Annotated in this window: 42 protein-coding genes; 19 read left to right on the forward strand and 23 right to left on the reverse strand. The window is 70.4% G+C overall.

All coding sequences use genetic code 11. From position 1 onward, the window contains the following. Nucleotides 1-198: 198 nt before the first annotated feature. Both ACZ6TB_RS17525 and melA read right to left on the reverse strand, forming a co-directional pair. Nucleotides 199-1080, reverse strand: coding sequence for an SIS domain-containing protein (locus ACZ6TB_RS17525; protein WP_465555482.1), 882 nt, complete (start codon nt 1078-1080; stop codon nt 199-201). A 74-nt stretch (nt 1081-1154) separates the two neighbouring features. Beyond that, on the reverse strand, nt 1155-2447 hold the full coding sequence (gene melA / locus ACZ6TB_RS17530; RefSeq protein ID WP_465555484.1) for an alpha-galactosidase: 1293 nt from the start codon (nt 2445-2447) through the stop codon (nt 1155-1157). 107 nt (nt 2448-2554) lie between these two features. Here melA and ACZ6TB_RS17535 point away from each other — a divergent pair, with 107 nt between their 5' ends. The 3 genes from ACZ6TB_RS17535 to ACZ6TB_RS17545 are packed head-to-tail and all read left to right on the forward strand — an operon-like array spanning nt 2555 to nt 5080. Continuing rightward, nucleotides 2555-3331, forward strand: coding sequence for a DeoR/GlpR family DNA-binding transcription regulator (locus tag ACZ6TB_RS17535; RefSeq protein WP_465555486.1), 777 nt, complete (start codon nt 2555-2557; stop codon nt 3329-3331). A gap of 10 nt (nt 3332-3341) precedes the next feature. Continuing rightward, on the forward strand, nt 3342-4418 hold the full coding sequence (locus ACZ6TB_RS17540) for a sensor histidine kinase (RefSeq protein WP_465555488.1): 1077 nt from the start codon (nt 3342-3344) through the stop codon (nt 4416-4418). Then, on the forward strand, nt 4415-5080 hold the full coding sequence (locus ACZ6TB_RS17545) for a response regulator (protein WP_465555490.1): 666 nt from the start codon (nt 4415-4417) through the stop codon (nt 5078-5080). The genes ACZ6TB_RS17540 and ACZ6TB_RS17545 overlap by 4 nt, the downstream gene beginning before the upstream one ends. Nucleotides 5081-6352: 1272 nt before the next feature. On the opposite strand, the gene ACZ6TB_RS17550 is transcribed toward ACZ6TB_RS17545, so the two are convergent. Genes ACZ6TB_RS17550 through ACZ6TB_RS17560 form a run of 3 tightly spaced genes read right to left on the reverse strand, consistent with a single transcriptional unit; the run spans nt 6353 to nt 10600 of the window. Next, on the reverse strand, nt 6353-7657 hold the full coding sequence (locus tag ACZ6TB_RS17550; protein WP_465555492.1) for an acyltransferase family protein: 1305 nt from the start codon (nt 7655-7657) through the stop codon (nt 6353-6355). A 27-nt stretch (nt 7658-7684) separates the two neighbouring features. Next, the gene (locus tag ACZ6TB_RS17555; protein WP_465555494.1) at nt 7685-9046 is read right to left on the reverse strand and encodes an AbfB domain-containing protein; all 1362 of its coding nucleotides are present in this window, start codon (nt 9044-9046) and stop codon (nt 7685-7687) included. A gap of 27 nt (nt 9047-9073) precedes the next feature. Further along, nucleotides 9074-10600, reverse strand: coding sequence for a diguanylate cyclase domain-containing protein (locus ACZ6TB_RS17560; RefSeq protein ID WP_465555496.1), 1527 nt, complete (start codon nt 10598-10600; stop codon nt 9074-9076). 127 nt (nt 10601-10727) lie between these two features. On the opposite strand from ACZ6TB_RS17560, the gene ACZ6TB_RS17565 reads away from it, so the two are divergent. The 4 genes from ACZ6TB_RS17565 (at nt 10728) to ACZ6TB_RS17580 (ending at nt 15879) form a co-directional block, all read left to right on the forward strand. Continuing rightward, a complete protein-coding gene (locus ACZ6TB_RS17565; RefSeq protein ID WP_465555498.1) occupies nt 10728-11264 on the forward strand; it encodes an RNA polymerase sigma factor in 537 nt (178 codons plus the stop codon). Nucleotides 11265-11350: 86 nt separating this feature from the next. Next, a complete protein-coding gene (locus ACZ6TB_RS17570; RefSeq protein ID WP_465555575.1) occupies nt 11351-12367 on the forward strand; it encodes a CU044_5270 family protein in 1017 nt (338 codons plus the stop codon). 166 nt (nt 12368-12533) lie between these two features. Further along, on the forward strand, nt 12534-14729 hold the full coding sequence (locus ACZ6TB_RS17575; RefSeq protein WP_465555500.1) for a carbohydrate-binding module family 20 domain-containing protein: 2196 nt from the start codon (nt 12534-12536) through the stop codon (nt 14727-14729). A gap of 97 nt (nt 14730-14826) precedes the next feature. After that, complete coding sequence (locus ACZ6TB_RS17580) at nt 14827-15879, forward strand: LacI family DNA-binding transcriptional regulator (protein WP_465555502.1); 1053 nt, start codon at nt 14827-14829, stop codon at nt 15877-15879. A gap of 815 nt (nt 15880-16694) precedes the next feature. On the opposite strand, the gene ACZ6TB_RS17585 is transcribed toward ACZ6TB_RS17580, so the two are convergent. Further along, the gene (locus tag ACZ6TB_RS17585; RefSeq protein WP_465555504.1) at nt 16695-17795 is read right to left on the reverse strand and encodes a lipase family protein; all 1101 of its coding nucleotides are present in this window, start codon (nt 17793-17795) and stop codon (nt 16695-16697) included. Between the two features lie 576 nt (nt 17796-18371). Here ACZ6TB_RS17585 and ACZ6TB_RS17590 point away from each other — a divergent pair. Continuing rightward, complete coding sequence (locus ACZ6TB_RS17590) at nt 18372-18923, forward strand: hypothetical protein (RefSeq protein ID WP_465555506.1); 552 nt, start codon at nt 18372-18374, stop codon at nt 18921-18923. A gap of 43 nt (nt 18924-18966) precedes the next feature. Here ACZ6TB_RS17590 and ACZ6TB_RS17595 read toward each other — a convergent pair whose 3' ends face one another. The 3 genes from ACZ6TB_RS17595 to ACZ6TB_RS17605 all read right to left on the reverse strand — a co-directional run bounded on the left by ACZ6TB_RS17595 (nt 18967) and on the right by ACZ6TB_RS17605 (nt 21874). Then, complete coding sequence (locus ACZ6TB_RS17595; protein ID WP_465555508.1) at nt 18967-19581, reverse strand: GNAT family N-acetyltransferase; 615 nt, start codon at nt 19579-19581, stop codon at nt 18967-18969. 50 nt (nt 19582-19631) lie between these two features. Beyond that, nucleotides 19632-21173: an APC family permease gene (locus ACZ6TB_RS17600; RefSeq protein ID WP_465555510.1), complete on the reverse strand. Its 1542-nt coding sequence runs from the start codon at nt 21171-21173 to the stop codon at nt 19632-19634. Between the two features lie 62 nt (nt 21174-21235). After that, nucleotides 21236-21874, reverse strand: a complete 639-nt coding sequence (locus tag ACZ6TB_RS17605; protein WP_465555512.1) for a GOLPH3/VPS74 family protein — start codon at nt 21872-21874, stop codon at nt 21236-21238. Between the two features lie 221 nt (nt 21875-22095). Here ACZ6TB_RS17605 and ACZ6TB_RS17610 point away from each other — a divergent pair, with 221 nt between their 5' ends. From ACZ6TB_RS17610 to ACZ6TB_RS17620, 3 genes are all read left to right on the forward strand, one after another. Then, nucleotides 22096-22983, forward strand: a complete 888-nt coding sequence (locus tag ACZ6TB_RS17610; RefSeq protein ID WP_465555514.1) for a helix-turn-helix domain-containing protein — start codon at nt 22096-22098, stop codon at nt 22981-22983. A 40-nt stretch (nt 22984-23023) separates the two neighbouring features. Further along, nucleotides 23024-23236 carry a DUF397 domain-containing protein gene (locus ACZ6TB_RS17615; RefSeq protein ID WP_465555576.1) on the forward strand — a complete coding sequence of 71 codons (213 nt, stop codon included), beginning with the start codon at nt 23024-23026 and terminating at the stop codon, nt 23234-23236. A gap of 212 nt (nt 23237-23448) precedes the next feature. After that, nucleotides 23449-24465, forward strand: coding sequence for a LysR family transcriptional regulator (locus ACZ6TB_RS17620; protein ID WP_465555516.1), 1017 nt, complete (start codon nt 23449-23451; stop codon nt 24463-24465). A 5-nt stretch (nt 24466-24470) separates the two neighbouring features. Here the strand turns inward: ACZ6TB_RS17620 and ACZ6TB_RS17625 are convergent, their stop codons facing one another. From ACZ6TB_RS17625 to ACZ6TB_RS17645, 5 genes are all read right to left on the reverse strand, one after another. Beyond that, nucleotides 24471-25106, reverse strand: a complete 636-nt coding sequence (locus ACZ6TB_RS17625) for an HNH endonuclease family protein (RefSeq protein WP_465555518.1) — start codon at nt 25104-25106, stop codon at nt 24471-24473. A 115-nt stretch (nt 25107-25221) separates the two neighbouring features. Continuing rightward, the gene (locus tag ACZ6TB_RS17630) at nt 25222-25752 is read right to left on the reverse strand and encodes a YbhB/YbcL family Raf kinase inhibitor-like protein (protein ID WP_465555520.1); all 531 of its coding nucleotides are present in this window, start codon (nt 25750-25752) and stop codon (nt 25222-25224) included. A gap of 48 nt (nt 25753-25800) precedes the next feature. After that, on the reverse strand, nt 25801-26724 hold the full coding sequence (locus ACZ6TB_RS17635) for an SIS domain-containing protein (protein WP_465555522.1): 924 nt from the start codon (nt 26722-26724) through the stop codon (nt 25801-25803). Next, nucleotides 26721-27809 (reverse strand): hypothetical protein, encoded by a 1089-nt coding sequence (locus ACZ6TB_RS17640; RefSeq protein WP_465555524.1) that lies wholly within the window; start codon nt 27807-27809, stop codon nt 26721-26723. Before ACZ6TB_RS17640 ends, ACZ6TB_RS17635 begins: the two co-directional genes overlap by 4 nt. Then, nucleotides 27806-28417: a TetR/AcrR family transcriptional regulator gene (locus ACZ6TB_RS17645; protein WP_465555526.1), complete on the reverse strand. Its 612-nt coding sequence runs from the start codon at nt 28415-28417 to the stop codon at nt 27806-27808. The genes ACZ6TB_RS17640 and ACZ6TB_RS17645 overlap by 4 nt, the downstream gene beginning before the upstream one ends. Nucleotides 28418-28531: 114 nt before the next feature. Between ACZ6TB_RS17645 and ACZ6TB_RS17650 the strand changes: the two genes are divergently transcribed. Together ACZ6TB_RS17650 and ACZ6TB_RS17655 are read left to right on the forward strand one after the other, a co-directional pair. Beyond that, complete coding sequence (locus tag ACZ6TB_RS17650) at nt 28532-29809, forward strand: glycosyltransferase (protein ID WP_465555527.1); 1278 nt, start codon at nt 28532-28534, stop codon at nt 29807-29809. Then, nucleotides 29806-31212: an aminobutyraldehyde dehydrogenase gene (locus tag ACZ6TB_RS17655; protein ID WP_465555529.1), complete on the forward strand. Its 1407-nt coding sequence runs from the start codon at nt 29806-29808 to the stop codon at nt 31210-31212. The genes ACZ6TB_RS17650 and ACZ6TB_RS17655 overlap by 4 nt, the downstream gene beginning before the upstream one ends. A gap of 215 nt (nt 31213-31427) precedes the next feature. Here the strand turns inward: ACZ6TB_RS17655 and ACZ6TB_RS17660 are convergent, their stop codons facing one another. From ACZ6TB_RS17660 to ACZ6TB_RS17675, 4 genes are all read right to left on the reverse strand, one after another. Next, entirely contained in the window at nt 31428-31934 is a 507-nt protein-coding gene (locus tag ACZ6TB_RS17660) for a CAP domain-containing protein (RefSeq protein ID WP_465555531.1), read from the reverse strand. A 107-nt stretch (nt 31935-32041) separates the two neighbouring features. After that, nucleotides 32042-32806, reverse strand: coding sequence for a M23 family metallopeptidase (locus tag ACZ6TB_RS17665; RefSeq protein WP_465555533.1), 765 nt, complete (start codon nt 32804-32806; stop codon nt 32042-32044). An 86-nt stretch (nt 32807-32892) separates the two neighbouring features. Then, a complete protein-coding gene (locus tag ACZ6TB_RS17670; protein WP_465555535.1) occupies nt 32893-34014 on the reverse strand; it encodes an SPFH domain-containing protein in 1122 nt (373 codons plus the stop codon). An 18-nt stretch (nt 34015-34032) separates the two neighbouring features. Next, a complete protein-coding gene (locus tag ACZ6TB_RS17675; protein WP_465555537.1) occupies nt 34033-34254 on the reverse strand; it encodes a hypothetical protein in 222 nt (73 codons plus the stop codon). Between the two features lie 93 nt (nt 34255-34347). Between ACZ6TB_RS17675 and ACZ6TB_RS17680 the strand changes: the two genes are divergently transcribed. Then, nucleotides 34348-36684, forward strand: coding sequence for a hypothetical protein (locus ACZ6TB_RS17680; RefSeq protein WP_465555539.1), 2337 nt, complete (start codon nt 34348-34350; stop codon nt 36682-36684). Between the two features lie 24 nt (nt 36685-36708). Here ACZ6TB_RS17680 and ACZ6TB_RS17685 read toward each other — a convergent pair whose 3' ends face one another. Next, nucleotides 36709-38706 carry a M4 family metallopeptidase gene (locus ACZ6TB_RS17685; RefSeq protein WP_465555577.1) on the reverse strand — a complete coding sequence of 666 codons (1998 nt, stop codon included), beginning with the start codon at nt 38704-38706 and terminating at the stop codon, nt 36709-36711. A 291-nt stretch (nt 38707-38997) separates the two neighbouring features. Here ACZ6TB_RS17685 and ACZ6TB_RS17690 point away from each other — a divergent pair, with 291 nt between their 5' ends. Further along, on the forward strand, nt 38998-39825 hold the full coding sequence (locus ACZ6TB_RS17690; protein WP_465555541.1) for an LLM class flavin-dependent oxidoreductase: 828 nt from the start codon (nt 38998-39000) through the stop codon (nt 39823-39825). Here the strand turns inward: ACZ6TB_RS17690 and ACZ6TB_RS17695 are convergent. Further along, nucleotides 39817-41223 (reverse strand): sulfatase family protein, encoded by a 1407-nt coding sequence (locus ACZ6TB_RS17695; protein ID WP_465555543.1) that lies wholly within the window; start codon nt 41221-41223, stop codon nt 39817-39819. The two genes, ACZ6TB_RS17690 and ACZ6TB_RS17695, sit on opposite strands and share 9 nt — an antisense overlap. Nucleotides 41224-41338: 115 nt before the next feature. After that, nucleotides 41339-42115: a class I SAM-dependent methyltransferase gene (locus ACZ6TB_RS17700; protein WP_465555545.1), complete on the reverse strand. Its 777-nt coding sequence runs from the start codon at nt 42113-42115 to the stop codon at nt 41339-41341. Between the two features lie 153 nt (nt 42116-42268). Here ACZ6TB_RS17700 and ACZ6TB_RS17705 point away from each other — a divergent pair, with 153 nt between their 5' ends. The 4 genes from ACZ6TB_RS17705 to ACZ6TB_RS17720 are packed head-to-tail and all read left to right on the forward strand — an operon-like array spanning nt 42269 to nt 46656. Continuing rightward, the gene (locus ACZ6TB_RS17705; protein ID WP_465555546.1) at nt 42269-44890 is read left to right on the forward strand and encodes a beta propeller repeat protein; all 2622 of its coding nucleotides are present in this window, start codon (nt 42269-42271) and stop codon (nt 44888-44890) included. Nucleotides 44891-44947: 57 nt separating this feature from the next. Beyond that, a complete protein-coding gene (locus ACZ6TB_RS17710; RefSeq protein ID WP_465555547.1) occupies nt 44948-45988 on the forward strand; it encodes an alpha/beta fold hydrolase in 1041 nt (346 codons plus the stop codon). A 39-nt stretch (nt 45989-46027) separates the two neighbouring features. Next, entirely contained in the window at nt 46028-46381 is a 354-nt protein-coding gene (locus tag ACZ6TB_RS17715) for a PadR family transcriptional regulator (RefSeq protein ID WP_465555548.1), read from the forward strand. 20 nt (nt 46382-46401) lie between these two features. Further along, nucleotides 46402-46656, forward strand: coding sequence for a hypothetical protein (locus ACZ6TB_RS17720; protein ID WP_465555549.1), 255 nt, complete (start codon nt 46402-46404; stop codon nt 46654-46656). A 560-nt stretch (nt 46657-47216) separates the two neighbouring features. On the opposite strand, the gene ACZ6TB_RS17725 is transcribed toward ACZ6TB_RS17720, so the two are convergent. Both ACZ6TB_RS17725 and ACZ6TB_RS17730 read right to left on the reverse strand, forming a co-directional pair. Continuing rightward, nucleotides 47217-48404 (reverse strand): CynX/NimT family MFS transporter, encoded by a 1188-nt coding sequence (locus ACZ6TB_RS17725; protein WP_465555550.1) that lies wholly within the window; start codon nt 48402-48404, stop codon nt 47217-47219. A 51-nt stretch (nt 48405-48455) separates the two neighbouring features. Beyond that, the gene (locus tag ACZ6TB_RS17730; protein ID WP_465555551.1) at nt 48456-49283 is read right to left on the reverse strand and encodes a siderophore-interacting protein; all 828 of its coding nucleotides are present in this window, start codon (nt 49281-49283) and stop codon (nt 48456-48458) included. Between the last annotated feature and the right edge of the window lie 158 nt (nt 49284-49441).

Raw genomic sequence — 49441 nt, forward strand, 5'->3', positions numbered from 1 at the left:
TTGCCTGGTCCGCGGGTTGGTTTCGCTTTTCGTTTTTGGGTTTGGTCCTGTGGTGGTTTTTTTTTTTTTGTGGTTTGTTCCTCCCGGGAGGGCGGAGACCGCCCCCCCCCCCCCCCCCCCCCTAGCCAGCAGCCGGAACGACCGGCCGCGCCGAAGGGATGTCATGGTCAAGCACCTCGATGTTCGTCTCGGGTGGACTCAGGGGGTCAGCACGACGGATCGGGTGAGCAGTCGGGGTTGATCGGGGTCAAGACCGCGGTGCGCGGCCAGGGCGAGCGCGAAACGCTGGGCGAGAACGAGCTGGGCGAGAGGATCCATGCGATTCCGGTACGCGACGGCGCCCGCGCTTTCGATGACCTCGTCCAGCTCCGGGTCCGTGTCGCCGATCGACCAGACCAGCGAGCGGGGACCGGCCACGGCGACCGGGCCGTGCCGGAAGTCGCGGGCCGGGTAGGACTCCGAGTACGCCTGGGCGGCCTCGCGCACCTTGAGCGCCGCCTCGTTGGCGAGCCCGAACGTCCAGCCGGTGCCGAGGAAGACCAGGTGGTCGATGCCGGCGGGGTCGGCGGGCAGCGCCTCGGTCAGCGCGGCCCGGCCGTCCGCCACGACCGGTTCGAGGTTCTCCCCGAACGCGTGCCGGGCCAGCGCCAGCACGGTCGTGGGGAACCGGGTCTGCACGACGCTGCGCTCGTCCGCGAAGTCGAGGACGAGCTGAGCGCTCGTGAGGTCGTCGACCGGCTCGCCGCGGACCGCGGTGATCGCGACCGTGCGGGTCGAGGACGGAATCATGCGGAGCGCCTCGAGCACCTCGGTCGAGGTGCCGGAACGGGTGACCGCGACGATCCGGTCGTAGTGCCGGCGGGGGAGGAACTCCGACGCGCAGATCGCGTCGGTCTCCCCGAAGCCGGCTCGTTCGCGCAGCTCCGCGAGGCTCTGCGCGACGAACCACGAGGTGCCGCAGCCGAGCACGAGCATCCGCTCGCCGGGAGCGATCAGCTCGTCCTGGGCCTGGCCGGTGCGGGCCAGGCTCTGCAGCCAGACGTCCGGCTGGCTGGCGATCTCGGCCGCGGTGTCATTCATGTTCGAGGATTATGCTCGTTTACGCTCGCTTCACAAGATGTGCGCATCAAACGAACAGTCCAGAGTGTGCGTTGCTACCGCAGCGCCGCCGGCATCAGGTCGCCGTGCGCGGCCGTGAGCTCGTCGCACAACTCCCAGATCTGGTCGACGGTGAGCGTGGCGGCCGTGTTCGGGTCGACCATGGCGGCCTGTCGCACCATCCGCTTGTCGCCGGTCAGCGCGGCCCGCACGGTCAGCTGACCCACGCTCGCGAAGCTCCGGTTGAGCGCCGCGCACTGCACGGGCAGGTCGCCGACCCGCTCGGGCCGCACGCCCAGCCGGTCGACCACGCACGGCACCTCGACGGCGTAGTCCGCGGGCAGGTTGCTGATCAGGCCGCGGTTGGCGACGTTGGCGTGGATCCGGCGCATGGTTCCGGTCACCACGCTGTGGATGACCTGCGGCGCGTACTCGGTGGCCTCGCGGGTGAGGTCGAGTTTCTCGCCCCGCTTCATGGCCTCGCGGACGGATTGGTACTCCGCCACGTTGTCGGCGCTGATCTGCAGATAGTCGCCGACCGGGATGCGCAGCCGGGCGATCTCCTCGTCGTGGTGCAGGTACCAGGGGACGTACTCGGACGAGTGCTCGCTGGTCTCGGTCGGGAAGTAGCCGAGCCGGCGGTACATGTCCATCCGCACCCGCCGGCGCATCTCGGGGTCGCGTTCGAGCAGCTCGTCGAGCTTCGGATAGAGCGATTCGCCGCGGTGCTCGAAGCGGAGGAGCCAGGACTGGTGGTTGAGTCCCGCGCCCAGGTAGTCGATCTCGTCGAGGGGCACGTCCAGCAACTGCGCGAGATCGTGCACCGTCCAGAAGACCGAGTGGCAGAGTCCGACGGCTTTCACGGCCGGCGCGGCGGCGGCCAGGTAGGCCACGTTCATCGCCATCGGGTTCGTGTAGTTGAGCAGCCATGCGTCGGGACAGACCTCGGCGATGTCCCGCGCTATCCCGTCCAGAACGGGGAAGGTCCGGAGAGCGCGGAAGATGCCGCCGACCCCGAGCGTGTCGGCGATCGTCTGCCGCAGGCCGTACTTGGCCGGGATCTCGAAGTCGCGCACGGTCGCCGCGTACATGCCGACCTGGATCGAGTTGATGACGAAGTCGGCGCCCTCGAGCGCCCGCCGCCGGTCGAGGCTCGTGGTGATCACCGGGCGGCAGCCGAGCTGGTCGGCGGTGCGCCGGGCGATCGCCTCGGCCGTCTCGAGTCGTTCGGTGTCGATGTCGTGCAGGGCCAGGGTCACGTCCCCCAGCTCGGGGAAGGAGAGGATGTCGGCCAGCAGCTCGCGCGTGAAGACGACGCTGCCGGCGCCCAGGAAGGCGATCACTGTCATGGCGGGATTCTTGGCGTCTCCGCCAAGAGCGCGCAATAGCAACTGGTGTATCGCTTGAAAACGAACTACATTGACTGCGCGTTTGATCAATAGGGTTAAGAGGATCAATGAGTTCGCTGCGCCGGGCCGACCGGGTGTCGGCCATCCTCGAGCGCGTCGCCAGCCACGGCTCGGTCGACGCCGGGCACCTCGCCGACGAGTTCCGGGTCTCGCCCGCCACGATCCGCCGTGACCTCCAGGTGCTCGAGGACCAGCGGCTGCTGTCGCGCACCCACGGCGGCGCGGTCGCCGTCGACGTGGCCTACGAGCTGCCGGTGCGCTACCGGGTCGGCCAGCACCGCGAGGAGAAGGCGCTGGTCGCCAAGACCGTCGCCGACCTGCTGCCGCGGGGCCCGCTCACGCTCGGCCTGACCGGCGGCACCACCACGCACCTGCTGGCCCGGCTGCTCGCCGAGCGGGTCGACCTCACGGTGGTGACCAACGCGCTGAACATCGCGGCCGAGCTGGCCCTGCGCCCCCGGCTCAAGCTGATCATGACGGGCGGGGTGTCGCGCACCCAGTCGTACGAGCTCGTCGGCCCGATCGCCGACCAGGCGCTCAAGGGCCTCAACATGGCGGTGGCGGTCGTCGGGGTGGACGGGATCAGCGCCCGGGGCGGCCTCACCACGCACGACGAGATCGAGGCGAACACGAACGCCACGATGATCCGCCGCGCCGACCGGGTGATCGTGGTGGCCGACGGATCGAAGGTGGGCAAGGTCTGCCTGGCCGGGATCTGCCCGGTCACCGACGTGTCGGCGCTCGTCACCGACTCGACCGCGGACCCGGCCGGCGTGGAGGCGATTCGCCGAACCGGCACCGAGGTGATCGTCGCCGGCACCTAGGATCGGCCGCATGTACACCGCCCGCCTGCCCGAGCGCTGGCGCGCGCTGTTCACCCTCGCCTCGATAGCGGCGTCTGTGCCGGTCCTGTTCCTTCTGTCCGATATAACGGCAAAAATCGCGGCAGTCGCGTTAATCGCGGTGCAGGCCGCCGCGGTGTGGTGGCTGGACGCCCACCCCCGGCTCGGCACCGCGGTCGTGCTCCTGGTGAGCGGCGCCTTCCAGGTGCTGGCGCCCTCCTTCGGCCCGGGCATCGCGTTCGTCGTCCTCTGCACGTACGCGTGGCTGCGCCCCGCCGCCGAGACGCTCTGGATCCTCGGCCTCGCCGTCGTCGCCGTGTGCGGACCGCCGCTGGCGCACCAGCGCTGGGTCGCGGCCGCCCTGTGGTTCGGCGCGGTGCTGCTCGCCTGGAGCTGGGGCGCGCTGGTGCGGGCGCGCGGCGAGCGGCGGGTGGCCGAGCGGCGGCAGGCGGTGCTCGAGGAGCGTGCCCGGATCGCCCGCGACCTGCACGACATCCTGTCCCACACGGTGTCGGTGATGGTGGTGCAGGCGGCGGCGGCCGACGACGTCTTCGAGTCGAACCCGGTCCGGGCGCGGGAGGCGCTGCGGCGTACCGAGGAGGCCGGCCGGCAGGCGCTGGCCGAGCTGCGCGGTTTCCTGCGCACGGTGCGCGCCGAGAACGAGGACGACGCGGCGCCGCAGCCGACACTGGCCGATGTGGACCGGCTGGCGGCGACGATGGGCGAGTCCGGGCTGCGGGTCACGGTGCGCCGCGAGGGCGAGGGCGAGGTGCCGCTGGGCGTGCAGGTCAGCGCCTACCGGATCGTCCAGGAGGCGCTGACCAATACGCTGCGGCATGCCCGGGCCACGGGGGCCGAGGTGCTGGTGGGGATCGACGAGGCGGAGGTTCGGGTGCGCGTGCGCGACGACGGCAAGGGCGGGGCCGGGTGGAAATCGGGCGGCGGCCACGGGCTGGCCGGCATGCGGGAGCGGGCGGGGCTGCTGGGCGGCACGCTCGCGGCCGGACCCCGGACCGATGGCGCCGGCTTCGAGGTGGACGCCCATTTGCCCGTACGGGAGGAGTCGTGACCATCAAGGTGCTGATCGCCGATGACCAGGCCCTCGTGCGCTCGGGTTTCCGGATGATCCTCGAGTCCCGCGACGACCTCGAGGTGGTCGGCGAGGCGGGCGACGGCGAGCAGGCGATCCGGCTGGCCGGGCAGACCCACCCCGACGTGATCCTGATGGACGTGCGGATGCCCGGGCTCGACGGCGTCGCGGCCACGGCCCGGCTCACGGCGGCCGAGAACCCGCCCAAGATCATTATTTTGACCACGTACGACCTGGAGGAGCCCCTCTACGCGGCGCTGCGGGCCGGGGCCAGCGGCTTCCTGCTCAAGGACGTGCGGCCGGCCGACCTGGTCGAGGCGATCCGGGTGGTGGCGGGCGGCGACGCGCTGCTCGCGCCGACGGCGACCCGGCGGCTGCTCGACCGGTTCCTGGTCACCGACGTGACGCCGGACGCGCCCTCGGGCAGCCTCGACCGGCTCACCGAGCGGGAGCGCGAGGTGCTGACACTGCTGGCCCGGGGCTCGTCCAACGCCGAGATCGCCGAACGGCTGGTGGTCACCGAGGCGACGGTCAAGACGCACGTGTCGGCGATCCTGCGGAAACTCGAGGTGCGCGATCGGGTGCAGGCGGTCGTTCTCGCGTACGACCTCGGCCTGGTCCGCCCCCGACCCTCCTCCTGAAGTCGTAGAGGCAAGACCCGTCTCGCGCCGGACGTAGGCGGCCGCCCGGATTTCTACCGTCGAGGTATGACCTCTCCACAGCAGCTCAAGGCCATCCACCTCGTCGTGGTGCTGCTCGTCGCGAGCATCGCCACCAGCGTCGCCGTCACCGTTCTCGCCCTGGCCACGCACGCCGTCGCGCTCGGGCCCAACCAGATCCTGATCCTCGTGGTGGCGATCCTGTACGTGTGGGTGATCCGCCGGCTGCGGGCCGGGTCGCCGCGGGCCTACCGCCGGGTGCGGATCGTCTCGGTGGCCGGTTTCGCCGCCGTGGGCTGGCAGCTGTTCTCCGGCGCCTACCCGCTGTGGCTGCGGCCGATCGAGGCGGCCCAGCTCGCCCTGCTGGCCACCCTCATCGTCGCGGCCAACCGGCCGATCGTGCGGGCCGCCTTCCCGGCCGTCCCCGACCCGCGGCCGCGCAACCGGCGCGCCGCGCTCGCCCTCGTGCTGCTCGCGCCGGTGGTCGCCGAGGTCACGCTGGGCACGGTGTCGCTGCGGGAGGCGTGGGTGTGGCCGCTCTTCGTGCCGATCTACGGGGCGGGCGCGCTGTTCCTGCGCGAGATCGTCCGGCGCACCGGCGGCGGCCTCGGCAGTCTGCTGATCGCCGGCGTCGCCTACGGCCTGGTCGAGGAGGGCCTGGCGCTGCAGAGCCTGACCAGCCCGCACCTGTACGACGCGGCCTCGTGGGCGCCGCGGCTGCTGGGCGTGAACACGGCGTACACCGAGCTCAACCTGGTCTACCACCCGGTCTTCAGCATCGTGATCCCGGTGATCCTGGTCGAGTTCCTGTTCCGCGGCCACGGCCCGGCCCCGTACCTGCGCCGCGGCGGCCTGATCGCGAGCGGCGTGATCGCCCTGCTCGGCGCCGGCCTGCTGCGGTTGAGCGTCCCGCCGAACGAGGACCCCGGCTACACCATGCCCCTGGCCGCCATCCTGGTCGTCGCCGTCCTGGCCGCCGCCGTGCTCGTGCTGTCGCTGCGCCTCGAGATCCGGCCGGTCGGTAGCCTCGTTCCGCCCGCCCCGCCGTTCCTGGCCGCGATTGCCGCCGTGACGACGTTCGGTTTCCTGGCGATGCTCTGGCCGTTCGGCGCCGCCCACCGCCCGCTCTTCACCCACGGGGACTGGACCCTGCTCCCGATGGCCGGCGCCGCCCTGATCGTGGCGTTCACCATCCACGCCGCGCGCACGCTCGCCTGGACCCCGAGGCACCTGGTCGCGGCCGCCTTCGGCGCGCTAGTCGCGCACAGCCTGTTCGGCCTGCTCAGCAACGCGGAGACCCTCGCCGACCGGCTGTTCCTGGCCGGCATCGCGATCGCCACCGCCGCGCTCGGCGTCGCCCTGCTGCGCCGGTCGCCGCACGCCGCTTCGCCCGCCGGGGCTTCCGCCCCGCGCCGGCCATCCGTCGGCGAGCCGGTGTCCCAGACGCTGGCCGGGGAGCTCGATGAAGCGGTGCGCCAGCCACGACAGGCCGAAGAGCAGCCCCAGGAAGCCGGCCACGGCGACCAGCTCGACCGGCCCTCGAAGGCGGTCGCCTAGCGCGGTCAGCGCCGGGGCGAGCAGGCCGATCAGCGGCACGTGGATCAGGTAGATCGAGTAGCTGATCACGCCGACCCAGGCCAGCGACCGCGGAACCCGGCGATTCCGGCCGGCCAAGCCGATCGCGAAGGTCCCGCCGATGACCAGCAGCGTGATCACCGACCGGGCCATGTACTTCGGGGTGAGGGCGTGCAGCGACTCCAGCTCGGCGAACCAGTTCACGAGCAGCGCGGCCGCCACCACCCCCGCGGCGACTGCCGCCTGATACTTCGGAATTTGTCCGGCCGCGGCGCGGTAGATGGCCGTTCCGGCGAACATCACGGCCGGGATGAGCAGGCCGTCCCAGACGTGCGACGGGTCCTGGCCGGCGACCAGCAGCACCACCGCGAGGGCGAGCAGCACCACGGCACCGGAGATCATGGCGAGCTTGCGGCGGGAGACGAGGGCCGCGAGACCCGCCGCCAGCAGGAGGGCGATCAGCAGCGGCGGGGTGGCCACGGCGCGGGACGAGAGCGGCGCGAGTGCCACCCCGGCGACGGCCAGCACGATCGCCGCGACGGCGCTGTCCCGGTGCCGGCCGAGGGCGAACAGCGCCGCCACGAGCAGGTAGAACGCCATCTCGAAGCTGAGCGTCCAGACCACCGGCGTCACCAGGGGCGCGCCGAGCAGCTGCGGGAGCATCGTCAGGTGGGCGATCACCTGCTCCCCGGTCAGCGGCAGTGTCACCGCCACCAGACCACAGACCACCAGGTAGAGCGGGTAGAGCCGGGCCAGCCGGCCGATCCAGAACCGGCGCAGGTCGCCGTGCCGCTCCAGCGATGCCGGGATGATGTAGCCGCTCACGAGGAAGAACAACATCACCCCGGCCGGGCCGGCGTGCAGCCACTCGGCGCTGACGTCACGGGCGCCGCGCAGCAGATAGTGGCTCAGATGCGCGTACACGACGAGCAGGGCCGCGACCGCGCGCAGCGCATCGAGCCACGCCATCCTCCGCTGCGGCATCCGCGAAGGGTACTCGCGATCTCCGGGCTAGTACCCCACCCGGAACGTCGCGTCCTGCTTGTCGGTCGCCGGCGACGAGCTGGTGATCGGGTCGATGCGCAGCACGTAGTTCGCGTGCCGCAGGTATCGATCGGGATAGTTGTACGACCGGAAGGACGTCCACGTGCTGTCGGCGAACCCGGCCGTCCTGGTGAACGTCGCGTCCTGGGCGAACTTGGCCGTGCCGTCGTTGGTGGCCAGCACCATCGCGTAGTTGGAGTGCCGCAGGTACATGCCCGGGTAGTTGACCGACTGGAAGGACACCCCGGCGCTGTCGGCCAGCCCGGCCACCAGCTTCCACTGCTGGTCCGGCCATTGGTCGAACGGGTACTCGTCGATCCGTCCGACGTAGTTGGCGTGCCGGATGTAGCGCCCCGGGAAGTTGTAGGACTTGATCCGGTTCCAGGACGGCGTACCGGAGGAAAGCAGCTTGGAAAGCTCGGCCGAGGTGATCGGCGTGATGCCCGGGTGCTTGGAGTTGAGCGGCTGGGTGTACGACCGGTCGTTCACCGGGGTCCACGACCCGGACGCCAGCGAACTCGTCGACCAGGCGAAGAAGCGTCCGTTCGGGCTGTAGGTGTCGCCCCACAGCGTGTAGCCGCTGCCGGAGAGCGCCGGCACCAGCTCGGGCGCCTCGACCCCGCGGCCGGGCGTGATCCCGGTCAGGAAGGTCGTGAAGCTGCCCGGGTTGAGCGAGCTCGACCGGGCCGCGTTCAACGTGCTGTTGCCCTTGAAGTAGAGGTAGTTGACCCCGCCCTGGCTGGCCAGGTCGCCGTCGATCACGTCGTAGCCGGGGTCGAAGAACACGGTCGGGCCGGTCGCGGTCGCGAAGTCGGTCGTGTAGTCGACCATGATCACGTTGCGCCCGCCGCTGACCGCGGAGTAGATGATCGCGTACTGGCCGCGGGCGGCGTCCCAGAACGCCTCGGGCGCCCACGAGTGGGTGGCCAGCGAGTGCACCTTGAGCCGGTGGTAGTTGGTGAAGGTGCGCAGGTCGGTGGACTGCCAGACGTGGATGTACTGGCTCTGCTGAGTCCAGTCGGTGCCGTTGAGGTCGGTGGCCAGGATCTCGAAGGTCCCGTCCTGCTTGCGCAGGATGAACGGGTCGCGCAGGCCGAGCGTGCCGGCGGTCGGCGTGACGAGCGGGTTGTTCTGGTTGGTCGGGGTCCAGTTGAGGCCGTCGGAGCTGACCGCGATGTGCAGGCCGTAGTTGGCGGCGGACATGTTGGGGGACTCGGTGAAGTACGCCATCGCGTAGCCGGCGTAGGTGGCCGCGGCCGCGGGGGAGGCAGCGCCGAAAACCACGGCGAGAAGGGCGGCGAGGACGGGACCGCAGAGCTTGCGTGACATGGGCGTTAACGTTAACAATCACGCCCGTCAATGGAAAGAGGCGACGGCCTCCATCTCGGCGTCGTAGCGCATCCAGCACCCCTTGCCGGCCGACTTGGCCGCGTACATCGCGATGTCGGCCCGGCGCATCAGCGAGCGCACCTGGTCGCCCGGCTGCGCGGCGGCCGCGCCGATGCTCGCCCGGGCCCGGACCGGGGTGCCGGCCAGCTCGACCGGCTGGGCGAGGGCATCGAGGATGCGCTCGGCGGTCTGCTCGGCCTCGGCGCCGGTGCAGCCGTGGAGCAGCACCGCGAACTCGTCGCCGCCGAGCCGGGCCGCCACGTCGCCGGCCCGCAGCGCGGCGCGCATCTTGTCCGCCACCGAGATCAGCAGCGTGTCGCCGGCGGCGTGGCCGAGGGTGTCGTTCACGCCCTTGAACCCGTCCAGGTCGACCAGCAGCACGTCGACCGAGACCCCGCTCGGCTCCGCGAGCGCGGCGACCAGCTGGTCGCGGAAGTGGCTGCGGTTGGCGAGCCCGGTCAGGCCGTCGGTCTCGGTCTGGCGCCGCAGCCGGTCCTCCTGCTCGCGCAGTTGCTTGATCAGGTCGGTGTTGTCGTGGAAGGCGGCGAGCTGCCGGCCGGCCACGAGCGCGCAGATCAGCCCGAGCCCCGCCACCACGCCCCACAGCCGCGTGTCGACGCCGGCCGGCATGATCACCACGAGGGCGACGAAGGCGATGACGATCGAGCCGTACGGGAGGAGGCTGTACGGCTTGCGACGGCGCTCGCCGAACGGCACCGGGTCGAACCGGGCGATGATCTCCTGGATCCGTGGCCCGAGGGCGATCAGCAGCGACGGCATCAGCCGCACCAGGTAGACCCCGGCCGGCAGCGAGCCGACCGTGGGCGGCGCCACGAACAGCCCGACCAGCGTGAACCCGGCCGACGTGATCATCGGGATGGCCGCCGACTTCCGCATCGGCGCGTTCCCGCTGAGGATCATCTTCACGGCCGCGAACGTGGACGCGACCGCGACGGCGGCGGCCCCGAGCGTGGCCAGCGTGTCGGTGCGGCTCACCTGTCCCGGCTTCACCGCGAAGCACCAGGCGATGACCGCGCCGCCGACCAGCACGCTCGCCGAGTCGAGCCAGAACGCCAGCCGCTCCCGCCCCGAGCGGCCCGGATGCGGGTGCACGAGCATGGCGATGACGATCGCGGCGAGGCCGACGGTGAGACAGGTCGACTGGATGATGCCGCCGGTCGTCGACCAGAAGCCCGGTTTCATGACGAAGACGAGCACGGTCTGGAACGAGTCACCGCACAGGAAGAGCGTTCCGACGCTGCCGAGCACGCCCCAGAACCGGCGGGTCGGGCCCGTCGCGACCCGGAAAACACGCCAGGAGGAGTACGCGAGGAGCGCGTCGAGTGGCAACTGGAAGAACCAGAACGTCCGGACCTGCCAGGTCGTGCTCGCCACCGAGTCGCCGGCCAGCGCGAAGAAGAGGATCGCGGCCACGGCCGTCCAGACCACGGCGCCGATGAGCACCGGGTCCTTGCGCACCGCGGGAGCCTCCACGCGGTTCTGATCGACAATGCGGCGGCGGACATGAGAACCCGCCGGTAAGAACGGCCCATCCCGGCGCACTACTCGGTGACGGCTTACCTTCCACCCCCTTTTTCACCCCCGGAGGAGCAGGAGTGCTGTGACCGACCCCGACCCCGACCCCGAACGGCGGTTCACCGCGATCTACGACGCGCACCGGCGCCAGGTGTACGCGTACGCGGTGAGCCGGGCCGGCCGCCAACTCGCCGACGACGTGGTCGGCGACACCTTCCTGGTGGCCTGGCGCCGGCTCGACACGATGCCGCCCGACCCGCTGCCGTGGCTGCTCGGCGTGGCCCGCAACGTGATCCGCGAGCGTTACCGCGACGAGTCCCGCCAGGCGAGCCTGGCCGCCGAGCTGCGCGCCTGGGTGACCGAGGCCGAGGCCGACGTGGCCGACGGCGTGGCCGACCGCGTCGCCGTGCTCGCCGCCCTGGGCGCCCTGACCGAGCCCGACCGCGAACTGATCACCCTGGTCGCCTGGCACGGCCTGACCCCGCGCCAGGCCGCCCAGGTGGTCGGCTGCACGGTGGCCGCCTATTTCGTCCGCTTGCACCGGGCCCGCAAACGCCTGCACGCCGCCCTCGACACCCGCCCCGCCGAGATCCCTCAGCCCACGACGGAGAAGACCCGATGACGAAAGACCTGATGAACCGGGTGGCCGCCGCCCGGCCCGCCGCCCTCGACGAGCCCCCCGCCGCCCACCCGACCGCCGCCGAGATCATGGCCCAGTCCCCCGGCTCTGCTCACGTATACGCACCCCGACGTGCAGCTCTGCTTACCCCCGCGCGCCCCGGCGCCGGCCCATCGGCGGGTGGTACCTCGACGCGTCCCGGTGCCGGCTCGTCGGCTGGCGGTACCTCGACGCGTCCCGGCGCTGGTTCGCCGGCTGGCAGTACCTCCACGCGTCCCGGCGCCGGTTCACCGGCTCTGCTTACCCCCACGCGCCCCGGCGCCGGTTCGTCGGCTCGCGTTCGGCGTCGGCTGATCGTGGCCGGCGCGCTCTCCGTCGCCGCGGCCGTGACCGGGGCGGTCGTCGTGGCCCGGCCGGACTCGCCCGGCACGACCCCGCTGGTCCAAGCCGGCACGAGCGCGCCCACCTTTACGACCGCTCGGGAGTTTCTCCTGGTCGCCGCGGAGCAGACCGGACACGATGCGACCGCGGGACGCTACTGGCACACCCGGGTCGATCAGGGCGAGCGCACCGGCGCGGGGACCTATCGGCGGAACACCCTGGAACGGTGGCTGCCGACCTCCGGGCCGGCCGTTCTCGTGATCACGGCGCCGGGCGGGCAGCGGGGGATCAAGAAGGGTCCGGCCGGTCTGGTGCTTACCGGCAGCCCGATCACCGTCGCCGAGCTCGCCGCGTTGCCGACCGAACCGGTCGCCCTGCGCAAGGCGCTGCTCGACCGCTTTCAGCAGACGAGCCCGGACGAGCCGGAGGACTATCGCCTCTTCGTGAGCGGCCAGGCGCTGGTCACCGAGTTGCCGGTCGGGGCGGCGGTGCGGGCCGCCGCGTACCGGATGATCGCCTCTGTTCCCGGGGTTCGGTTGCTCGGCGCCGTCACCGACCAGCGGGGGAGGCCCGGCATCGGGGTCGCCTACGACCAGACCCGGCTGATCGTGGACCCGGATGACGGGCGCGCCCTGGCCGTCGAGTCGTGGCACGGCGACACGCTCATGAACTACGCGGTGATCGAGAAGGCCGGCTTCACCGAGGAGGCGCCCCCGACGCGCTGAAACATTTGCAAACGATCTTTGCAAAGAGCTTCCAACGGGTTTGAGCTGGGGATGTCCACAGACGACGCACAGGTACTGCAAGACTTTGCAGAAACTTGTTGACGTATTTGAAACAGGCGAGCATTCTCGTCGTAACCCCCTCCTCCCCGGACCCCAAGGAAGTGCCATGAAACGAAGCCTGCGTGCGATCGGCGCCGCGGCCGTTCTCGCGGCCAGCGGCCTGGTCGCGTTCTCGGTGCAGACGATGACCGCCCACGCGGCCGTCACGCTCAACAACTCGGACGTGACGGCCAACCTCTGGTCGTGGAACTGGAACTCGATCTCCACGGCCTGCACCCAGCAGCTCGGCCCGGCCGGTTACGGCGCCGTCCAGGTCGCCCCGCCGGCCGAGTCGGTCAGCCTGGCCACCAGCGACGGCGGCGCCCACCCCTGGTGGGAGGTCTACCAGCCGGTCTCCTACAACCTGACCAGCCGGTTCGGCACCCGGGCGCAGTTCTCGGCCATGGTCACCGCGTGCCACAACGCGGGCGTCCGGGTGTACGCCGACGCCGTCGTCAACCACATGGCCGGCTCGAACAACACGCTCACCACCACGTACGGCGGCTCGACGTTCAGCCCGACCGGCTACACCTATCCCTCGGTGCCGTATTCCTACGACGACTTCCACCACCCGAACGACGGCTACTGCGCCGACGACGACGGGGTGATCGACGACTGGAACAACACGTCCGAGGTGCAGAACTGCATGCTGCTCTCGCTGTCGGACCTGAAGACGCAGAGCGCCACGGTCCGCACGAAGATCGCCGGGTACCTCAACGACCTCATCGGACTCGGCGTCGACGGCTTCCGGGTCGACGCGGCCAAGCACGTCGCGAAGGCGGACTTCGCGGCGATCCTCGGCATGCTGAACCCGACCACGGCGGAGGGCAAGGCACCGTACATCGCTCAGGAGATCTTCACCGGCGCCACCAACAGCGAGCTGCAACCGGCCGCGTTCACCTCGAACGGCAGCGTGCTCGGATTCTCGTACGCGATGGGCCTGAAGACGCAGTTCACCAACGGCACCCTGAGTAACCTCGCCACCATCGGTTCGTGGAGCCTCGACGCGACCAGCGCCCAGACCGCCGCCATGGTCACCAACCACGACCTCGAGCGGGACGCGACGACGTTGCGGTACATGGACGGGTCGAAGTACACGCTGGCGAACTACTTCCTGCTCGCCTACCCGTACGGCAAGCCGTTCATCTATGACGGCTTCACGTTCCCGACCTCGAACACCGGCCAGTCCCCGCCGGCCGACGCGAACGGCTTCGTCGCCGACACGTCCTGCACGAGCGGCGCCTGGCAGTGCATCACCCAGTCGACCGGGGTGAAGGGCATGGTCGGCTGGCACAACGCGACGGCGGCCGTCACCACCGTCTCCGACTTCACCGCGACCGCCGCCAATGTGATCGGCTTCCACCGGGGGTCGCTCGGCTGGGCCGGGATCAACGGCTCGGGCAGCGCGTCGACCGCGACCTACACCACCGGCCTGGCCGATGGCACGTACTGCGACCGGATCACCGGCGGGGCTTCCAGTTCCGGTTGCGCCGGCACCTCGGTCACCGTCGCCGGCGGTACGGCCTCGGTGACGATCCCGGCGAACGGCGCGGTGGCGATCGACATCAACGCGAAGTCCGGCGGCGGTACGACCACTCCTCCCACCACCGCCCCCACGACGGCTCCGACCACCGCTCCGACCACCGCCCCGACCACGCCGCCCACCTCCAACCCCGCGACGGTGGCGGCCACCTTCCATGAGTACGCGACCACGACCCTCGGCACGAACGTGTACGTCAGCGGCAACGTTCCCGCGCTCGGCAGCTGGAACACCAGCAACGCCGTCGCGCTGTCGGCCACCTCGTACCCCATCTGGTCGGGAACTTTTGCTCTGCCCGCCGGCACCGCGATCGAGTACAAGTACATAAAGAAGGACGCGGCCGGCAACGTCACCTGGGAGAGCAACGCCAACCGGACCACGACGACCGGCACCTCGGCGGTGACGCTCACCGACAGCTGGGGTGTCGCGAGCGGCACGGCGGTCACCTTCAACGAGACCGCCACCACCACGACCGGCACCAATGTCTACGTGGTGGGCTCGATCGCCGCCCTCGGGAGCTGGGACCCGGCGTCCGCCATCCCGCTGTCGGCGGCGAGCTACCCGACGTGGAGCCGGGCGGTGGCCGTGCCGAGGAGCACGAGCTTCCAGTACAAGTACATAAAGAAGGACTCGGCCGGGGCCGTCACGTGGGAGTCCGGGAGCAACCGGACATATACCACGGGTACGGCTTCCTCGTACGCGGTCAGCGACACCTGGAAGTAGGTTCCGCGCCCGCCGGTCGTGGCAAGTCTCGCCACGACCGGCGTGGCCTGCGGCTCAGCCGAGCGCATCGGAATTAGTGAAGGGTTATTGTGACCGCATGCGTGCACGTCTCTCGGATATCGCCCGGCAGGCGGGCGTCAGCGAGGCGACGGTTTCGCGCGTCCTCAACGACCGCCCCGGTGTCTCGGCCGACACCCGCCAGGCCGTCCTCACCGCGCTCGACGTCCTCGGCTACGAGCGTCCCGAGCGGCTGCACAAGCGCAGCGCCGGCCTGGTCGGCCTGATCGTCCCCGAGCTGGAAAACCCGATCTTCCCGGCGTTCGCCCAGATCATCGAGTCGGCGCTGGCCCAGACCGGCTACACGCCGGTGCTGTGCACGCAGACCCCCGGCGGCGTCACCGAGGACGAGTACCTGGAGTTGCTCCTCGACCGCCAGGTGAGCGGCATTGTCTTCGTGGCCGGCCTGCACGCCGACACGACCGCCGACCACGAGCGCTACCAGCGCCTGATCGACCGCCCGATGCCGATCGTCTTCGTGAACGGCTTCGCCGAGGGCATCGCGGCCCCGTTCATCTCGTGCGACGACAAGCAGGCGGCCGAGTCCGCCGTCGCCCACCTGGCCGCGCTCGGCCACGAGCGCATCGGATTCGTCTCCGGCCCCGAGCGTTTCCGCGCGGTCCAGCGCAAGCTCGACGGCTACCACAGCGCCATGCGCCGCCACGTGCCGTCCTACGACTACCGAGCCCCCGACGAGCTGGTGGCGCTCACCCTGTTCGGCGTCGAGGGCGGCGAGGTGGCGGCCGGCCAGCTGCTCGACCGCGAGGTGACGGCCCTGGTCTGCGGCTCCGACCTGATGGCCCTGGGCGCGATCCGTGCCGCCCACCGCCGAGGCCTGCAGGTGCCGCGCGACCTGTCGGTGGTCGGCTTCGACGACTCCCCGCTGATCGCCTTCACCGACCCGCCGCTGACAACGTTGCGCCAGCCGGTGGCCGCGATGGGTAACGCCGCTGTTCGTGCGCTGGTCGACGAGATCAATGGACACGCTGCTCCTCGGTCGGAGTACGTTTTCCCGGCTGAGCTGGTGGTTCGTGGCTCTACGGCGGCGGCGCCGACTCGCCGTCTCTCCAAGCCACACGTTCCGGCTGCTTAGGGGAGGTCGGGCGGGCCCGGCCTTTTGGGGTCGGGCGTCGCCGTCCTGGGGCTCCGCATCATTGGGGTCATGCGGAGAGTTCGCGTCCCGTTGTGGATAACCCGCGGAGAGTGTCGTACGTGGGCCGCAATCTCACCCCACCCAGTAACGAGGGTGGGGTGCGTAGCGGCGAGATCGGTTCGGGCGAGCGGACGTCGCGCGGCCCTCCCGCCCAGCGTCGCGTGCGGGTGGGGTCGTGGGCGAGCTCGCGTGCCGTGGTGGATAACTGGCGGAAAGTGTCGTAGCCGGGCCCTAGTCTTGCCCCACCCAGTGACGAGGGTGGGTTGCGTAACAACGGGAGGCGGGGGCGAGCGGGAGCCGCACGCCTTCGGCGGCGGCGTCCGCGTCCCGCATCGCGCGCGTATGGGTGAGCAGAGCTTTGGGTAGCCGTCCTCGCCGGAGTTGGCCTGGTTGAAGCTGCACGTCTCCGGCGTCGATGGCGGTCGCCCGCGCGTATTGGTAAGCAGAGCTGCACGTCTCTGGTGGCGATGGCGGTCGCCCGCGCGTATTGGTAAGCAGAGCTGCACGTCTCCGACGGTGATGGCGGTCGCCTGCGCGTATGGGTAAGCAGAGCTGCCCGTCGCGCGCGAGCGATGGCGGTCGCCTGCGCGTATGGGTAAGCAGAGCTGCCCGTCGCGCGCGAGCGATGGCGGTCGCCTGCGCGTATGGGTGAGCAGAGCTGCACGTCTCCGGCGGCGCGGATGGTCATCCGCGCGTATTGGTAAGCAGAGCAAAGGCCCGGCGGCGCGGGCGGGCGCCGCCCAGCGGGGGTGGGATCAGAGGCGGGCCGCGATCCAGTTTGCCACGTCGCCGGCCGAGAGGATGACGGCCGAGTCGTGCGTGGCGCCGGCTATCTCGTTGAACTGGACGGGCTGGCTGTATGCCTGTAGCTGGGGCAGCAGCAGGTCATGGGTGATGAAGTACGGCACGGCCTCGTCGTCGGTTCCCTGCACGATCAGGATCGGCGCGGTGGGAGTGCTCTGCGCGGGGTTGTCGAAGTGGGCCAGCTTGGTCACCACGGCGGCGGGCAGGGCGCCTCCGATCAGGAGCTGGGTTGCGGTCAGGTTCTGGTACGACGCCAGGATCTGCTCCAGGCAACCGGTGGACAGCACCGTCTGCTTGGCCTTCGCCTGGGTGCCGAGCACCGAGTTCGGGTTGAAGGTGGCGTCCACGGCCGACAAGCCGTACAGCCCCATCACCAGGTAGCCCTGGCCGGGCGTGCCGGGGATCAGGGGGGCCAGCGCGTCGACGTTGGAGACCGGGGCGATCGTGGCGGTGCCCTTCAAGACCAGGTTTCCGTCGTACGACGGGGCGATCTGGCTCGCGAACAGCGCGCCCTGGCCGCCCTGTGAGTGGCCGTCGATTGCGTACAGGGCGGAGAGCGAGGAGTCCAGGTATCGGGCCGCCTTGACGCTGTCGATGATCGCGCGCGCCTCGCTGGCGCCGATCAGGTATGGGTGCTGCTGCGCCGTGCCCAGCCCGGGGTAGTCGGTGGCGGCCACCGTCCAGCCCTTGGTCAGCAGCGCCGCCACCGCGGTGCGGGCCTCGGGCCAGAACACGGCCTGATTGGTCGACGGCGCGCACTGGTCGGCCAGGCCGGTCGTGCCGTGCGCCCAGGCGACGGTCTTGTTCTGCTTGTTGGTCTTGGGCGTCATGATCAGCCCGGTCGCGGTGATGAGGCTGCCGTTGACGTCGGTGGAGATGTACTGGATGCGCTTGCCGGTCGCCAGCGGCGCGAGCTCGGGCGGCAGGGTGGCCGTCGCCGAGGTCAGCACCATCCCGGGCAGTGACGCGGCCGAGGCGGCTCCGGCGGGCGCGACGAGGACCCCGCAGGCGCCCAGCAGAACGAGGAGAAGTAACCGAGGACTTGTTTTCACGCGTGCTCCATTTCCGGTGTGGGGCGGGAATGATCAGAACCGAAGTCAGCGTATGGCGATAACCGGAGCTCGCTGAAGTACGCAGATGCGTAGGACTCGGAGACCAATACAAGAAGTCCAGTTCACGGAGCCGGACCGAAAATGGCGCGCGAAACGACGCTGAACGCCGGGCCGGCAAAGGCCAGTGTCCGATTCGGACAACTCGGACCTGCCGCGCCACCTGGCCGGGTGCGTCCGGCCCGCGCCGGGGGAGTCCGGCGATGACCCACGAAAAACCGCCGGCCACCTAACGGCGACCGGCGGTCGGGGGAATCGATCTTGACTGATGGATGATCGAGCTGGTAAGGGGGTATTCGCTCGATCGGGTGCAATGTGTACGGTGCTGGTTTATTGGCTGTCACCTCGCAAGTTGCACAGTTTAGGGGTCGACGGAGCCCGCTCGTCGACATTGGCACACTCATTTGGCGAACACGCATTGTGTTCGGGCCATCACTGTTCGTACTCTGTTGAACACCAGATCATTGATCAGTGTGAGTGCGAGCAAGCGGGCCGCCTTGTCCCGCGGGGGAGCAGAACATGCTTATCAAAGTTGTCGACCAGATCATCGATGAAGATCTGCACAGTGCTGCATGGCAGCTGTACCAGGACGCGTTCGAGGAGCTGAACACCCTCGCGGTCCAGCGGCACATGATGTACAGGTCCGAGTTCGACGAGGTCATGCGTGACACCCGCGTCGACAAGTACCTTGCCCTCACCGACGAAGGCACACTGTGCGGGATCACCACCTACACCAACGACCTCGACGCCGTTCCGTTGATCTCACCTCAGTACTTCGAACGCCACTGGCCGGAGCACTACGCGGCTCGCAAGATCTGGTACATCGGGTTCATTGCCGTGGGCCCCGAGCACCAGGGTCGCGAAGCTTTCGTCCAGATGGTCGAGCAGATGTACCTGGTGGCGTCGATCCAGAACGGTCTCGTCGGGCTGGACATCTGCTCCTACAACGACGATGTCCGCCACATGTCCCGCGTCTTCCGACTGATGATCAGCCGGAACTCGGAGAGCATGAAGTTCAGCCGGATCGACCAGCAGTCCTTCTGGCTGTACGAGTTCCCGACCGCGGCCTGACGAGCCTGACCTGACGAGCCTGACCTGACGAGTCCGGCCGGCGTCATCCCATAGGCGGCCTCCACATCGTCCAGAGTGGCGGCCCGTCGGGAAGGTCGATCACGGACCGGACCCGGTATCCGTGTCGCAGGTAAAGGTCACGGTTCCGGGGCTCGTTGGCCTCGAGGTACGCCGGCACGCCGGCCGCGTCGAGGCGGCGGTGATGCCGGTCGAGCAGGGCACTGCCCAGCCCTTGCCCTTGCCGGCCGGGTCGCACGGCCAGGAAAGCAAGGTAGTGGTGCGGTCCGATCGGATGCTCCGACTCGAGTGCCGCATCGAGAAGACATGCGCGGTCGTACGCGTCTCCGGCGATCTCCTTCAGCCGGCGCTCGTAGTCGACCGGCGTGGGCATTGCCACGGTGAGTGGGAACCAGAGGGCGACACCGGTCAGGCGGCCGGTGTCGCCCTCCGCCGTCGCGTAGACCTCGCCGTACTTCGCCGCGTGCTCGACGAAGATGGCGAAGTAGGCGGGACTGCCCCGGTGACGTACCACGGGATCGGGCTCCATCCAGCGTGCGACCGCGCCGTCGTGCATGGCTTCGGCGACGAGCTGGGTGATCTCGCCGGTGTCGACCGGCGCCAGATCGCGGATCACGAGCTCCTTCACCGCGTACGTCATCGGGGTGTCCTCCTTTCCTTCTTATATAGAGCCGTCGTATCCAGAGCCGCTCAGTACGGGTAACCGCCGCTTCGCGAGGCGCCCACCGGGTCGGCGTGCAGCGGCTTGGCGAAACCGGCGTCGGCCAGGATGCTGACCTTGCCGTCGGTGCCGCGGCCGATCTGCTGGTAGACCTCGGGCCGCCCGGCCCGCATGATCAGCGCCCAGCCCATGCCGACCCCGGCCACGCCCAGGTAGAGGACGGGGATGAGCCACTGGAAGATCGAGTCCCCGGGAACCTGGAGCAGCTCGCCGAATCCGATGACCGTGGCGGTCAGCACGACGGAGAGAAGTAAGAAGGAAAGGAACGGCGCGAGGTACGCCCGCCAGACGTTCTCCCGGCGGCGGCCGCGGGCGAAGAAGCCGATCACCGCGGCCGACGTGGCCCACATCAGGATCAGCACGCCGAGCCCGCCGATGGTGGTCAGCCAGGCGAAGACGTAGCGCACCGGCTCGAGGCCGGACACCGCGTACAGGCTGAGCACGATGATCGCGAGCACGCTCTGGGTGATCGAGCCGGCCAGCGGCGCGCCGGTACGCGGGTGGGTGCGCCCGTAGAACGACGGCAGCACGCCCTCCCGGCCCAGCGCGAACTGGTAGCGGGCCACCGCCGCGTGGAACGCGAGCAGCGCCGCGAACACGCTGGTGAGGAACAGCAGGTAGCCGATGTCCACGAGGGCCGTCGGCACGTGCTTGCCGACCAGGAAGAAGACCAGGTCGGTCTGGTGCTCGGCGGCGGTCGCGGCGATCTTGTCGGGCCCGGTGGTCACCGTCATGGCCCAGGCCGAGACGCTGCACAGCAGGCCGGCGAGCAGCACGGCCCAGTGCGTGGCCCGGGCGATCGTGCGCTTCGGGTCCTTCGCCTCCTCGGAGAGGACGACCGTCGCCTCGAAGCCGACGAAGCCGGCCACGGCCAGCACCAGCAGTGAACCGACCACGGGGGTGAGCAAGGGCGCCGGGTTGAAGGTGGAGAACGTGACCTGGCCGCCGGCGGGGTGCGCGACCATCACGGCGTTGTAGATCAGCACCAAGCTGATCTCGGCGACCAGCAGGATCGCCAGGACGCGGCCGCTGAGGTCGACCCAGAGGAGGCCGAGCACGGTGACGATCAGCCAGGCGGCGATCGCGCATATGTACCAGGGGGCCTTGACGCCGAACGCGGCGAGGATGCCGGACGCCGCGGAGCCGAAGAGCCCGAACAGGCCGATCTGCATCAGCGAGTACGCCGGGAGGGCCACGAACGCGGCCCCGACGCCGATCACCCGGCCGAGGCCGTGCGAGATGTAGGAGTAGAAGGCGCCGGAGTTGACGATGTGCCGGCTCATCGCCACGAAGCCGACGGTGAAGAGGGAAAGGATCCCGGCTACTGCCACGTACGCGATCGGCACCGCGGTGCTCCCGATGATCGCGTAGATCGCCGAGATCGAGCCGATGATCACGGTCAGCGGGGCCGCGCCCGCTACACCGAAGAACACCACCGACGGGACACCCAGCCTATTTTTGGCCAGCGCCCGTGCGACGATATCCGGCTCGACGGGGTCCTTCTGCGCCATCAACATCCTCCCGGCCCAATGGTCGACGTTTGAACGCCGGAGGTGGTGACGCCCAATGGCGCTCACCGCCGACCGACGGTAAGGACCGAGCCCACGGAGGCCTCGGTGAACTCGATGAGGTCCCGGAGATCGCCGGACAGCGCGCTGACCGCGCTCGGCAGGGACTGGAACGCTTGCCGGTGCATCTCGAAGTCATAGAGCACGTGCCGGGTGAGCCCGGTCGCGGCCACGAGGCCGACCAGGACCCGGTCACTGAGGCTCAGCTCGATGCCCCGGACGAGAAGGTTGGCCAGACGGGCCGGGGCCCAGGCCGCGGCATTGCGCTGCTCGGCCGTGTTCGGCATGAAGACGGTCTCGGTCGAGAGCATGCGCCGCCGGGTGATCAGGTCGACCGCGCCCAGGCGGACCAGCCGCTCGCCCACGCGCACTTCGGCGTCCTGGGAGAGGAAGGCCAGCCACGTACGCACGTCGCGGTGTTGCGGCTGTGCCACGAGCAGGTCGAGAATGTCGTGCGCCAAGGCATCCGCCGGGGGATGCCGGTCCAGGATGATGAGGTCTCCGTCGGCTATGCCGACACGGCCCTCGAGGATCAGCTCCCCCAGCAGAGCTGCGGCCAGACCGAGACCGGTCGCCCGCGGGTGCAGGCGAGAACGTCCGGTCCGGTCCTGGTGTGCGATCAGGAAGTACTGGTCAGCCAACACGCTGCCACGCCCCTTAGAACCCAAGTAGACCCGAGTACGAGCATCGTTACTGTAGGTATAGGTCGTCATAACTCGATGTCCGCCGCATCATGTACCCAACATCAAGGTCAATACAAGAAGTACTAGACTTCTTGTTTAGGGCTTCAGTCCAAGTTGGATCATGAGCACGCCGGTCGTAGGATCGGCTACCTGAGGAAACCTGAGGGCCAAGGGGAGTCCAGGTGTCCGTTGATGAAGGCCCGACGCTGCGACGCCGGCGACTGGGCGCGGAACTCAAGCGTTGTCGCGAGTCCGCGGGATTGACGCAGGAGAATGTCTCGCGTCATTTCGAGTGGCATGCTGCCAAGGTCACGAGGATCGAGACGGCTCGGGTCGCGGTCACTGCGCGCGACGTACGGGACCTACTCGATCTCTACCACATCCGGGACGAGGCCTACCGCGAGGCGCTGATCGAGCTCGCCCGCATGTCCCGCGAGCGCACCTGGTGGAGCGACTACCGCGACGTCATCCGCCCGGGCAACTTCGTGGGCCTCGAGGCCGGCGCCTCGGCCATGATGACCTGGGAACCCGTGATCGTGCCGGGCCTGCTGCAGACCGAGGCGTACATCCGGGCGCTGATGCGCACCGGGCGCTCGTTCGACCCGCCGCACGAGATCGACCGCCGCGTCCGGCTGCGGCTGACCCGCCAGGGCCGGCTCAAGGAGGCGCGCCCGCTCCAGTTCTCCGCGCTCATCGACGAATCGGTCGTCCGGCGCACGGTGGGCGGCCCCGACGTGATGACGGAACAGCTTCGGCATCTAATTGAAATGGCTCAATTACCGAATGTGAACCTGAGCATCCTGCCGTTTGGTTCAGGTGAACACGGGTTCCTTGGTGGACCGGTAGCGCTATTGGAGTTCCGAACTGTAGACGCGCAGGTGAACCATGGGAATTCAGCCCCCCAACTCACCCATCTGGATGTTGTCTATCTTGAAGGTCTTGCGGGAGACTCTTATGAGGAGCAACCGGCCGAGGTTGCCCGTTACCGGAGAGAGTTCGAGCGATTGAGCGCACAGGCGCTCGACCAACGCCAGACAATCAAGATGATCGAGAGCCTGCTGGTCGCTTAGGGCTCCGAGACAATCACATAATTGAAGGGGGGTGCCTGAGTTGCTCACGCACCATCTCAACGGCGCTGTCTGGAAGAAGGGCAGCCGCAGCAACGGCAGTGGCGGCAACAACTGCGTCGAGGTCGCAATCCTCGACAACGGCGTCGCCGTCCGCGACAGCAAGGACCGGTCTGGACCGGCTCTCATGTTCACGCAGGCGGAGTGGGTTGCCTTTGTGGACTCGGCCAAGGATGGCGAGTTCGACCTTTCCTGACCCGAGAGCCTACCGATAGGCACGCACCGATGGGAAGTGCTTACGCAAAGTCAACTTCTCCGATGCGAGCCCGTCGTAGCCGCAACGTCCCTCACGGGGCGTTGCGGCGCCGTTGCCGTCCGCGTGATTGTCTTCATATAGACACCTGCAGATGGTCGAAATTAACGTGAGAAAGCTTTTGAAACCGGGTTGGCGACTCTAGGTTCGCTCGTGTGGAGCTCGAGCTGCGCCATCTCCGAATGGTGCTCGCCATCGCCGAGGCGGGCAGCGTCACCAAGGCCGCGGCGTCGCTCGGCCTTGCCCAGCCCGCCCTGACCACACAACTTCAGCGCATCGAGCGGATTCTCGGCGGTGCGTTGTTCACCCGTGACCGGCGGGGCGTCGTGCCCACCCCGCTCGGCGACCTCGTGCTGGCCCGCGCCCGGGTGCTGATCCCGGCCGTGATCGGGCTGCACGACGAGGCCAGCGAGCTCATCACCGCGGGCGGCGACGCCCGCTACCGGCTCGGCGCCACCAACGGGCCGATCGTGGCCGGGCTGGTGCGCCGGCTCAGCGACGCGCACCCCGGAGGGCCGGTGTCGATCCACTCGACCTGGTCGGAGAACGAGGTCGCCCAGATGACCGTCGACGGGCGACTCGACTACGCGCTGCTCGGCGCCTGCTCGACCCCGCCGGCCGGGATGCCCGCGGGGCTGACCTGGCAACCGATCTCGGTCGACGCCGTCTGGGTGCTGCTCAACGACGAGCACCCGCTGGCCGGCCGGGACGAGGTCGGCCTCGGCGAGCTGGCCGGCGAGGCCTGGATCACCGCGCCCGGGGACGGCTGCTTCCTCGAGTGCTTCGCGGCCGCCTGCGCCCGGGAGGGCTTCGCGCCGCGCTCGCCCACGTCCATCGACGCGAGCAGCGCCTTCGACATGGTCGCCGGCGGCTCGGCCGTCGCGCTCTGCCAGGGGCTCGTGCGCTCGTCGCCGGGTACGATCGCGGTCCCGCTGCGCGGGGTGCCGCTGCGCTGGCGGCACCTGCTGGGCTGGGACCCGGACGGGCCGGCCGCCGCCCGGGCCGCCGAGGTCTTCGGGTACGCCGTCGAGGCGTACCTGGAAATCGTGGAACAGCGACCCCGCTATGCGCGCTGGCTCGCCGCCCACCCGGAGCTCGGGGTGCAGAAGTCGGTCTCGCTGCTGCCCCGCCCCGGCCGCGCGGGCGGCCGGGGCGACGCGATGATCGCCTGACCGGCTCAGCAGGTGCCGAGCATGCTGGTCAGGGCCGACTTCTCGGCGCTGGTGACGGTCAGCGCCCAGACGTACTTCACCCGCACCCACATCCGGGCGTAGAGGCAGTAGTAGCTGCTCAGCGGCGGCTTCCAGGAGTCCGGCGACTGGTCGCTCTTGGACTGGTTGACGTTGTCGGTGACCGCCAGGAGCTGCGGGTCGCTGAGGTCGTTCGCGAACGACTCCCGCTTCGACGTCGTCCAGGCCCAGGCGCCGGAGATCCACGCGTTCTTCAGCGGCACCATGTGGTCGATGTCCACGTCGGAGGCCGCGGTCCAGGTCGCACCGTCGTACGGGCTGTACCACCGGCCCGAGGTCGCGGCGCAGGCGGAGTTGACCACGACGCTCGTGCCGTCGCGCTTGAGCACCGTCTCCCGGGTGTTGCAGGTGCCGGAGATCGTGTCCCAGGTCGGGAAGAGGTCACGGTCGTAGGTCGTGGTGTGCGTCCAGGCGGCCACGGTCAGCGTGGCGAGCTGGGTCCTGGCGGCGGAGGCGGTGGGGATGCCGGGCGGGGTCGCGAACGCCGGAGCGCCGAACCCGAACTGGACCAGCGTGGCCAGCAGGGCGAGGACGAGGGTCGCGGAAAGCACGCGATTCTTCACGGGGGCCTCTCAAGCTGCGAGTGCGGCTGTTGCCCGTGAGTCTCGGCGGCCCGGGCGATCTCCGGCTAATGTCAAAACATCCATAGACGTACGGCTATGGAAAGCCGTGGTGATGTCAGTGCGCGACCAGGCCGGTCAGGGTGCCCTGAGCGGTGGTGGTCTTGGTGATCGCGGCGAAGGCGTCGTCGAGCGATTTGGCCTTCGTCGCCTCCGACAGCGCGTAGACCGTGAACCGGTAGTGGTGGGTGCCCGACGGCGGGCAGGGCGGCGTCCACTTCGGGTCGCCGGCCGAGTTGTCCAGCTGCCGGGCCGGCGAGGGGACGGTGTCGGTGACCTCGCCGGTGCCGGCCGGCAGGTCGACCACGACCCAGTGGTAGTAGTCGCCGCTGGGGGCGTCGGGGTCGAGGACCACGATCGCGTACGCCGCGGCGGTCGCGCCCGACCACCGCAACGGCGGCCGGTGGCCGGCGCCGGCGCAGGTGAACTCGGCCGGAATGGTCTCGCCCTCGGCGAACGCGGTGGAGGTCACCGTGAGCCGGGAGGCGGCCGGCGGCGCGGGCGGCGACGGATGATCGGACCCGCCGCCGCAGCCGGCCACGGCGACCAGCATCGCGGCGCCGGCTGCGGGGAGCGCGCGGCGATCCACGACGACCATTTTAGAACCGGGCGAGCCGTGGTTCAGCCCATCGGTGGTTCAGCCCATCCACCAATCCGCGGCGACCAGCTCGGCGATCAGGGTCTCGGTCATCAGGCGTACGCGTGGATCGTCGTCATGCCGGAAGCGGACCGCGAAGGCCGCGCCCTCGACGTCGCCGCCGACCGCGATGACGGTCGACCCCCGGGCCCGCAGCCACTCGAGGGCCTGCTCGTCGTAGCGGGAGCCGGGGAAGAGCAGGGCGCGGTAGTCGAGGGTCTTGGTGAGGTAGACGTCGACGTGGGCCCAGTCGCCCGTCTCGCAACCGTCGGCGGGCACGCGGGGGCCCTCGCGGAACATGAGCGCCGACTGGAGGGCCGAGGAGAGGCGCTCGACCGGGGCGATCGGGAAGATCCCGTCGCCGCGCAGCAGGTCGCTCACCCGCGGCAGCCAGGCGTCGCGGCGGTCGAGGAGGTCCTCGGTGGCCTCGGCCGTGCGACGGGCCAGCTCGGCCGTGCCCTCGTTCCCGGCGGCCAGGGCGTCGAGCAGGATCAGGGTGTGCTGGAACGAGCGGCAGGCGACGCCGCCCCGCTCCGCGCCGGCGTGCATCTCGACCGTGTGGGTGGCGCGTTTCGCCAGTTCCGAGGCGGGGTCGTTGGTGAGGGCGACGAACTCGTCCACGCCGGCGACGGCGTCCAGGGTCTCACGGCTCGCGCCGGTCGCCGAGATCGCGATGACCAGCGCGTCGCCGGGGAACGGGCCCTCGGCGGAGGCGTACTCGGCCACGGCGTCGACATTCCGGGCCCGGAGGCGGCGGGCGGCGACCTCGGCGGCATAGCGGGAGCTGCCCATGCCGACGAAGACCACGCGGTTTTGTCTCTTGAGCGGCCACGGGTCGTCGGCCAGGCGGTGGGCCAGCGCGCGCAGGGTGGCGGGCTTGGCCTCGAGGTCGGCCCGGAACAGTGCCGGATCCACGGTGATCACCCGTACCAGGATCGGAGGACGCCCATCGCGGCATAGCGCCAGCGGGGGAGGAAGCGGGCCGCGTAGATCAGCTCGCGGCACTCCTGCTCGACCTCGAAGGGGCGCAGCAGCTTCTCGTCGAGCAGATGCGCGAAGCCGTGCCCGGCGAGCCCGGCGCGGTAGGCGGTGAGCAGGTCGTCGGTGGCGCGTCGTCCCCAGTCGAGCAGGTCTCCGCGGTGGCGGCCCTCGGTGCGGCGGTTCGCGATCTCGGCCACGTGCAGGACGCTGGTGCGCAGCTGGGCGAGATCGCGGGCGACCGGTTCGGGGCGGGACGCGACCGTGGGGTTGCCGTCGAAGTCGGTGATCGCGTAGCCGTCCCGCCAGCGCAGGACCTGACCCACGTGCAGGTCCCCGTGCAGATGAAGGGCCGGAGCCGCGGTCTCATAGCTCGATAAAACGGAAATGTCGCCCGAGAGGAGGGGGGCGATGGACCGCACCCACGCGCCTTCTTCATCGTCGCCGGCGCAGGCGAGCGCCTCCGCGAGCACGTCCGTGGCCGAGGCGGGGAAGGAGGGCGCGGCGGGGGAGGAGGGCGCGGCGGGGTAGGAGGCCGAGGTGGGGGAGGAGGGCGCGGCGGCGGGCGAGAGGGGGTTTGGGCAGATGGCGGTAGAGGTCGCTAACGCAGCGTGCAGGTCGGCGGCCAGGGCGCCCAGGGCGGGCGCGAAATCGGCGGGCGGGCCGCCGTCGAGCCAGGCCAGCAGGTCGTTCGTGCACCAGTCCCAGCCGTCCTCGGCCTCCGGGAGAAAGGCCGTGACCAGGGCGATCAGCTCGCCGTCGCGGAAGGCGGCGGCGTACGGGGCCGGCATGCGGGTGAAGCCGGCGGCGGCCAGGTGAGCCAGCAGGCGGGGGGCCCGGGCCTCGCCCGGGGTGCGCATCCACTTCACGACCACGCGCTCGCCGACCACCACCGACACGTTGGTCTGGTCCACGGTGATCGGGCGCTCCGCGTGGCCGGCGGACGGGAGCGGCGCGAACACCTCCAACGCGACGCCGGCGGGGGCCCGACCCGCGGCCAGCGCCGCGGAGGCGCCGGGCTCGACGATCACGGCGCGACCCGCAGCGGGTTTCCGGTCACCTGGCGGGCATAGGAGAGGATCAGCTCGGCGGCCTCGGCCGCGCCGAGCGTCGGGTGGCGGGCGACGATGCGGTACCCGTACGCGTCCTCCAAAGCCACCAGATTTCGCCCCACCGAGAGTGAGTCGGCCGTCAGGGTGAAGGCGCCCTGCGCCGCGCCCGCCTCGAGGATCATCTGATACATCGACACCTGGCGGTCGTAGAGCGACGTGAGCAGGGCGGCGTAGACCCGGTTGCGCCCGGCCGAGCCGCCGAGCTCGCAGAGCAGGCGCACGTCCACGTCGTCGGCGTCGGTCGGCAGGCCCGAGCGGATCGTCACCACCAGCTTCTCCACCGGGTCGGTCACGCCGGCGATCCGGCGCATCCGGGCCTCGTAGAAGCGCTCCATCCCGGCCTGGTTGGCCTCCAGCAGCAGGTCCGAAAGGTCCGGATAGTGGTAGAGCACCGCCCCCGACGTCAGCCCGGCCTGCGACGCGACCTGGTTGAGCAGCACCCCGTCGGGACCGTGCCGGAGCATGGCCCGCCGGGCCGCCTCGATCAGGTCGGCCCGTCGCTCGGTGCGCGACTTCCGGGTCGTCACGGCTACTCCGTTCACGCTCGGCTCAACAGACGCCGACAACCATAGGCTCTGCATATTGACTGTGCGCAAGGCCCCTTGTTGAATTGCTCTTCAAAACAGGTGGGGAGAGCGTCGATGTCCCTGACGGTTCTGTTCATGCCCGAGAGCGCGTACGGGCCGACCAACAACTGCATCGGCATCGGTGACGTGCTGCGCCGCCGCGGGCACCGGGTCGTGTTCGCCGCCGAGGCATCGTGGGACGGCAAGCTGACCGCGCTCGGCTTCGAGGAGGACCTGGTCAGCCTCGCCCCGCCGCCGGATGTGCCGCAGGACGCCGGGCAGTTCTGGAAGGACTTCATCCGCGACACCGCGCCCGAGTTCCGCAAGCCCACGATCGAGCAGCTCGAGACCTGGGTGAAGCCGGTCTGGCAGGAGCTGATCGACGGGGCTCGCTTCTGCCAGCCGCGCCTGCTGGAGATCATCGAACGGGTGCGGCCGGACGTGATCGTCGAGGACAACGTGGTCGCCTTCCCGGCGCTGAACACGGCCGGCGTCCCGTACGTGCGCATCGTCTCCTGCAATCCGCTCGAGGTGAAGGGCGCGAACATCGCGCCGGTCTTCTCCGGCTATCCGGCGGCCTCGCGCGAGGGGTGGGACGACTTCCTGGCCGAGTACGACCGGAGCCACCGCCCGATGTGGGAGCAGTTCAACGAGTGGGTCGTCGCCCAGGGCGCCCCCGAGCTGCCCGACCTGGAGTTCATCGGCGAGGGCGACCTCAACCTGTACGTCTACCCCGGCGCCCTCGACTACACCGACGACCGCCCGCTCGGCCCGACCTGGCACCGGCTCGAGTCGTCGGTGCGCGAGACCGATTCGTCCTGGGAGCCGCCGGCGGGCTTCCTGGACAATCGCAAGCTGATCTACTTCAGCCTCGGCTCGCTCGGCTCGGCCGACGTCGACCTGATGCGCCGGATCATCGCCGCGCTGGCCGGCACCGAGCACCGCTACATCGTCTCCAAGGGACCGCTGCACGACGAGATCGAGCTGGCGCCCAACATGATCGGCGCGGAGTTCCTGCCGCAGACCTCGATCCTGCCGATGGTCGACCTGGTGATCACGCACGGCGGCAACAACACGACCACCGAGGCCATGCACTTCGGCAAGCCGATGATCCTGCTGCCGCTCTTCTGGGACCAGTACGACAACGCCCAGCGCGTGCACGAGAAGGGCTTCGGGATCCGGCTCGACACGTACGGCTTCACCGACGCCGAGATGCACGCGGCGATCTCGACCCTGCTCGGCGACGCCGAACTCCGCGCCCGGCTCGACAAGGTCAGCGCCGAGATCCGGGCGGCCGACGGTCTGCGGGTCGCGGCCGACGCCATCGAGAAGCTCGGTGAGGGCACCAAGTGACGAATCTGATCAACCCCGCTTCCGGCGTACGCGTGGAAGAAGTCCCCGACAATGACCCGGCCGACGTGGCGAAGGCCGTCGCCCGGGCCCGTGCCGCGTTCGAGCAGTGGCGGGAGTCGACGCCGGCCGAGCGGGCCCGGGTGCTGCTCAAGGTGGCCGACCTGGTCGAACGGGACGCCGCCGAGATCACCCGGCTCGAGGTGGAGGAGACCGGCAAGCCGGTCCCGGTGATGCGCGACGGGGAGTTGCCGTTCAGCGTGGACAACCTGCGGTTCTTCGCCGGGGCGGCCCGTTCGCTGGACGGGACGGGCGCGGGCGTGCTGTCGGCCGGCTATACGTCGATGCTGCTGCGGCGGCCGGTCGGGGTCGTCGGCTCGATCGCGCCGTGGAACTTCCCGCTGGTCATGGCCGTCTGGAAGATCGGTCCCGCGGTCGCGGCCGGCAACGCCGTGGTGATCAAGCCGGCGCCGGCGACGCCGCGCAGCACGCTCGCGCTGGCCCGCCTGTTCGAGGAGGCGGGCGCGCCGTCGGGACTGGTCGGCGTGGTCACGGGCGGGGCCTCGGTGGGGTCGGCCCTGGTGCGCGACGAGGGGGTCGACATGGTCAGCGTGACCGGCTCGACGCGGACCGGTCGTGAGGTCATGCTCGGGGCCGTTGACGGCGTCAAGCGCGTACATCTGGAGTTGGGTGGCAAAGCGCCGGCGCTGGTGTTCGCTGATGCCGACATTTCGGAAATGTCGGGCGGGGTGGCGATGGGCGCCACGTACAACTCCGGTCAGGATTGCACCGCCGCCACCCGGGTCTATGTCGAGCGGTCGGCGTATGCCGACGCCGTCGCCGCTCTTGAAGCCGCCTTGGGCCGCGTGCGGGTGGGGGATCCGCTGTCCGATTCAACGGATATAGGGCCATTGATTTCGTCGGCGCACCGGGATCGGGTCGCGGGCTTCGTCGACCGGGCCGTGGCCGCCGGGGCCCGGGTCGCGATCGGCGGCCGCAAGATCGACGGTCCCGGCTTCTACTATCCGCCGACGCTGGTGCTCGACGCCGCCCAGGACAGCGAGATCGTCCAGGACGAGATCTTCGGCCCGGTCGTGGTGGTGGTCCCGTTCGACGGCGAGGACGAGGGCATCCGCCTGGCCAACGACATCCGCTACGGCCTGGCGTCATCGATCTGGACGCGAGACGTCTCCCGGGCGCTGCGCGTGGCCCACCGCCTGGACGTGGGCGTGACCTGGATCAACGACCACTTGCCGATCGTCTCGGAGGCCCCGCACGGCGGCGTGAAGGGGTCCGGTTTCGGCAAGGACATGAGCCAGGAGGCGCTGGCCGAGTACTCGGTGACCCGCCACCTAATGATCAAACACGCACCCCCGGCGGCGAGGGATTCGTTCCGCCCGGCCTGATGCGGGGTGGCGGGCGTGGGTGATGCCGCGCTGTGGACAGCCGCCGGAAAATGTCGTAGGGAGCTGCTCTACTCACCCCACCCAGTGAACGGGGTGGGGTGAGGTCCGGCGGCCGCGACCATCACGGCACCTGCCCGGCCGCGTCGAGGAGGAGCTCGTCGCGTCCGGCCAGGCACCGTGATGGAAAGAGAAATCAGGACGGCGACGTAACCCGATCAGGCGCGACCGAAGTCCTGCGTCCAGTACGGCGCACCCCCGCCGGTGTACGCGACCCCGACCCCGACGGCCGTGCTCCCGCAGTTCAGGATGTTGGCGCGGTGGCCGGCGCTGTGCATCCAGGCGTCGACCACGTCGGCCGGCGTGCGGTAGCCCCACGCGATGTTCTCGGCCGAGGCGCTCTTGCGCGGGTAGCCGGCCGCCACCTCGCGGTCGACGAAGTTGCTGCCGTTCGAGCCGGTGTGGCTGAAGAACTTCTGGGCGACCATGTCCGTGCTGTGGGCACGGGCGGCCTTGATCAGCCGGTCGTCGATGCGCAGGGCCGAGCAGCCGTGGGACGTGCGCTGGACGTTGGTGAGGCGCACGACCTCGGTCTCGTAAGCGGCCGAGACAGCGGCGGAGGGCTTGGCGACGGGGGAGGCGGACGTCGTGGAAGCTGCGAAGGCCGGGGCTCCGAAAAGGGTCGGAACGGCGACGAGGGCGGCGATGGCGACGAGACGCTTCAAGTGGTTACTCCTCCTGCGATCGGTGCTGACGCGATACCGATCGGGGAGGCCGCCGGGGCGCTGAGCGGGAGAAACCGCTCTGCACCCCGGGCCAACCGACGTGCTACCTACTTGTCGACCGTGGGGGCCTTGGGGCAGCCGTGCTTGGCCTTCCACGCCTTCACCGCGGCGACCGGGGACTTCTGCCCGCCGGCCTTCCACGAGTCGAGGTACGGCCAGGGGTACAGGGTGCCGCGCTGGTTCCACCAGTCGGTGGTCTTGGCGCACGGCGGCGAGATGCCGAAGTGCAGATGGCAGGCGCTGGCGTCGCCCGTGTCACCGGTCGTGCCGAGCTTTTGCCCCTTTTTGACCCGAACACCCGGATTGATGCCGCCGGCGACGGCCGACAGGTGCGAGCCGTAGTAGCGCACGCCGTCGTCGCCGAGGATCGCGACCGAGAGGCCGCCCCGGGTCTCGCCCGCGTTGACCTTGGGCGACCAGGTGTCCTTCTTCCTCGCGGTGAGGACGACGCCGCTGGTCACGGCCACGAATGAGTGGCCGCACGCGGTCATGACGTCGGTCGCCTGGTAGTCGTGGTGGGTGTGCGCGTACGAGCTCTTGCCGCCCGTCACCGGGAAGGTGTAGCTGACCTTCACCGCCGTGACCGTCGCGGTCGGCGACTTCGACGGGGTGGCCTTGGGCTTGGCCGACGGCGTCGCCGCGCCGGCTTCGGGGACCTCGAGCGAGCGCGCGGGGGTCGGCGTCGACAGGTCCCCGACCGAGCCGGCCCAGACCGGCTCCTCCTTCGGCTGCGAGGAGCAAGCGGAGGAGGACGCGGCGATCGCGGCCACGCTCAGGCCGACGAGGACGACCTTCCGGATGGAGGAAAGCAAAAGATCAATCTTCCTGCTCGGGGAAAATCGCGGACCGACCGCCCAATATAACGGCCCGGCCGCGATCTCGCGGCCGGGCCGGGTGCTCAGGCGACCGAGCGGGGGTTGAGCGGGGCGATCGAGTCGCCCGGTTTGACCGGCTCGATGTGCATGCCGTGGCGAATGGTCTCGAGCATGGTCATGCCCTGGGCGGCGAGCGACGCGACCACGCTGTTGAGGCCCTCGGCGCCGTCCAGCACCGTCACGTTCGCCCCGCGCAGGCCCTCGGCGGCGGCCTGGAGCATCTCCGGCAGCTTGTCGATGATCGCCTGGTCCAGCGCGATCCGGTCCTGGGCGGCGGCGGCCTCGGCCGACAGCTTCGTGGCGTCGGCCTCGGCCCGGGCCAGCGCGCGGATCCGCTCGGCCTCGGCCTCGGCCGGCCGGATCACCTCGGCGATCAGCTCGGCCTCGCGCAGCGCCGCGTTCTTCTGGGCGACCAGCGCGCGCTCGGCGATGACGTCCTGGGCGGCGCGGGCGGCGGCGAGCGGGCCGGACTGGGCCGCGGTCTGCTGGGCCTGGTCGATCTCGGCCTGGTAATGGGCCTGGGCGATGGCGGTCTGCCGCGCGTACTCGGCCTGGTGCCGGATGCTCTCCTGCTGGGCCATCGCGCTCTCCCGGTCGGCGGCGGCCTGCGCGACCTTCGCCTCCTGGTTGACCCGCGCCTGGTGCGGCGCGGCGAGCGCCCGGATGTAGCCGACGCCCTTGTCGTCGATGCTGCTGATCTGCAGCGAGTCGACGGCGAGGCCGATCCGGGCCATCTCGGTCTTGCTGGCGTCGACGATCGCGTCGGCCAGCGTCTGCTGCTCGCGGATGATCGCCTCGACCGTCATGCTGCCGATGATGCTGCGCAGGTGGCCCGAGAAGATGCGGCCGACCAGCGTCGGCATCTGGCCCTGATCGCCCTGGAAGCGGCGGGCGGCCGCGGCGATCGACTCGTGGTCGTCGCCGACCTTGAACGCGATGATCGCCTGGACCGAGAGCGTGAGGCCCTGCTTGGTGTAGCAGTCCTCGATGACCTCGGCCTCCTGCATGGCCAGGGTGAGCCGGGTGGCCTTGGAGAAGACGGGCGCGACGAACACGCCGTGCCCTGTGACGATCTTGAACGGCAACGCGTCCGCGCCCCGTTGTTTCCGGCCGCTGATGAGCAACGCCTCATTGGGGGCGGGCACCCGATAACCGAACACTTTCTACAGCCCTTCTTCGACGGGCCATGGCTCGACGTCGATCTGGCGCGCGCCACGGTTGTTGATGACGAGGACCTCTGACCCGGCGGGAACGGGGGCGGGGGCATACGCCAGGTAGTAATGCGCGATGCCCTGGAGCAGCAGGCGGACCTCGCCTGCGCGCTCGCCGCCGCGGATCGCGGTGATCACCGTGCCGACCCGGCCGACCAGCGTCTCACTCGTCACGCCTGCATTGTGCGCCTGCCCCGCTCGCCCCCGCTCGCCCGGGCGGACGGGTAGCCGACACCATGCACGTCATTTTGGATCTACCGTCGCGGGATGGCGGAACGTCTCCGCGCGGCGGAGAGAACAGCGGGGAAATCGGCGGGGGAGATCGCGGACGAGGATGCCGCGCCGATGGTGGTGCGCCCGGCGCCGGCGGCGAGCAACCGGGAGGCGGCGGCCACGCTGAGCGGTCCGGGCGCCGGCCCGGTGGCCACCGACGAGGTGGCGGGCCTGTCCGGCCGGGCGGGCAACCGCGCGGTTTCACAATGGCTGGGACAAGGCTCCGGTACGAGTTCGGGACCGCCCGCCTCGGGAGCGGTTGCGGGTCCGGCGCCGGCCCCCGCGCCCGGGCCGGTCACCGGGCCGGTCGCCGGTCCCGCCGTACCGCAGAAACAGCCGGCGCCGAACCCGGCAGCGCAAGTGACCGCTCCGCCCCCGCCGGCGAAGGCGGTCGAGCCGCCGCCGATCGACTGGATCGACGCCCTGCCCCCGCACATCAAGATGCAGATCGACACGTTCGACGCCGCCCAGGAGAAGCTGGCCGACGACGGCAACAAGGCGCTGGCCGACGCGCGAACCCGGAACCGGGTCACCTTCATGCACACCATGCGCTGGTGCATGGGCAACGACGACGCGGTGATCCAGAAGCACTTCCAGGAGATCGCGCCGATCGACGTCGGCGACGGCGAGCAGCTGTGGGCGCACATCTCCACCCGCGAGAAGCTGGCCGCGGTCAAGACGGACCTCGAGGCGCTGAGCATCCCGATGCCGCAGACCGACGTCGGGCTCGGCATGCGCGGCGACCACCTCAACCCGGGCAAGCACGGGCGTACCTGGTTCACCCACGCGGTCGGCTTCGCCGTCGACTGGCGGGCCTACCAGACACCGCGGATCACCGACGAGCGCCTGATCAAGCTGTTCGACATCGTCACCGGCGGCCGGCCGGACATGAAGACCAGCGTCGAGGGCGACACCCGGCTCGACCTCGAGATCAAGATCGGCCAGGGCAAGGCCGACGCCGGCGACGAGAAGAAGCTTCTCGACTCGGTGGAGTCGGAGTACAAGCGGCTCTCCGAGGGGTCGGAGAAGTTCAAGACCGACCTGCCGGCGGAGACCCTGGACCGGCTGCGGGAGGTCGAGCAGAGCCGGGTCGCGGTGGTCCGGGCGCAGCGCGCGCTCGCCCAGCTGACGTCGCCGAAGCGGCCGAAGAAGGCCACCGCCGAGCAGGTCGAGGCGGGCAAGAAGACGGTCGCCGACGCCAAGGAGAAGTACGACAAGGTCGTCGCCGCGATCGGGCCGGACCTGCCGAAGCTGTTCGAGCCGTGGGTCAAGAAGATCGACGCCCTGATCGCGCCCCTCGACCAGCACTTCAAGGCCCTGAACGTCGACGTCGACATGCTCACCAGCGACTTCGGGTTCGGCGAGCGGCAGACGAAGATCGAGCAGATGCAGGCATCCCAGGCGAAGCTCGTCAAGGCGGCGGGCGGCGACCTGCCCAAGGTGCTCCAACTGCACCGCGACGCGCTCGACCTGCAGGCGAAGATCGACGCGGCGAAGGGCGCGCTGCCCGACCCCGACAACGGCTGGCGAAGCGACCTCGAGGCGATCGAGAAGGAGACCGGCGGGGTCCTGACCGGGCTCGGTCCGGTCGAGGACGTGCTCGGCGAGCTCCTGCCGAAGGCGAAGCTCGAGGTGAAGCCGGCCGCGCCGGTCAAGCCGGGCACGCTGAAGCAGCCGGCGATCGACGCGCTGCGGACCGCGGCCGGCAAGCTGGGTCCGCGCTTCACCGCCCTGGCCGTCCGGCTCGTGCCGTCGGCGGCCACCTACGGCCTGACCGACGCCGACATCACGGCGGCCAAGGAGGACGTGGCGGCGCGCCGCAAATACCGCGAGGACAAGACGGCGGAGCTGGGCGGCGGCACCGACAAGGCGTCGATGGCCAAGGGACGCAAGACGATCCAGGACCTGATCGACGAGAAGTTCCAGCTGCTCACGCTGAAGGGCCTCAAGGACGGGCTGATCACCAACGCGAACGGTTTCGTCTTCCGGAGCAAGCTCGCCACCGACGACCCGGCGATCGACCAGCTGCTCGGGCTGATGCCGGAGAACAAGGGCGGGTTCTTCACCCCCGACGCCGAAGGCGGCGAGGCCGAGGCGAAGAAGGGGAAGTTCAGCGGCGGCCACGGGTACGGGCTGGCCTTCATCAAGACCATGGTGAGCCACGGCTTCGAGGCCGGCATGGCGTGGCGGGGCGGCTCCGACCCGATGCACTTCGAGCTGGCCGAGGGCCGCAAGTTCCTGCAGACCGCCGGGGCGAGCCCGGTCACCGCGGGCGCGACGCTGCGGGCCGAGGAGGAGGAGGCGAAGAAGAAGAAAGGGCCGACGCCGTAGCGCCGGCCCTTCCTCATCGGAGTGTCAGCTCACGTTCAGAGCCGTGTTGTCGATCTGGAACGAGGTCGCCAGCGACGAGTCCTCGGTTCCGGTGAAGCCGATCGTCACGGTCTGGCCCTTGTACGCGGCCAGGTTGAACGACTTCTGCGCGTAGGCGCTCTTGTTGAGGTTGGAGTACGTCGCCAGCGTCGTCGAGCCGGCCTTGACGGTCAGCTTGTCGTACGCGGTGGTCGTCGTGGTCTCCGAGGACGTGATCTTCAAGAAGAAGCTCAGCGTCGCGTTCGTGCAGGTCGACGGGATCGTCACCGACTGGGACAGCGTGTCGGTGTGGGTGGCGCCGTAGCCGTCGAGCCAGGCGAAGTAGCTGCCCGCGTAGGGAACGTTGGTGCCGGACGCGGTCGAGATGACACCCGAGGTCTGCGCCCACGTGGTGGCGCCGCTCTCGAAGCCGGAGTTACCCAGCAGCTGCGCCGAGGTGCAGGTGCTCGGGCCGGTGGTCGGCGGGGTCGTCGTCGGCGTGGTCGGCGGCGTGGTGCCGCCGGAGCAGGTCGGGTCGCCCGACTGGGCCGGCACGCTGACCGCGTCCCAGGCCGCCTTGACCGTGTTGAACGCGGAGCATTCCCCCGGGTACAGGTTCTTGGCGGCGGTGAGCGTCCAGGTCCGGTACTTCAGGTACGACGAGCTCGAGGTCTTGAGCAGCATCGCGTTGTACATGATGGTGATGGCCTTCTGGATGCCCAGGCCGGTGACCGACGAGCTGTTGCAGGTCGAGCTGGCGGGCTGGCCGTTGCCGCTGGTGCCCTGCGCGAGCAGGTAGAACCAGTGGTTGCCGGGGCCGGCCGCGGCGTGCACCTCCTGCGACGGGACGCTGCTGGAGTAGCAGTTCGAGTCGCCGAGCGCCGACGGGTTGTACATGTTGCGGATCGGGCCGCTGCCGACGAGGTTGACTTCCTCGCCCACGGTGTAGTCCGGCGGGTCGTTCGGGTTGTTGATGTACCACTCGGTCGCGGCGCCGAAGGTGTCGGCGACGAACTCCTGGGTGTTGCCGTTCGAGATGCCGCCGGGGGTGTTGTCGTCGATGCCGTGGCCGAGCTCGTGGCCCACCACGTCCGCCGAGGAGATCCACTGACCGGCGGTGTTCTTGCCGATCTGCACCTGGGTGCCGTCGTAGTACGCGTTCTGGTCGTTCAGGCCGACCCGCAGCGGCCACGCGCCGTTCGAGCCGTTCTGGCCACTGCGCCCGAGCCACGCGGAGAGCATCGCGGTCTGCTTCTCGGCCACGTAGAGGGCGTCGACACAACCGGTCTCGCGGTTGGTGCCGGTGCCGTTGCCCCAGACGTTGTCAGTGCCGCTGAACGTCGTGTTGCTGGCGGCGTCCTGGCACTTGAGCGTGGACTGGGTGGAGGACTGCATCGAATACGTCGAACCGGAGAGGGTGGTGTCGATCGAGACCGAGCCGTTGATCCAGCCGGTGCCCGTGCCGGTCACGTCGGTGACGTGCTCCTGGGTGCCGAGCACGGCCCCGGTGGCCGCGTCGACGTCCACGGTGAGCCGGCTGACGCCGTCGGCGCCGATCCCGTTCACGGTGGTCTGCCAGGCCAGGCGTGCGGCCGAACCTTCCTTGGCCACCACGACGAGCTTGGTGCCCTCGACGCTGCGGACCGACTTGAGCTGCTTCTTGGCGATCGCCGCGGCGGCCGAGTCGGCCAGCGTGGGCGTCGTGGAGAGCTCGCCGATCGGGCTGGACTGCGCGACCGAGGTGTACTTCGTCGCCCCGTTGGCGTCGGTCATGACGACGAGATCGCCGCCGTCGACCGGGAGGCCCTTGTAGGTGCGGGTGTAGGGGACGTAGTGCAGGCCGTGCGACGTGATCACGGGCTTCTGCTGGAAGGTGTCGTTCGCGCCGGCCTGCAGGATCGAGGGCCGGCTGGCGACCAGGGCGTCGGCCTTGGCGGCCGCGGTCTTCGCGGCCGCGGCCGGGTCGACCGGGGTTGCGGTGGCCGGTCCGGCCACCGCGACCATCGCCGACGCGGCCGCGGTGCCGGACGCGAGTGCGATGATCAGGGGGGTTCGACGTTTCACGCGGGTACTCCTTCCCTGCCCGGGGGTCTGGGCAGGCTCAAGATCCGGTGGACGATGAGTCACACCTGGATGACTTGAGGTGGACGCTAGGCATCGACGAGTGTCTTTCGAAACAGGGAAAACCCTTGCGCCCGGCGTGAGAACGCTTTCTCGGCATACGACCTAGGTCGTACGAGAGGTGTAGACCGTGGTCGGACGCGCCCCCGGCGGCGCCCCGGAAGGATCGTCGGCATGACTGAGCGTGAGTTTCGCTTCGGCGTCACCGCCGGAAAGGCGCCCTCGGGCGCGGAGTGGATCGCCACCGCGCGGCGGGCCGAGGAGCTGGGTTACGACACCCTGCTCATTCCCGACACCCTGCATACGTACGCGCCGTTCCAGGCCCTGGCGGCGGCCGCCGCCGTGACGAGCACGCTGCGCGTGGGCACCTACGTGCTGAGCGCGCCCAACCGGCCGCCCGGCCTCGTCGCATGGGAGACCGAGACCCTCCAGCAGCTCTCCGGCGGCCGGTTCGAGCTCGGCCTGGGCGGGGGCCGGCCGGGCGCCGACGCCGACGCCGAGGCGCTGGGCGGCTCGTGGGGCACGCCGGCCGAGCGGATCGACCGGGTGGCCGAGACCATCGCCGCCGTCCGCAAGGGGGAGAACCCGCCGCGGCTGCTGCTCGCCGCGAGCCGCCCGCGCATGCTGCGCCTAGCCGCGCAACAGGCCGACACCGTGGCGCTCGGCCTTCCGCCGCAGTCCACCGAGCCCGACCTGGCGCGCACGGTGGCGGCCTTGCGCGAGGCGGCCGGCGACCGCTTCGGCGCGATCGAGGTGCATCTCAACACGGCGGCCGTGACCGAGACCGTCGACGACATCCCGCCGTGGCTGTCCCGCATGGTCGGCGGCGAGCCCCGAGCGATGGCGGCGGCCGGCGGCATCGCTTTCCTGATCGGCTCGCCCGAGCAGATCGCCGACCTCCTCCGCCGCCGCCGGGAGGAGCTGGACGTGTCCTACATCGGGGTGAACGCCCTGTTCATGGAGCAGTTCGCCCCGGTACTGAAGCTGCTGCGATCAGCATGACCGGTGGCACCCGACCAGACCGGCAAGCGTGTCGTGCAGCGTCTTCACCCGCGCCGCACTGAGGTCACCGACCGTGTTGTGCAACTGGTCCGGGTCCGTCGCATGGTCGTAGTACTCCCGGGTCCCGTCCGCGTATTCGACGTAGGTGGAGCCGGCGGTCCGGATCGCCGAGTACGTCGGCGGGTTGCCGCTGTTCTTCTCCGGGTGGTCCGGGTCGGTCGGGTCGGTGTCCGGGCCGTGGTGCTCGATCAGCGCGGCGGTCCTGGAGGCGAGGTCGTCCCGCCCGCTCAACTCCGGCATCAGGCTGCGGCCGTCCACTTCGGGCGCCCCGGCCCCGGCCAGCTCGGCAAAGGTGGGGCGCAGGTCGATGTTCTCGGCCGGGGCGGTCACCGTGGCGCCCGCCCGCACGCCGGGACCGGCCACGATCAGCGGCACGTGCACATCGGTGTCGAAGGCGGTCTGCTTGCCGGGCATGAGCCGGTGCTCGCCCATGTGGTAGCCGTTGTCCGAGGTGAAGACGACCATGGTGTGATCGGCGACCCCGGCCGTGTCGAGAGTCTTGCGCAGCGACGCGATCATCCGGTCCACCGCCTGCACCGACTGCGCGCGCTTCCGGAACGCGGTGTCGATCTGCTTCTTCTCGGCGTCGGTCAGCGGCGCCCGGCCGGCGAGCCACTTCGGCGCGTCCGTGGGCAACGTGTCGTAGGCGCCGGTGCGCGGCGGCGCCAGGCCGGGGAAGGCGTCGAGGTCCCGGTCGGCCGGCGTGTACGGCGCATGCGGCGCGAAGGTCGCGACCTCGACCAGGAAGGGCTTGTGCGCGGCCGCCGACGACGTGATGAAGGCCGACGCCTTCGTGCCGATCACGTCGGTCAGGTAGTCGTGCCCGTAGTGCACGACCTTCCCGTTCTCGAGCAGGTTGTAGTTGTATTCGCCGTAGCCGTTCCCGGCGACGTCCCACTCGTCCCACCCGGGCGGCACGAACTCGTCCTTCGGCAGGTAGCCGTTGAGGTACTTCCCGAGCATCGCGGTGCGATATCCGGCCGCGTGCAGGTCGGTGGCGAACGTCGACGACTCCTCGCCCCGCTGGTGGAAGGTGCCGAAGCCGCCGTCCGCGCCGCCGTTGGTGAAGATCCCGGTGTCGTGCGGGAAGTTCCCGGTGAACAGCGAGGACCGCGACGGGCAGCAGAGCGAGTCGGTGACGGTGTAGTTGGTGAACGAGGTGCCCTCGCGGGCGAGCGCCTGCACCGACGGCAGGTACGGCAGCAGGTTCATGGACAGGTCGTCGGTGAGCACCAGGACGACATCGGTCTTCGCGGTGCCGGCCGGCGACGCGGCGGGCGCGGTGCACGCTCCGGCGATCACCAGCGGCAGGAGTGCGGCCATCGAGCGACGGATCATGCGCCGAACGCTAGGACGGGAGCACCCGCCCCGGCGTTCGAGCCATGTAAGGGTTCGGTCAGCTGTGGGTGGCGCGCCGAGCGCGCCGGCGACCGCGGTCTGACCTTGAACAACCTTAAATAACGCCGCGGACCGCCCAGGCCCTCGCGGTCAGCGCGATCGAGCCGTCGGGCCGCCGGGGGAGCCGGTCGTCGAGCAGGTCGCGGATCGCGGTCTGCCGCTCCGGGGCGAGCCGGGCCAGGTAGACCGGCGCCGGGCCCTGGCCGCCGAGGAACGGCCGCCAGTAGTCGTCGAAGTCCGCGAACACGGTCGGGACCTCGATGCCCCGGGTCTCCACGCCGGACAGCCCGGCCTCGTCCCAGGCCGCCGCGAGCGCCTCGGGGTGACAGATCGGGAAGCGCGGCCCCTCGTCGGCGTCGGCCGCGCCCGGGTCCACCTCCTGGGCCGCGTCCCAGAAGTACCGCATCATCCGCATGCCCTCGGCGTAGTCCCAGACGTACGCGCCCACCGTCGCGCCGGGCGCCGCCACCCGGGCGAACTCGTTCACCGCCGCCTGCGGCCGGGGCACGAAGTTCAGCGCGAGGCCGCTCACCACCGCGTCGAACCGCGCGCCGGCCAGCGGCAGCCGCGCGGCGTCGCCGGCGACGAAGAACGCGGGAACCCGTCGGAGCGCCTGGCCGAGGAACCCGGTCGACATGTCGACGCCGGTCACCAGCTCGGGCGCGGCGGCGGCCAGGGCCGTACCCGTCAATGCGCCCGTCCCGCACCCGGCGTCCAGCCACCGTCCTCCCGGCGGCACCCCGAGCCACCGTACGAACTCGGCCGCCACCGGCCGGCTCCATCGCCCTACGTAAGCCTCGTACGCGTCGCCCACTGCCCACACGTCTCCCATGTGGAGGAAGGTACCTGCGTCTTCGTGACGGTTTGACTACAGGGTTTTCCCTACATGTTGTAGGTGCGTCTTGATCGATGCGGTGCGACGCGAGAACGATGCGCGCGTGCGTGTGGTGACTGGCCACAAGCGCTCCGTAGTCAAGGAGGGGCAATGCAGCCTCGTCTCGCCGCCGTGGCCGTCACGGCGTTGATCCTGGTCATCTCACCGACCGCCGCGTCGGCGTCCGGCGCCAACGGCGCCGGCCGTCCCGCGCCCTATCGCCATCTCAAGGAGGCTGCCGCTTCCCGGGCCGCGCAGGCCCTCACTACGAAGGCCCAGGCCCAGGCCAAGGCCGAGGCGGACGACGACGAGGGCGAGGACCCCGAGGAGATCGCCGAGCAGGCCGAGCAGTGGGCCGAGGCCCGCTCCGCCCCCGGCATCGTCGCGCCCGGCGCCTACTCCGCCGCCTGGCAACAGCAGCAGAGCCTGCCGCACACCCCCGGCAACTGGACCTCCGTCACCAACCTGCCGTACAACGCCGACGACCCCCGCTACCGCGACATCGACAGCAACTCCTCCGGCGGCGCCGGCCTGGTCACCGGGCGCGTCACGGGCCTGGCCGCGGATGACTCCGGCTACGTCTTCGCGGGCGCGGCCAACGGCGGCGTGTGGCGCTCGTCGAAGGGCGGCGGCCGCTGGCAGCCGATCTCCGAGAAGCTGCCGTCGCCCTCCACCGGCGACCTGCGGCTCGACCCGCGCGGCCGGCTCTGGTACGCGACCGGCGAGGCCAACACCAGCGCCACCTCGTTCGTCGGCACCGGCGTCTACGTGCTGAGTCGCCCGCACAGCGGGACGTTCGCGCCGGGCGACCGGGTCGGCGGCACCGAGCTGGAGAGCACGATCATCCGCAAGCTGCGCTTCATCGGGAACACCGTGTGGGCGGCCACCAGCAGCGGCGCGTGGACACACTCGCTGAGCAACCTGCACGGCCCGTGGACGCGGGTGTTCGCGCCCAACCCGGCGTTCCTGGCCGGCGGCGCGAGCGCGGCCGACCCGAACGCGCCCTACAAGAACATCGTCAACGACTTCGCCGTCGACCCGAAGCACACCGACCGCGTGATCATCGCGGCCGGCTGGCGCAGCGGTGACGACTATAACGGCTTCTACACCCGCGTCGGCGGCGCCTGGCAGCGCACGACGCCGGCCGGACTGCCCTCCGGGCCCGGCGACGTCGGCCTGGTCACCTTCGCGGCGGCGTCCGACGGCTCCCGGCTGTACGCGATCGAGCAGTCGCCGACCCAGCTGGCCACCAACCCGGACAGCGCCCTCGGCGGCATCTACGTGTCGCTGTCGGGCTCGCCGGCCGGCCCGTGGACGCTCGCGGCCGACTACCACAAGCTCGCCGCCTCCGGCTCGGCGCTGACCGATCCGGGCTACATGCCAGGCATCCAGGCCTGGTACAACCAGTTCCTCCAGGTCGACCCGGCCAACCGTGACCACGTGTGGGCCGGCCTCGAAGAGGTCTTCGAGACGACCGACGCGGGCGCCAGCTGGACGACCCCGGGCCCGTACTGGAACTTCGGCTTCCCCTGCTGGAACATCGACCCGGCCAAGCAGACCGGCGACTGCCACCAGACCGTCCACGCCGACCAGCACTCGGTGGCGGTCGGCCGGGATCACGGCAAGTCGTACGTCGTGGTCGGCGACGACGGCGGCACGTACCGGCGACCGGTCCGCGGCCGGGCCGACGCCTCCGGGCACGCCGTCGACTGGACCTCGCTCAACGACGGCACGATGGACGTGCTGCAGTACTACTCGGCCGACGCCGGGCGGGACCGGCACGGCCTCGCCTTCTCCGGCGGCCTCCAGGACAACGGCGAGTCGATCCTGCGCCCGGGCGACCGGGTGATGGGCTCGAACTTCGGCGGCGACGGCGGCGACACCATCGTCGACCCGGCCAACGGCTGCAACATCGCCGAGGAGTACGTGTACCTGGACATCTGGGTGACGAACAACTGCGCGGTCAACGACGGCGCCTGGACCACGAACCCGGCGCTGGCCACCAGCTACGAGGTGGCGCCGCCGGACGCCGACGACGCCCTGGCCCGGTTCATCGCCCCGATCACCCAGGACGCGCGCAACAGCAAGGTCTGGATCGCCGGCGGCCAGCACGTCTGGCTCAACACGCTCGGCTACGCGATCCGGGACGGCGAGCAGTGGACGTCGCTGGCCGACCTCGGCGCCGGCCATGTGGCCACCGCCGTCGCGACCAGTGGCGGGCTCGTCTACGCCGGCTGGTGCGGACCCTGCAACAACCTGGGCTTCACGCGGGGCATCGCGGTCGGCCGCACCGACGGCACGGGCTGGCACCAGCTGACCCTGCCGGTCGACGGCACCGTGCCGAACCGGTACGTCGCCGGCTTCGACGTCGACAAGACCGACCCGCGGCACGTGCTCGTGGCGATCAACGGGTTCTCCCGGAAGTGGACCGAGGGCCCCGGCGCCGGCATCGGTCACCTCTTCGAGTCCCGGGACGCCGGCGAGCACTGGACGGACATCTCCGGCAACCTGCCGGACATCCCGGCCAACGCGGTCCGGTTCCTGCCCGGCGGGGCCATCGCGCTCGCCGGCGACTCGGGCGTCTTCTACCGCCCGGCGTACAGCACCAAGTGGTGGACCCTGGGGCGCGGCCTGCCCACGACCACCGCGCTTCAACTGAAGATCGACCCGTACGGGCGGCTGATCGTGGCCACCCACGGGCGCGGCATCTGGGCATTCTCCCTGCACAGATAGTGGGTTATGTGGTCCGGACACACTGACGGCCCGGGCCGGTGGTGGGACGCTTCGGCGATGGAAGAGGTAACCGTCGCGGTACGCGGCATCGCGCTGAACGTCCTGCTCACCGGCCCGGCCGACGGCACCCCGGTGCTGCTCGTCCACGGCAACTGCTCGTCGGCCGACTTCTGGCGGCCGCTGCTGCGGCACCTGCCGCCCACGCTCCGGATCGTCGCGCCCGACCTGCGCGGGTACGGCCGGTCCGAGACCGCGCCGGTGGACGCCACCCGCGGCCTGCGTGACTTCGCCGACGACGTGGCCGCCCTGCTCGACGACCCGGCCCTCTTCCCGAGCCGTTCGCCGGTCTCGGTCGCGGCGCACTCGATGGGGTGCGGGGTCGCGATGCAACTGCTGATCGACCACCCCGAGCGGGTCTCCTCGCTGCTGCTGGAGGCGCCGCTCAGCCCGTACGGCTTCGGTGGCACCCGCGACCTCGACGGCACGCCGACCTCGCCCGATTTCGCCGGCACCGGCGGTGGCACCGGCAACCCCGACTTCGTCCGCCGGATCGCCGAGGGCGACCGCGGCGACGAGGGTCCGACCAGCCCGCTCACCGTGCTGCGCACCGCCTACGTCGCCGACCCGGCGTCGCTCGGCTCGGACGAGCAACTGCTGCTGGACACGGTGCTGTCGACGGCGATCGGGGACGACAACTACCCCGGCGACAGCAAGCCCAGCTCGAACTGGCCCGGCGTGGCGCCCGGCGACCGTGGCGTGCTCAACACGATGGCGCCGAACCACTTCAACGTCGCTTCGGACCTGGTCGCCGTCGCGTCCAAGCCTTTCATCAGCTGGGTGCGCGGTGACAAGGACGCGATCGTCTCCGACACCTCGTTCTTCGACCTGGCCTATCTCGGCTCGCTCGGTGTCGTGCCCGGCTGGCCCGGCGCCGAGGCGTGCCCGCCGCAGCCGATGGTGAGCCAGACCAGGGCCGTACTCGATCGCTACGCGGCGGCCGGCGGCGCGTACCGGGAAATCGTCCTGGAGAACTGCGGCCACTCACCGCACGTGGAACGCCCGGCCGAGGTGGCCGCCGAGCTGCTGCGGTTGCTCTGAAGGTTTGACGCATACTCAGATCATCTTTATGTTTGCGGCATGGCCAAGGCTATGCGCGAACCCACCTTCTGGATCCTGACCGCGCTGGCGCAGTCCGCCCGGCACGGCTACGGGATCATCCGCGAGGTGACCGTCCTGTCCGACGGGCAAGTGACGATCCAGGCCGGGACGCTCTACGCGGCCCTCGACCGGCTCACCGCCGAGGGCCTCGTCGAGGTCGACCACGACGAGAAGGTCGACGGCCGCGACCGCCGCTACTACCGCCTCACCGGCGGCGGGGTGGCGGCCCTCGACGCCGAGATCGCCCGGCTGGAGAGCAACGCGCGTACGGCGGTCCGGCAGCTGGCCGCCCGCCGCCCCGAGCTCGGCCCCGCGCACCGCTGGGCCTGGTGATCGCGTAACGGCCTACCGCTTTGCTGCTGCGGGCCTACCCGCCGGGCCGCCGCCGCGCCGAGCTGCTCGACACGCTCCTGGAGGCGGGCCGCGGCCGCCCGACCGCGCGCGAGGCCGCCAACCTGCTGCGCTGCGGGATGCGTGCCCGCCTCGGCCGGCCCGCGAGCCCGGGGCGTGGTCGTGCTCGCCATCTCCTGGGGTACGCGTTGCTGGCCGTCGCGCTGATCGCGGCGGCCGCTCGGCCGGCCGAGGATTCGACGATCGCCATCACCTGAACCGGCGAGCATGCAGGCGTTTCTCCCGCTCTGGCCGCCCGCTCTGGCCTGCCGCCCTGGCCGCCCGCTCTGGCCTGCCGCTCTGGCCGCCCGCTCTGGCCTGCCGCTCTGGCCTGCCGCTCTGGCCTGCCGCTCTGGCCTGCCGCTCTGGCCTGCCGCTCTGGCCTGCCGCTCTGGCCGCCCGCTCTGGCTGCTCGTTCTGGCTGCTCGTTCTGGCAGCCCGTTCTGGCTGCCCGAGCCCCTCCCGATCCCGTCCCGAGCCCACCCCGTTTTCTGGGTGGGTCGAGTAAAGCAGCCGGCTGTGACAATTTCGGGGCGTCGTCCACAGGGCCAACCAGCTTCGACCGGGCCACGTCATCAGGGCCGCGCGTATAGGTAAGCAGAGCAACATCGGGGCCGCGCGTATAGGTGAGCAGAGCCAAATCAGGGCCGCGCGTATAGGTAAGCAGAGCAAAGCGCCCGCCGACGGAACCTGCGGCGGGAGGGGCGGGCAGGGCGGCGCCCGCCGGCGGGAACCTGCGGGGGCGGGGGCGGGGGCGGGGGCAGGGCGGCGCCGAGGGTCAGACCTGACGATCTCGCCCGGCCGCCATCCCCGCGATGATCTGCGGCACCATCAGGCCGACCATCAGTGCGAGCGGCGCCCGCCACCCGTTGGTGTGATCGTGCAGCACGCCGATCAGGATCGGGCCCGGGATGGCCAGCAGATAGCCGACCCCCTGGGCGAAAGCCGACAGTCGCACCACGGTCGCCGGGGAACTTCCGCGCAATCCGATCATGGTCAGGACCAGCGGGAACGCCGTGTTGACGATGCCCAGCAGGACGGCCCACACCCAGGGGGCGGCGGCCGGATCCCACCACAGACCCAGATACCCGGCGATGCCGAACAGGCCGAGGATCAGCGCGATCGTGCTCTGGCTTCGCAGCCTGCCGGCCAGGGCGGACAAGGCGAAACCCAGCGGCACGCCGAGGAAGGACGTGGTGGCGAACAGCAGGCCGGCCTTGTCGGCCGACAGACCGGCGTCGCGGTAGATCTGGGGTAGCCAGCCGATGATGACGTACGCCGAGGTGGACTGCATGCCGAAATAGATGGCGAGCGCCCACGCGACCGGGTGCCGGCTTACCCGTACGACCTCGTGGGGGTTGGTTTGCGCCCGGGAATGAGCGGCGGCGCGGGTGAGTGGCAGCCAGGACGGCAACGCGATCAGCGCGAGCAGCGCCCAGCAACCCAGCCCCAGCCGCCAGCTGCCGAGCGAGTCGGTCAGCGGCACGGTCGCGGCCGCCGCCAGGGTCGCGCCCAGGTTCAGCGCCACCGTGTAGAGGCCGGTCATCGAGCCGACCTGGTTCGGGAACTGCTCCTTGACGATCATCGGGAGCAGCACGTTGACGACCGCGATGCCGGCCAGCGCGACGACGCTGAGCAGCAAGAACAAGGCGGAGCCGGGCGCGTACGGGCGCAGCGCCAAGCCGATCGCCAGGACCGCGAGTCCGACGATGATGACGCGGGCCGCGCCGAAACGCTGGGCCAGCCGGGGCGCCGCGAGGCCGAGCACGGCGAAGCAGAACGCCGGGATGGAGGTCAGCAGGCCGGCCACCGAGGAGCTCATCCCGAGGCCCGTGCGAATCTCGCTCAGCACCGGGCCCACGCTGGTCACCGCGAGGCGCAGGTTCAGGGCGGCGAGCAGCAGCGCGGCCACCGCCACGACGCGGGCACGGGTCGGGCTGGTCAGCTCCTCTTGGGCAGTCACCACTTACACATCATCGGTGTTACGCGCCGGAAACGCGCGGGCGAGTAAGAGCGCTCACACCTCCTGCTCGCGCTCCACCTGCTGGTTCCACTCGCGCTTCGAGGACTGCCAGCCGTCCTCGTTCAGGCCCAGCCGCCAGTAACCGGAGATCGACAGCTGCTCGAGCGGGATCGCGCAGTCCTTGCGCAGGAAGGCGCGCGCGTCCTTCACGAAGTTCGCCTCGCCGTGCACGAACGCGTGCACCGGGCCGGACGGGAACGCGCAGCCGCGAACCGCCTCGGCCAGCATCTCGCCGACCCGCCGGTCGCCGCGGTGCAGCCAGACGATCTCCGCGTCGGCCTGGGTCTCCAGCTTCTGCTCCTCGTCGGGGCCGGCGACCTCGACGAAGGCCCGCACGGTCGCCCCGGCCGGCATGTTCTCGAGGGCCGCGGCGATCGCCGGCAGCGCGCTCTCGTCGCCGGCCAGCAGGTGCCAGGCCGCCTCGGGACTCGGCGCGTACGCCCCGCCCGGACCCATGAACAGAATCTCGTCGCCCGGCTCGGCCCGCGCCGCCCACGGACCGGCGATGCCGGCGTCGCCGTGCACCACGAAGTCGAGCCACATCTCGGGGATCTCGGGCAGCCACTTGCGCACCGTGTACGTCCGGGTCACCGGCCACGCCTCGCGCGGCATGGTCTCGCGGATCGCGCCCGGGTCGAACGGCTCCGGGTAGGTCACGCCCGGCGCCGGGAACAGCACCTTCACGTAGTGGTCGGTGAAGTCGCCCGCGGTGATCGCGCGCAGCCCCTCGCCGCCCACAACCACCCGGACCATGTGCGGTGTGAGCTGCTCGACCCTGGTGACGGTCGCCCGGTGTGCGGGACGCGCCGGCCTGTTGGGCATGCTTGTTCCTCCCTCGTCGCCGGTAAGGCTACCCTCACCGCCGACAAAGAAGCGGGGCGGACGGGGCGGGGGGGGGGGTTTTTTTTGGAAGGTTTGCTTCCAGGGGGGTTTTCTTCCCGGGGGGTTCGGGGGGGCGGTGCCGGGTCAGCGTCCTAGCC

The sequence above is a fragment of the Actinoplanes sp. NPDC051537 genome, from assembly GCF_055586105.1.

Coding starts and splice junctions, on each gene's coding strand:
- ACZ6TB_RS17700 (WP_465555545.1), bottom strand. CDS start 42,115: ATGGGAGACGTGTGGGCAGTGGGCGACGCGTACGAGGCTTACGTAGGG.
- ACZ6TB_RS17650 (WP_465555527.1), top strand. CDS start 28,532: ATGTCCCTGACGGTTCTGTTCATGCCCGAGAGCGCGTACGGGCCGACC.
- ACZ6TB_RS17710 (WP_465555547.1), top strand. CDS start 44,948: ATGGAAGAGGTAACCGTCGCGGTACGCGGCATCGCGCTGAACGTCCTG.
- ACZ6TB_RS17695 (WP_465555543.1), bottom strand. CDS start 41,223: ATGATCCGTCGCTCGATGGCCGCACTCCTGCCGCTGGTGATCGCCGGA.
- ACZ6TB_RS17575 (WP_465555500.1), top strand. CDS start 12,534: ATGAAACGAAGCCTGCGTGCGATCGGCGCCGCGGCCGTTCTCGCGGCC.
- ACZ6TB_RS17525 (WP_465555482.1), bottom strand. CDS start 1,080: ATGAATGACACCGCGGCCGAGATCGCCAGCCAGCCGGACGTCTGGCTG.
- ACZ6TB_RS17690 (WP_465555541.1), top strand. CDS start 38,998: ATGACTGAGCGTGAGTTTCGCTTCGGCGTCACCGCCGGAAAGGCGCCC.
- ACZ6TB_RS17705 (WP_465555546.1), top strand. CDS start 42,269: ATGCAGCCTCGTCTCGCCGCCGTGGCCGTCACGGCGTTGATCCTGGTC.
- ACZ6TB_RS17730 (WP_465555551.1), bottom strand. CDS start 49,283: ATGCCCAACAGGCCGGCGCGTCCCGCACACCGGGCGACCGTCACCAGG.
- ACZ6TB_RS17590 (WP_465555506.1), top strand. CDS start 18,372: ATGCTTATCAAAGTTGTCGACCAGATCATCGATGAAGATCTGCACAGT.
- ACZ6TB_RS17555 (WP_465555494.1), bottom strand. CDS start 9,046: ATGTCACGCAAGCTCTGCGGTCCCGTCCTCGCCGCCCTTCTCGCCGTG.
- ACZ6TB_RS17550 (WP_465555492.1), bottom strand. CDS start 7,657: ATGCCGCAGCGGAGGATGGCGTGGCTCGATGCGCTGCGCGCGGTCGCG.
- ACZ6TB_RS17595 (WP_465555508.1), bottom strand. CDS start 19,581: ATGACGTACGCGGTGAAGGAGCTCGTGATCCGCGATCTGGCGCCGGTC.
- melA (WP_465555484.1), bottom strand. CDS start 2,447: ATGACAGTGATCGCCTTCCTGGGCGCCGGCAGCGTCGTCTTCACGCGC.
- ACZ6TB_RS17580 (WP_465555502.1), top strand. CDS start 14,827: ATGCGTGCACGTCTCTCGGATATCGCCCGGCAGGCGGGCGTCAGCGAG.
- ACZ6TB_RS17715 (WP_465555548.1), top strand. CDS start 46,028: ATGGCCAAGGCTATGCGCGAACCCACCTTCTGGATCCTGACCGCGCTG.
- ACZ6TB_RS17600 (WP_465555510.1), bottom strand. CDS start 21,173: ATGGCGCAGAAGGACCCCGTCGAGCCGGATATCGTCGCACGGGCGCTG.
- ACZ6TB_RS17535 (WP_465555486.1), top strand. CDS start 2,555: ATGAGTTCGCTGCGCCGGGCCGACCGGGTGTCGGCCATCCTCGAGCGC.
- ACZ6TB_RS17680 (WP_465555539.1), top strand. CDS start 34,348: ATGGCGGAACGTCTCCGCGCGGCGGAGAGAACAGCGGGGAAATCGGCG.
- ACZ6TB_RS17540 (WP_465555488.1), top strand. CDS start 3,342: ATGTACACCGCCCGCCTGCCCGAGCGCTGGCGCGCGCTGTTCACCCTC.
- ACZ6TB_RS17570 (WP_465555575.1), top strand. CDS start 11,351: ATGGCCCAGTCCCCCGGCTCTGCTCACGTATACGCACCCCGACGTGCA.
- ACZ6TB_RS17685 (WP_465555577.1), bottom strand. CDS start 38,706: ATGGTCGCGGTGGCCGGACCGGCCACCGCAACCCCGGTCGACCCGGCC.